Source organism: Pseudooctadecabacter sp., assembly GCF_965657175.1.
Taxonomy (GTDB): domain Bacteria; phylum Pseudomonadota; class Alphaproteobacteria; order Rhodobacterales; family Rhodobacteraceae; genus Octadecabacter.
In genome coordinates this window covers 56,420-114,090 of the sequence record NZ_CBFHNH010000010.1, presented here as the reverse complement: position 1 = coordinate 114,090, position 57,671 = coordinate 56,420, and the positions used below count along the sequence as shown (strand labels likewise).

Below are 57,671 nucleotides of genomic sequence, written 5' to 3'. Positions count from 1 at the left end.
GAATACACCGTGTCTGACGGCAACGGCGGCTTCGGCACAGCCACGCTGACCATCACGGTGCAGGGCATCAACGATGCACCTGAAGCTCAAAACAGCTCTTATATCGTCGCTCAGGATGAAGCGTTCGGTGATGAGGATGCCAATGCGATCACGGACGATACCGGCGACGGTGCGGACAGCGATCCTGAGGATGATCCTCTGACGGTTGTGGCTGTGGACGGTGATCCGGCCAATGTGGGCGGCACTGTTGCTGGCGACAATGGCGGGCTGTTCACGATCAACGCGGACGGTTCTGTCGACTTCAGCGCGAACGGCGAGTTTGACGATCTGGGCGAGGGCGAAACGGCCTCCACCACCGTCACCTACACCATCGCGGACCCCGCGGGTCTGGAGGACACAGCCACTGTGACCTTCACCGTCACCGGCACCAACGACGGTCCAATCGCCGAAGAAGACACCTTCGAGGCGGGCGAGGACGACGACCCATCGGTGGTCGGCAATGTTCTGGACAACGACACAGACCCTGACGGCGATCCGCTGACGGTGGCTGAGGTAAACGGCGACCCTGCGGGCGTCGGGACACCTGTCGCGGGCGACAACGGCGGCCTGATCACGATCAACCCCGACGGCTCCGTCACCTTCGATCCGAACGGCGACTTCGAAGAACTGGGGACAGGCGAAACGGCGACCACCACGGTCACCTACACCGTCACCGACCCATCGGGCGTAGAAGCCACGGAAACTGTCACCATCACTGTGACTGGTGTGAATGATGGGCCAGACGCCACAGACAACGCCTACACGGTCTCCTTGACCGAAGACGCAGGCGATGTGGACGGCAATGTCATCACCGATGACACAGGCGACAGCGTGGACAGCGATCCTGAGGATGATCCTCTGGAAGTTGTGGCTGTGGACGGCGATCCGGCCAATGTTGGCACACCTGTTGCGGGTGACAACGGTGGTCTGTTCACGATCAACCCCGATGGCACAGTCGACTTTGACGCCAATGGCGACTTCGACGATCTGGGTCTGGGTGAGACGGACACGACATCTGTCACCTACACCATCACCGATCCTGATGGTGGTGAGGACACAGCGACTGTCACCTTCACTGTCACCGGCATCAACGATGGCACCGTTCAGGGCACCGAAGGCAACGACATCATCAACCCCGACATCCCTTATGTGGATGGGGACGGTGATATCGTGGACGCTGGCGACGGCATCCTGCCGGGCGACGAAGGCACGGACAACGACCTGATCCTGGGCTTTGGCGGTGAAGATACCATCCAAGCAGGCGAGGGCGACGACGTGGTCTTCGGCGGTGCAGATGATGACAGCATCGCAGGCAACGCCGGCGACGACAGCCTGTCTGGCGACGAGGGCAATGACATCATCCGCGGTGGCACCGGTGACGACACCATCGACGGTGGCGACGGCATGGACATGCTGTTCGGCGGCGCGAACGATGACGTCCTTGATGGCGGCATCGGCGACGACAAGATCGAAGGCGGCTCTGGCGATGACACTCTCATCGGTGGGGAAGGCAACGACGATCTGTGGGGCGCATCCGGTGATGACAGCGTTGACGGCGGCGCGGGCGATGACACCATCGCCACAGCCGAAGGCAACGATGTGGTCGAAGGCGGCGAAGGTGATGACATCATCGACACCGGAAACGACGAGAACCCGCTGGGCCCTGACTTCGGTCAGAACCTGCCGGACGTCGGCTACCCCGGTGTCTATCCTGCGGACCTTGATCCGAACGACGACCTCGATACGGTCTTCGGTGGGGCTGGGAACGACAGCATCTCCACGGGTGACGACAACGACACCATCTTCGGTGGTTCCGGCAACGATACGATCGATGCAGGCATCGACGACGATACCGTCGAAGGCGGCACCGGCGATGACATCATCATCGGGTCCGAAGGCAACGACGAAATCGCGGGTGAAGACGGCAACGACATCATCTATGGTGGTCTGGTTCCCGGCACCATCGGTGGCTTCGGCAACCTGCCCGACGATCTGGACGGTGACGGCGACAGCAATGACCCAGGTGAAGACCTGGTCACCGACAACAACAACGACACGTTGTTTGGCGGCGCTGGCAACGACACCATCTTCGGCGAAGACGACGATGACACCCTGTTCGGTGGCACCGGCGACGATGTGCTGGACGGCGGCGTCGATGACGACACGCTCTACGGTGACGAAGGTGCCGATACGCTGACCGGTGGTCAGGGTGCAGACAGCCAGTTCGGTGGTCTGGGCAACGATGTCTTCATCGTCGACACACCCGGAGAAGGCGCAGGCGACGTGATCGTCGGCGGCGAAGACCCCGATCTGGATGGCGATGGCCAGTCTGACGACACGGACATCCTCGACCTGACCGGGTCCAACGTCGACTTCATCACCTATGTGGATGATGACCCAGAAGCCGGTACAGTGACGTTCCTTGACGGATCGACCCTGACCTTCTCGGAAATCGAGAACGTGATCCCCTGCTTTACGCCGGGCACCACGATCGCGACCCCGAAAGGTGAGCGTCTTGTCGAAGACCTGCGCGAAGGCGACCGGATCATCACCCGCGACAACGGCATCCAAGAGATCCGTTGGACCGGCCGCAAGGAGATGTCCGGCAAGTCACTGGTGGCGAACCCGCACCTCAAGCCGATCCTGATCAAGGCAGGCGCCTTGGGCAACGGTCTGCCTGAGCGGGACATGCTGGTGTCGCCAAACCACCGGTGTCTGGTGGCCTCGGAGAAAACGCAGCTCTACTTCGAAGAGCGCGAAGTCCTCGCGGCAGCCAAGCATCTGGTCGGTGCGGAAGGCATCCATGAAGTAGACGTGATGGGCACTGCCTACATCCACTTCATGTTCGACCGCCACGAAGTGGTTCTGTCGAACGGCGCTTGGACCGAAAGCTTCCAGCCGGGCGATTACAGCTTGAAGGGCATTGGCAACAGCCAGCGCAACGAAATCTTCGAACTGTTCCCCGAACTGGCCACGAAAACAGGTCTGGGCAACTATCAGTCCGCGCGTCGCGCCCTGAAAAAGCACGAAGCACGCCTGTTGGTGAAGTAAACGTATATGCAGCTGTTCCCGTACTTTGGTGGGGGGACGAGGGAACGGGGGGCATGTGGCCCCCCGTTTCCGTTTGGGAAACAATCTTGGCGTCCAATTGTGATTGGTTTCGGCCCTCGGCGGGAATTGGGCAATTTTAATCAAAAACATCGAAGGTGGTCGTCTTGGCCGAACTTTCCCCGTAAATCGAACGCCAGAATGCTTACATACGACTTGAACGGGACACTGCTGTCCCTGCTGCCCGAGGTTTCAGATGCCAACGTCATTCGAAGTTCTTTTTCTTGGTAATTTGCCGGACATCGACACCGGTGAAGGCAATCAGTTTGTCAGCCAAACGGCCGTGGACAGCTGGCTGGGTACATATGGCAGCGCGGCGGATCCATTGGCCTCGACCGATAACGTCAAAAACTGGGAGGCCGACAGTTTTTCCGGCGGACTTCAGCCCGCGTCCTACGATATCGACAACAACGCGTCGAACGACACATTCACCGTCGATGGCGTGACCCAAACCCATGACGCCACGATGATCTTCAACGCGACGATCACCTATTTCGATGGCACGACTGCAAATATCACCGCAGTGGTCAGTCAGGCCACGAATGGTGACGTCTATCTGATGCCCGAATTCAGCGCCAACGCAGATCAGGCGGCGATTGAAGCCGCACCGATCCAGTCGATCCAGCTGATTTCCCCGATCTATGCCAATGGCAATCCGGGGCAGGGCTATAACCTTGTGGCGGACAGGCAGGCGGCAGATTTGGTGCCGTGTTTCACCCTTGGCACCATGATTGCCACAGACCGCGGTGAAATTCCGGTCGAGGCGCTGAAGATCGGGGACCGTGTCATGACCCGCGACAACGGATTACAAGACATCCGTTGGATCGGGCGGCGCGATGTGTCCAAAGAGGAGGTCATCGCCACGCCTGAGTGGGCCCCCATCCGCGTGGCCGCCGGTGCCTTGTCCGGTGCTGTGCCCGAAACCGATCTGTTGCTGTCCCCCAACCACCGTGTGTTGATCACCGGCGAACGGGCTGCACTGTTTTTCGGTGAAAATGAAGTTCTGGTGGCGGCCAAACATCTGGTTTCAATGGACGGTGTGTCCGCGGACGCTGCAGGCGATGTGGTCTATTTCCACATTCTGTTCGACCGTCACGAAGTGATCCTGTCCAACGGCGCTTGGACGGAAAGTTTTCAGCCCGCCGATTACACCCTGCGCAGCATCGGTGACGAACAACGTGAAGAGGTGTACGGCCTGTTCCCGGAACTCAAGAACGTCGAAAGCGCTGCCGGTTGGTCCGCAGCGCGCAAGGTTCTGAAACGTCACGAAGCGCGGCTTCTTACGGCCTAGACCGGTTCCGATAGCGATCCCAATCTTCGGGCGTGTCCAGATCAAGGCGCGCCCGTTGTTCATTTAGCGGGACAAGTTTGGTGTCGTCCGGCCAGTTTTCGCAAATGCGAAAAGCACCACGATCGCCCTCTAATGTCTTGAAATCAGGGAATGTCTTGCGGGCAAAATAGATCGGATGGCCGGGTTTTCCATCCTGCGTGGCCGCGCGCACGATTGCAACATCATCCGTCGCGGCTGCCTTGACGGCGGCGATATCTGCGGCGGTGATATCGGGCATATCGGCGGGCAGGATGACCACACCGGCCGCATCAACGGGCACCGCCGCGATCCCGGCGCGGATGCTGTCAGACATCTGTCCCGCAACGACGACAATGGTCGCGCGGGCGGGCACAACAGAGGCGCGCGGATGATCGACCGAGGGCAGGGTGACGATCACCGGACCACTGTCCAGCGCCCGCTCCACCTGTCGTCCGAGGAGGGGGAGGCCGTCGATATCCTCCAGTAATTTGTCGCGCGCGCCCATGCGCGACGACTTCCCAGCCGCCAGAAGCAAGGTTGGGATCATGGTGCCAAACGTCTGAAACAAGGTCTAAAATTCAGGAATTTTAGAGCCTCCGGCGGGAGTTTTTGGGGCCAGATGAAGATCATGCGCGCAACCGGCTGCCGTCAGGATCAAACAAAGGTGTGGTGATCAACGTGGCGGGGCGGCGGTCGCCCAGCAGTTCAACCTCAACCCGCAGACCTTCGGCCACCTGTGCCTTGGGGATCAGCCCGAAGGCGATGGATTTGCCCAGATGGTGCGAATAGCCGCCGGAGGTGCAGAACCCAATGACCTCATCATCCAGAAAGATCGGCTCATAAGCGGTGACATCGGTGTCGGTCGCGTCCACCACAAACGTCACAAGCGCGCGGTCGGGATTGTCTGCCACCGCCGCCTCTTTGCCGATAAAGTCTTTGTCCCACTGGATAAACCGGTCCATCCCGGTTTCTTTGGCGGTGTAATCGGGGCTGAATTCACGCATCCAACTGCCAAAATGCCGGTCCAGCCTGAGCGACATGATCGCGCGCATCCCAAACAGGCTGAGGCCCATGGGCTGACCGGCTGTCCACAGTGTTGTCCACAGGGCCCGTTGGTCCATGGGGTCGCAATAAATCTCATACCCCAGATCACCGGTGTAGCTGACGCGCTGCACGGTGCAGGCCGTCTGGCCGATGGTCATGGGGCGTGTGTCGAGGAACCGCATGGCGGTATCGTCGCGGGTACAAGCCGCCAGAAGGTCGGTTGCACGTGGTCCGGCGATTGAAAACCCGTTGAGTTTATCGCTGATATTTTCGATACTTACGCCGTCTTCTTGATGTTGCAGGAACCACCGCATGTGTTGGGCCTGTGCGCCGTAGCTGGCCGTCAGGTGAAAGCTGTTTTCTCCGGTGCAGGACACGGTGAAATCGCCCAGCAGCTTGCCTTTGGGCGACAACATAGGCGTCAGGGAAATGCGACCCTCTTTGGGGATACGACCGGCCATGATGCGGTCCAGCCAAGCCCGTGCATGGCGCCCTGTGATGCGGTATTTGCCGAAGTTATGCACCTCGGTGATCCCGACGTTCGAGCGTACCCCCTTCACCTCACGCGCGATGGCGTCAAAAGCGTCCGAGCGGCGGAAGGACGGGGTTTCAAACGTGGGTTCATCGCCTTGGGCAAAGTAGTTGGGCACCTCAAGCCCGTATTGATGGCCCCAGACGGCGCCATGGCTTGTGAAAATGTCGTACATCGGCGTGGTGCGGTGGGGTCGTGCGGCGGGCAATTCTTCGTTGGGATAGGCCACGGAGAACCGTTTTTGATAGTTTTCGATGACCTTGGGGCGGGTGTAGCCCGGCGTGATCCAACCGCCAAAGCGCGCCACGTCCATCGCCGTCACATCGCGTTCGCATTCGCCGTGGATCATCCATTGGGCCAGCATCAGACCGACACCGCCCCCTTGGCTGAACCCCGCCATGACCCCGCAGGCGGACCAATAGCCGCGCATGCCGGGCACAGGGCCCACCAGCGGATTGCCATCGGGGGCAAAGGTGAACGGCCCGTGGACGACAGTTTTGACACCAGCCCGGGCAAGCGCGGGGAAGCGGTTGTAGGCGAATTCGATACTGTCCTCGATCTTGTCCAGATCATCGGGCAGAAGTTCTGCACCGAAGGACCACGGTGTGCCGTCCACGGCCCACGGGCGACAGGGCTGTTCGTAGAACCCGATGCACAACCCGCGCCCTTCTTGGCGCAGATAGCTTTCGCCGGCAGGGTCCATGACGTGGGGGTGTTCGCTGTCGCGCGCAACGATTTCGGGCACATCATCGGTGACGATGTATTGGTGTTCCATTGGGTGAAGCGGCGCATAGATGCCCGCCATGGCCGCCACTTCGCGCGCCCAAAGCCCGCCTGCGTTGACCACATGTTCGGTGTGGATCGTGCCCTTATCCGTGACCACATCCCATGTGCCATCCGCCCTTTGGGTGGTTGCCGTGACCATGGTGTGGGTTTCGATGGTGGCACCGCCCATACGCGCGGCCTTGGCATAGGCATGTGTGGTGCCGGACGGGTCCAGATGCCCATCAAGTGGATCGTAAAGCGCGCCCAGAATACCATCCGTGTTGGTGATCGGCGCGATTTTACGGATTTCTTCGGGGCCGATGATCTCAGTCTCAAGCCCCATGTAGCGGTGCTTTGCCCGTTCGGCGACCAGCATATCGAACCGGTCCGCATTGTCCGCCAGTGTCACGCCACCCACGTGGTGCAGACCACAAGACAGGCCGGTGATCTCTTCCAATTCACGGTAGAGCTTGATGGTGTAGCCTTGCAGGGCGGCCATGTTGGTGTCACCGTTTAAGGTGTGAAACCCTCCGGCAGCATGCCATGTGGAACCAGATGTCAGCTCCGCACGTTCCAATAGTACAACATCTGACCAACCGAGTTTCGTCAAATGATACAGAACCGACGCGCCGACCACGCCTCCGCCGATAATGACTGCCTGCGCTGTGGTTTTCATGTGCTGTGGTCCCCTGATGTTGTGCGTCAAACCTATGCGGCTTCGCCTGTAGGGATCGATCAAAAACGACATCGCGTGTCGAATGCGCCACGCGGGTCCCTATGATCAGGGATATTTTTTCAAAATTCGGGGCTTGGCCCAAAATGGCCTGGCGTTTGATCGACGATGTATCGCGCGAACTGTGGGCGCGGGTGGTGATCTTGGGCGCCTTGGCCGTGGTGGCCTTGGGCCTTGCGATATTGGTTGGTCCGCTTTTGCCCGAAAAGATTTCCGGTTACGTGAGCGGGCAGGCCGCCGACCGGCTGTTGTCAATCATCGCCAACGCGATGTTGGCAGTGACGACCTTTTCGTTGACCGTCATGGTGACCGTCTATCGCAATTCATCGACGCAATTCACGCCACGCCTGCACCGTCTGATCATGCAGGACCCCACGACCCAGAACACGCTGGCCAGTTTCATCGGAGCCTATGTTTTCGCGTTGATTGCCATCATCTTGCGGGAATTGGGCGTTTTTTCCGATGATCGCGCCTTGGTCTTGTTTGCCATGACGGTGCTGGTCCTGGCCTATGTGGTGTTTTCCCTAATCCGCTGGGTGCTTCATCTACAGACCTTCGGCAGCTTGATGAACGCCACCCGCGAGATTGAGGATATCACCGGCCGCCAGTTCCGGGAGAGGCTCGACAATCCGTGTCTGGGCGCCAACCCGTGGGCGGAGGGCGTGACAGTCCCCGATGGGGCCACTGCTGTCCGGTCTGAGGAAACAGGATATATCCAGCGGATTTATCAAGAATCCCTGCAAGACAAGGCCGCCGAATACGGTCGTCATGTCTATCTTAGGGTGTCACCTGGATCCTTTGTCATGAAGGGCGATGTGCTGGCGCAGGTTTGCACCTCCGACACGGTTGAACTGGACGAGGACGCACGTGATTTTGCCGACGTGCTGCGCGCCCACTTTGGTGTGGGCGACGTGCGGACCTATGAACAGGACCCTCGCTTTGGCCTTGTGGTGTTGGGAGAGATCGCGTCCAAGGCACTGTCCCCGGGGATCAATGATCCGGGCACGGCGATTGATGTGATCACTCGCACGTCCCGCATTCTGACGCTCTACCGCGATGAGACCGCGAACGACACCGAGGTGGCCCATGACCGGCTTTGGATCAAACCGATCTGTCCCCATGATATCATCGAAGATGCCTTTAGCGCCTTGGCCCGCGACGGTGCGGGGCTGGTCGAAGTCCAGCAACGGTTGCAGTCCAGTCTCGCGCGCCTGATCGAACAAGACGATCCCGAAATGCGCAAGGCGGCGGTGGCGGCGGCAGGTTTATTCTATCGCCGCGCGGTGCAGACCTTTGATTTTGCGCCGGATGCAGACCGGCTTAAGGCGTCCACCGCGCAGGCCGTACTGGACCATATCGCGGCGGAGTGATCCCTATCCCAAAGACGACACGATAACGTCGGGAATGGAACAGGGGCGTTGATGGTGCGGGGGCAGGCTCAGGGAAATTCCGGAGGATTTCCCATGCGCACACATGCCCAAGCAGTCGTCATCGGCGGAGGCGTCATCGGCTGTTCCATCCTCTATCATCTGGCGAAACTGGGCTGGACCGATGTAGTCCTGCTGGAACGTGATGAATTGACGTCGGGATCCACGTGGCATGCTGCCGCCAACATCCACGGGCTGCATGACAGCACGAATATCTCACGAATTCAGCACTATACGATGAATTTGTACAATGAGCTTGAGGAAGAGACTGGCCAGTCTTGCGGGGTGTTTCAGCCCGGCAGCCTGTATCTGGCCCAAACCGAAGACCGCGAACACCAGCTGCGCCTGCAGGCCGCGAAGGCCAAATTCTACGGGATGAATTTCCATGAGGTCAGCGTGGCCGAGGCAGAAAAGTTGCATCCGCTGGTCAATTACGACGGCATCCGCTGCATCATGTTTGAACCCGACGGCGGCAATGTGGACCCCTCCGGTGTGACCAACGCCTATGCCATCGGTGCGCGCCAGCGCGGGGCCGAGATCATCCGCTTTTGCCCCGTGACCGCCACCGCGCAGCAGCCAGACGGATCGTGGATCGTTGAAACACCCAAGGGGAATATCCGGACGGAATGGGTGATCAATGCTGCCGGTCTGTGGGGGCGTGAGGTCGCGAAACTGGCGGGCATCACCCTGCCGCTTTTGCCCACCGAACACCAGTATTTCGTCACCGAGACGATTGCAGACATCGCGGCCATGGATCGCCGGTTGCCGTCTGTCGCCGACCGTGACGGGGAATATTATCTGCGCCAAGAAGGGCAGGGCCTGCTGGTCGGCGCCTATGAAAAGGACGTGCGGTTCTGGGCCGAAAACGGGACGCCCCAAGGCTTTGGGCATGAGTTGTTTGCCGATGATCTGGAACGCATCGAAGACAACATGATGCGCGCCATCGACCGCGTGCCTGCGGTGGGTGAGGCGGGCATCAAACGCGTCATCAATGGCCCGATGATCTGGTCGCCGGATTCCAACGTCCTCTTTGGTCCGCACCCTGATGTGCGGAATTACTTTTGCTGCAACGGGATCATTCCGGGGTTCAGCCAGTCGGGCGGCATGGGCCTGATGGCGGCCGAATGGATCACGAAAGGCGAATCCACCTACGATATGTTCGCATGGGATGTCGCGCGTTTTGGCTCCTGGGCCGATGCGCAATTCACCAAGGCCCGCGTGGGGGACCAGTATGCGCACCGTTTCAAAATCCACTTCCCCGGAGAAGAACGTGAGGCCGGGCGCCCCGTTCGGGTGCGCCCCGTCTATGACATGCAGCGCGATATGGGCGCGGTTTTCGGGCTGAACTACGGCTGGGAACATGCCGCCTACTTTGATGCCGATGTGCCCGACAGTGCGGGGTTTACCCGACAGACATGGTTTGACAGCGTCGGACGTGAGGCGAAGATGTTACGCCAATCCGTTGGGATCATTGATATTTCCAACTTCGCCAAATACGTCTGCAAGGGAACGGGGGCGGAAAGCTGGCTTAACGCGGTTTTCGCAAACCGGATGCCGCAGGCGGTCGGCCGATCCTGTTTGACGCCACTGATTGGGATCAATGGCGGCATAGCTGGGGATTTCACCGTCACCCGCATGGCCGAAGACGAATTCTGGATCATCGGGTCCGGCATGGCGGAACGATATCACCAACGGTTCTGGGCCATGGTCCCATTGCCCGAGGGTACCAGTTTCGAAAGCCGCACGGACAGGTGGTGCGGGTTTAACATCGCGGGACCTTTGGCCCGTAAAGCCCTGCAAACGCTGACGAATACCTCTCTTGAGACAGCGGATTTTCCCTTCATGCGCTCCAAATGGTTGGAGGTTGCAGGCGTCACCTGCCTTGCCCTGCGGGTGTCCTTTACAGGCGATTTGGGGTGGGAAATTCACTGCAAGGAAGAAGACCAACAGGTTGTTTACAAAGCTCTTTTAGAGGCTGCGGCTTCACTAGGTGGTGGCCCCGTGGGCAGCCGTGCGCTGATGTCTTTGCGGATCGAAAAGGGCTACGGGTCTTGGGGCCGCGAATACAGCCCCGAATATTGGCCGCAAGAGGTGGGGCTAGATCGTCTCATCAAGCACGACAAAGATTTTCTGCATAAAGACAGCTACTTGGCGGTCAAAGATAATCCATCACGTGAAGTTTTGTCGCTGATCCATATCACTGGCGTCTCCAACGCTGACGCCACCGGGGGTGAGCCGATCTTTCTGCCCGATGGCACACCGGTTGGGCGCGTCACCTCAGGCACCTATGGGTATTCTGCCGGAATGAGCCTTGCGCTTGGATACCTCAAAGACACCCCCGCAGGCACGGAGGTCGACGTGATGATCCTTGGCAAGCCCCATCGTGGGGTGGTGCTGGCTGAGCCGCCCTTTGATCCCAAGGGGGAGCGGCTCAGGGCATAATCACGGAATGATGCGCGTGTATTTGGTGCCTTCGATCGTGGCACCTGCACGGAAACCGGCCTGCGCGAAGACCACGGCAATCACCGGCGACAAGGACGTCGTCGTTTCCGCCCGCAGGGTTTCGCCCGTGTCGTTGAGCGCATATTCGATATCCGCACCGGCGGCCCAGCCATTGGCGCGGCGGAAGTCCATCAACGCGTCTTGGGTCATGAAAAACAGCACTGTCGAATATTGCTGTGCGCCGATCTGCAGGCCCGCGCTGCCGGCGGTGGACGAATAATAATCAACGGTCGTCTGCCCAACCTTGAGCGCACCGCGCCCGAAGGATGCGCCCAGGCCAAGGCCCGCTTCGGTCACAACGGGCATGACCAACATGCCGCTGGCCTTGTTCGCCAGATCCCGCGTTCCGGGATAGTTGTTGTACATAAACGACAAGGTGCTGTCGACGCGGGCGTCGATTTGGGCGGCGCCGTTGCCGCCGATGCCGTTGCCGCATGCGGATAGGGTGGTGGTTGCCAGCGCAGAAAGCGCAAAGCTGCGTCTTGAAAGAAGGGTCATAACTGCCTCGTGCCTATAAGATCGGGGTTTGTCCCCGTTATGGCCAAGACTATAGGCGGGTTTTTGCGACCTGTCAGCACGAAGTTGCGTCTGGGCGGGTTTCGGCCCGTGTTACGTGGCTGCGGCCTTCTTTTTCGCCTCTTTCACCTTGGCTGCCAAATCCCGCGCGATGCCAAAGGCACCTTGGATTTTGGCACGATCATTGGGCCAATCGCGCTTGATGACGATCTTGTTGTCTTTCACTTTGGCCAGACCGCGCTGGTCTTCGATGAATTCCACCAGCCCTTGGGGGGAGATGAATTTGTCGTTGTGGAACCGGATCACGGCGCCCTTTGGCCCGCCATCCAGCTGGCTGATGCCAGCGCGTTTGCACATGGCTTTGATGCGCACGACCAGCATCAGGGTGTTGACCTCTTTGGGCAGCGTGCCGAACCGGTCGATCAATTCAGCGGCGAACCCTTCGAGTTCGACTTTCGTCGTAAGGTCACTGAGACGACGGTAGAGGCCAAGGCGCACGTCCAGATCAGGCACATAGTCCTCGGGGATCAGCACAGGCACGCCAAGGTTGATTTGCGGCGCCCATTGGCCATCTTCGACCAAGGTCACCTCACCGGATTTGATCTTGGCGATTTGTTCTTCGAGCATGGATTGATACAGCTCATAGCCCACTTCGCGCATCTGACCGGATTGTTCTTCACCCAACAGATTGCCCGCCCCACGAATATCAAGGTCTTGGGACGCCAGCGTGAAACCCGCACCCAGCGTGTCAATGCTGCCCAACACCTTAAGGCGTTTTTCAGCCTGTGGCGTCAGTTTCTGGCGGGGTTTGTACGTCAGATAAGCATAGGCGCGGGTTTTGGAGCGGCCCACGCGGCCGCGGATTTGGTACAGCTGTGCGAGGCCAAACATATCCGCACGGTGCACGATCATCGTGTTCGCCGTGGGGATATCAAGGCCGCTTTCAACGATGGTTGTGGCCAGCAGCACATCATATTTGCCGTCGTAAAAGGCGTTCATGCGGTCGTCGAGTTCGCCTGCCGCCATCTGGCCGTTGGCGGTGATGTAGCTGACTTCGGGCACTTCGGATTTCAGGAACTCCTCAATCTCCGGCAAGTCGGAGATGCGCGGGACCACGAAGAACGACTGACCGCCACGGTAGTGTTCGCGTAACAAGGCCTCTCGCAGGGTGACGGTGTCGAATTCGCTGACATAGGTGCGGATCGCAAGGCGGTCGACGGGCGGCGTGCCGATGATGGACAGTTCGCGGACGCCCGACAGGGACAGCTGCAGGGTGCGCGGGATCGGCGTGGCCGTCAGCGTCAGAACATGAATGTCCGTGCGCATCTGTTTGAGGCGTTCTTTGTGCTGCACGCCGAAGTGCTGTTCTTCGTCGATGACAATAAAGCCGAGGTTTTTAAACCGGATGGATTTGGCCAGCAGCGCGTGGGTGCCGATGACGATATCGACAGTGCCCTTGGCGATGCCTTCGCGGGTCTCTGCCGCGTCTTTCGTGCCAACAAAGCGCGATAAGGGTCTGACATTGATGGGAAAACCACGGAACCGTTCGGCGAAGTTTTTGTAATGTTGGCGTGCGAGCAAGGTCGTAGGCGCGATGATCGCGACCTGCACGCCGGACATGGCGGCCACAAAAGCGGCGCGGATCGCAACCTCGGTCTTGCCAAAGCCCACGTCGCCACAGACCAGCCGGTCCATGGGCTGGCCTGAACCGAGGTCGTCAAGTACATCGGCAATCGCTGCCAGCTGGTCATCGGTTTCGGCATAAGGGAAACGGGCGAGAAATTGATCCCACATGCCATCCGGCGGGGTCAGGGCCGGGGCCGTGCGCAGGGCGCGTTCGGCGGCCACGCGGATCAGGCGCTCCGCCATCTCGCGGATCCGTTCCTTGAGCTTGGCCTTCTTGGCCTGCCACGCGCCACCGCCAAGTTTGTCGAGCAGTCCGACCTCATGGCCAAAGCGCGACAGCAGTTCGATGTTTTCAACTGGCAGATAAAGCTTTGATTGTTCTGCATATTCCAGCAGAAGACATTCATGGGCAGCACCCGCTGCGGTCACGACCTCCAACCCCAAATAGCGGCCCACGCCGTGGTCCACATGGACCACCAAATCGCCCGGTGTCAGGGATTGGGTTTCCGTCAGGAAGTTTTCGGCCCGTCGTTTGCGTTTGGTTTGCCGGATCAGACGGTCGCCCAGCACGTCTTGTTCAGAGATGACGACAAGGTCTTTGGCCTCAAACCCGTGTTCGAGCGCCAGAACCGCCAAATGCAGGCCGGTTTTGCCGACGCGGGAAAAGTCGGTGACGGGGATAGCCTCCCCCACGCCCTCGTCTTCGATCAGGCCCATCAGACGTTCGCGTGCCCCTTCGGAATAGGACGCGATGACAACGGGCTTGTCTTGTAGCTTTGCTTTAACGTGGTCGGCCAAAGCCCTGAAAAGGCTGATGGATTCTTGTTGGCGTTCGGGCGCGAAATCCCGCCCGATCCGCCCGCCTGCATCAATCACACCGGGACCGGTGGCCTGAGGGAGCGCGTTGAATTGCAACGTGCGGAAGGCGGCCGTCGCGGCCTCCCACGCTGCATTGTCAAGGTACAGCCCCTCAGGCGGGGCGGGTTTATAGACGCTGTCCATGCGGCCCTTGGCCAACATCGCTTCCCGCCGTGCATCGTATTGATCGGCGATGGACACCCAGCGCGCCTCCCTTTGGGCGGCGTTTTGATCATCCAGCGTGATGGTGGCACCGGGCAAGTAATCGAACAACGTTTCTAGATGGTCGTGAAAGAACCCCATCCAATGTTCGACGCCTGCGTGTTTTTTGCCTGCGGACACGGCCTCATACTGCGGATCATCGGTGCCGGCGGCGCCGAATTCCAGACGGTAGGTCTGGCGGAACCGGGTGATCGCGGCTTCATCCAAGATCACCTCGGACACGGGCGCCAGTTCGATCAGGTCAAGCTTTTCGGTGGTCCGCTGCGTGGCCGGATCAAAGCGGCGCGCGCCGTCCAGATCATCACCAAACAGATCAAGGCGCACGGGGCCGGATTGACCGGGCGGATAAATGTCGATGATGCCACCGCGCACGGCGTAATCACCCGGTTCGGTCACAGTGGGGGCTTGCGTGAACCCCATGCGAACCAAAAAGGCGCGCAGGGCTTTTTCGTCGATACGCCCGCCCACGCGGGCAGAAAACGCAGCCTCGCGCAGGGTATCGCGGGCAGGGACCTTTTGGGTGGCGGCGTTGACGGTCGTCAGCAGAACAAAACGGTCGGGCATCCCGTGGGCCAGCCCCGCCAGCACGGCCATGCGCGCAGCAGAGATATCGGCGTTGGGCGACACGCGGTCATAGGGCAGACAATCCCAGCCCGGAAACACCACCACGGGCATATCAGGGGCAAAGAAGGCAAGGGCCGCGCGCGTGGCCTCAAGTCGTTTGTCGTCGCGGCAGACATGCACAACGGGGCCTTTGTCAGCCTCGGCCAGAATAAGCCGCGCATCAAAGCCCTCAGGCGCGCCGGAGACGGTGATGTGTTTCGTGTTGACCATGGCACCGGACCTACCCCGAAGGGGGCCGGTGTCAATGGCCGTGCGTCACAGCCAGATGCCCACGGCGAGGTTTTTGTACATTCCGAACATCGCCGTGATGAAGATCGAGAACATGCCCACGAACTGCGTGGCTACACGGTGACGGCTGAGACGTTTTTGCAGGTCTTCGCCTTGGGGGTTATCGCGGGCGATGATTTGGGCTGTGTTCAGGCTCAGCGCGCCAACGAGCGTCATGGGGAAGGCCAGCAAAAACACCGCTTGGGCGAATTCGACGTCATAGACAAAGGCCAAAATCGCCAGCGATGTCAGCATGAAACAGACAACCCCCGACAGCACCAGACCAGTGACTTCTGCGATATACAAAAGGCGGTTCACATTGATGCGGACCATATCATGCAGGTCTGCCTCAGCCGCACCACCGTGCTTTTTGGCGCGTTGGATCATGTCGTAGGGCACGCCCAGCACCCAGTGGCTGACCGATGACCACATCACGGCCAGCGCGATCCAGAACCACAGGTTCGAAAAGCTCCGCATGTCGATGACTTCGAAAAGGGTGTTGGTCCAGTTCACGGGGGTGGCAGCCTGTGGATGTTTGGGATGTTGCGCTTTTTGGGCAACCTAACGGCGCGGGGCGGCAATGCCCAGCCTTGTGATGCGCGGCAATTCGTGCGACCCAAAATGTGTGACTTGAAAGGCCCGATTGATGACATTGCCCCCGTTCCCCTCGACCCGATTGCGCCGCTTGCGCCGCACACCAGCATTGCGCGCCATGGTGCGTGAAAGCGCGCTGAGCCCTGCGGATTTCATCTGGCCGATTTTTGTGATGGAGGGCACGGACACCGAAGAACCCGTGGCCTCAATGCCCGGAGTGGTGCGGCGCACGGTGGACCGCGTGGGTGCCGCTGCGCGTGAGGCGTGGGATCTGGGTATCCCAGCGATCTGCATTTTCCCCTACACAGGGATGGAAGCACGGACCGAGGATTGCGCGCTGGCATGGTCGCGAGACAACATCGCCAACCGCGCTATCCGAGAGATCAAGGATGCCTGTCCCGAGATTGCCGTGATGACGGATATCGCGCTCGATCCCTACAACATCAACGGACACGATGGGTTCGTCGAGGACGGTGAGATCGTGAACGACCGCACGGTCGAAGCGCTGGTCAAAATGGCGCTGGTTCAGGCGGAGTGCGGGGCGGATATTCTGGGCCCGTCCGATATGATGGACGGACGCATTGCCGCAATGCGTGGCGCGTTGGAGGCCGCAGGCCACAGCCACGTCACCATCCTGAGCTACACCGCAAAATACGCCAGCGCCTTTTATGGCCCGTTCCGCGATGCGGTGGGGGCGTCCTCTGCGCTGACGGGGGACAAGAACACCTACCAGATGGACCCCGCCAATTCGGATGAGGCCATGCGGCTGGTCCAGCGCGACCTGTCCGAGGGGGCAGATATGGTCATGGTCAAACCGGGGATGCCGTATCTGGACATTGTGGGCCGCGTGAAACGTGACTTCGGCGTGCCGACCTTTGCCTATCAGGTGTCCGGTGAATACGCGATGATGCAGGCAGCAGCCCAGAACGGCTGGCTTGATGGGGATAAGGTGATGCTGGAATCGCTGATGTGTTTCAAACGGGCAGGGTGTGACGGGGTGCTGACCTATTTTGCCCCCGCTGCGGCACGGCTGTTGAACGGGTGACTTGACGTCTCGAACTTTAGTCGGTGTCTCGGCGGATTTTGCTGGTGATCCAGAAGGCCAGAACGGCGCAGATGAATGTGCCAACGGCCAGCGGCAGTGGCGTGCCGTCAAACTGCAACCCGATGGGTGCTGCGATGATCACAGCACCGACCGTGGCGATGGCGGTCACCAAAGACGCAGCCATGCCTGCGATGTGGCCCATCGGTTCCAGCGCCAGCGCGTTGAGGTTGCCCAACGTCAGCCCCGCCTGAAAGAACACTGATGTGGTCCAGAAGGCATAAAACAGCAGTTCAAACCGGACAGGCAGGTTCAGCGCCACAACCCCAATCATCGCCAGCGACAAAGCCGATTGCACCAGAAACATCGCCTTGATGATCGGACGCATCCCCAGCCGCTGCACGATCCGCGCATTGATCAGCGACGCGGAGGCCGCCAACACAGCGATACCGCCGAACCAAAAGTGAAAGCTGTGGCCTTGGCCGTAGGTCACATCAAACACCTGCTGGGTGGAGCTCAGCACCGAAAACAACATCCCCATGGACAGGGTCTGTGCAAGGGTCGCAAGGCGCACGGTGGGATGTGTGACGACCTCCCGTGCGGCGGACCAAAGCGGGGCGAATTGCAAGGACCGGCGGCGGTCGGCGGGTAGGGTTTCGGGCTGGCGCAACATCAACCACGTGGAGGTCACGGCCGCAAAAAGCGCAAAGGCCACAAAGACCCCGCGCCAGCCCGACACCGCGATGATCAACGCGCCCAAAGATGGCGCAAGCGCTGGCACCAGTGAAAAGATCAACATTACAAAGGACATGATACGCGCCATGTCACGGCCTGCATAAAGGTCACGCACCATCGCGACCGAGGCCACGCGCGGGGCGGCGGCGGCCAACCCCATCAGCACGCGTGCGATCAACATCGTCTCAAGCGTCTGGGCGAAATAGGCAAAAAGCGTCGCCGCAATATAAAGCCACGCGCCTGTAACGATCACGGCCTTGCGGCCAAACCTGTCCGCCAAAGGGCCGGTGAAAAACGTGCCCAACCCCATGCCCAAAACGAAACTGGTGATGACCAGTTGCGCGTTGTTCAAGGTATCGGGTGTCAGCTCGGCCCCGATCTCGGGCAGGGCGGGCAACATGGCGTCGATGGAGAACGCAATCGTCGCCATCAGCATGGCGATAAGTGCTACAAATTCCGTCTGGCTCAGACGTTTGGGGGCTGGGGTCACTCGGCCGCCTCGATCTGGTCCATGATCTCACCGATGACTTTGACCCACATCTCGGTGGGTTGCGCGCCGGGCACGGCGTGCTGGTTGGCGACCACGAAGGTTGGCACGGACTGAATACCCATTTCGCGGCTGTGGGCGTCGCGTTTTTGAATGTCCGCCACATCCGCGTCCGATGCCAGAAGTTTACCAATCACGGCGGCGTCCATGTCGCAGCCGTCGGCGATGTCCAGCAGGACCTCATGATCACCAATATCGCGGGCGTCGCGGAAATAAGCCTCAAACAGACGTTGCACCACAAACGACTGGCGCTGTTCGATGCCTGCCCAGTGGATCAGACGGTGCGCGTCCATGGTGTTGGGCGTGCGCTGCATGCCTTCAAAGTCGATCTTTAGGCCGACCTTCTCGGCCATCTCAACCACGGGGGCATAGGCGCGCACTGCGCCCTCTTTGCCGCCGAACTTGGCCTCAAGATACTCCCGCCGGCCCATACCGCCTCCAGGCATGTCGGGGTTTAACTGGAACGGATGCCATTCGATTTCAAAGGGATGATCGCCGATCTGTTCCAACGCGCGATCAAGGTTGGTTTTGCCGATATAGCACCACGGGCAAATCGGGTCGGACAGGATATCAAGTTTGACCATGGCGGGCGTTCCAATCTTGGCGGAGCTGGCGGCGCAGCAGTTTGTTGTTGGCCCCGCGGGGGAGGGCATCGACGCGAATAAACAGGCGCGGACATTTGTAGCGGGCCAGATAATGGGCCGCATGGGCGGCCAGTTCGTCTTCGTCTATCACATTGTCCGCGACGTAAAAGGCCGCGATCACCGAGGCGTCTGATTTCACGCGAAGTTCAACAGCGGCGGCTTCAAGGATGCTGTTATGTTGCGCGAGGGCGGTTTCAACCTCAATCGGGGAGACGCGGTAACCTCCTGCGTTCATCATATCGTCCGTGCGGCCCTCATAAATGATGTGCCCATTGGGGGAGAGGCTGGCCCGGTCGCCGGTACGGAAATACGCCCCCGCAAGGCGCGCGGCGGTCTCAGCGCGGGCATTGAGGTAGCCCAGCATCAGGCCCGGATCATCGCGGTGGATTGCGATTTCACCGCTTTGGGCCGGCGATCCGTCCTCCAAGAGGACGACCCGCCGACCGGGTTGGGGTGGCCCCAAGGTTCCCGCGTCAGCGGGGGTCGTGTGTCTGGCGGAGATGAAGGTCGAACATTCAGACATCCCGTAGGCTTCAAATATCGGCGTGCCCGTCGCGTCTTCCCAGCCAGCGCGGACCGTATCGGGCAGTTTTTCACCAGCCGACAGCCCATGACGCAGTTTTGGCAAGGCTGGCATGGGCGCGCGCAGAAGTTGGCGGTAAACGCCGGGCGCTGCTGCAAAAATCGTCGCGTCATGGCGTTTGGCAAGCAGGGGCAGCATGGCAGGGGCCGTATCTGGTGCCGGGATCAGTGCAGTGGCGCCCATGGTCCAAGGGTCCATCAGGCCGGTGCCCAGCGTGTAGGTCCAGTTGAACGCGCCTGCGTGCAGCATCCGGTCGAGGGCTGTCAAACCATACCAACCGTCCATCATCATCTGGCGCGCCCAGATGGCGCGGTGGGCGTGGACCACACCGCGCGGCTGACCGGACGTGCCGGAGGTGAAGATGATGTACCCCGCGCGGTCAGGATCACCCATGACAAAATCGGCTGGCGGTAGCTCGTGGAAGGCCTGCAACGCCTTGGTCGTCAGGACCGGTGCCGGATGATCGGGGCGGGACGTTGTGTCATCTGCGATGATGGCTTTGGGGTCCAGCCCCGTGGCCAGCGCCGTGACTTCAGCGGCGGTCAGTTGGGGGGACGTGGGCACGGGGATCAGATCGACGGCAAGGCAGGCCAAAAAGGTGATGGGAAAATCCGGCGTGTTTCCCAGACGCATCAAGACGCGGTCGCCTGCGGTCAGGCCCAATCGCAACAATCCCGTGGCGGTGCCGCGCACCGCAGCCTCCAGCCGCGCGTAAGACCAACGTTCCGCGCGCGCGGGCCCCAGCACGGCCAGAGCAATTTTATCGGGCGCGTCTAAAGCACGCGCCAGCACATGGGCGGCCATATTGAAAGGGCAGGGCGGGGGCGCATAGGTCATGGTGATCGCTACCGCAGCGCGCGGCAGAGTTGCAAGCGGCCCGTGCGCTGCCCTATAGGTGGGGCATGACCAGTACAGATCCCAGACAGCTTATCTCAATCGCGCGTGAAAATGGTGAGGATGCCCAGGCCCAGCCTTTGGATTTGGGTGTGCGGGTGCGCGAATTGCGTAAAGCCCAGGGCTGGACGCTGGAACAGGCGGCCACACAGGCCGGGTTGGCGCGATCCACACTGTCCAAAATCGAAAACGGGCAAATGTCGCCCACCTATGATGCGTTGAAGAAGCTGGCGGTGGGGCTGCAAATCTCAGTCCCGCAGTTGTTTACGCCGCCTCAGCGGGAACAGGTGAACGGGCGGATGGCCATCACGCGCTCAGGCGAGGGAACGGGCCATGCGACGACCACCTATGAACATGAACTGCTTGCCGAAAGTCTGACCAAAAAGCAGATGTTGCCCTACCGCGCGCAGGTGCGCGCGCGCAGTGCCGATGAATTTGACGGCTGGGTCCGGCACGACGGCGAAGAATTCCTGTATGTGCTGACCGGCGTGATCCGTCTTTACACCGAATTTTATGAACCCATTGAGATGAAACGCGGGGACAGCGCCTATTATGATGCCTCCATGGGGCACAACGTGATTTCGGTGTCAGCCGAGGATGCGACGATCCTGTGGGTGACATCGCTTGCGTAGCGATCAGGCGGCCGCTTGGCTGGCAATTACCGGTGCGCGGTACATCAACCAATCATCCAAAGTAGTGCGCGCTTCGCGTGCTGTCAGATCATGGGCGTCGGCCAGATACCGTTCCATCTTGTCACGATCGCCGCGAAACCGTTTGAGCGCGGCCAGATCAAGGTGCGGGAAATCAGCGGCCAATTTTTCCAAAAGGTGGGGCCAGTGGGTCAGTGCAGTGGTCCAAGACATCGGTATCCTCCCATGGTTGACTGCCTGCCAAACGCGCGACAGATAAATTGGTTCCCCTGCGGAAGGGACATTCAGTCAATCATGGGAATATTGAGGTTTGGTTAATGGCTCTCAGACCGAAAGAGCCATGCCAGCAAGGGCAATGAGAGGACGAGGCCCACCAGTTGCGCCATGATGAAACCTGCAATATGGGCCGGATCAATGCCCGCAAATGTGTCTGAGAACCCTCGGGCGATGGTCACCGCCGGATTGGCAAAGCTGGTGGAGGATGTGAACCAATAGGCCCCTGTAATGTAGAGGGCGACCAATGTGGGCACCGCATCGGGACGGCTGCGCAGCCCACCGAAAATGACAAACAGCAGCCCAAAGGTGGCAAACACCTCTGACACCCATTGGTTCAGCCCTGTGCGCGCCGTGGTGGAGGCCTGAATGATATCCAGATCAAACATCACGTGACCCAGCCACACACCGGCAATGCCGCCGATGATTTGCACAGGGATATAGGCCGCTGTCAGAGACCACGGGTGTTCCCCCTTCAGCGCAAAGGCCAAAGTCACCACCGGGTTGAAATGCGCCCCGGACAGCGGCCCCAGAACAGTGATAATGAAATAAAGAGTGCAGCCCGTGGCGATCGCATTGGCCAGCAGCGCCAACGCAGTGTCGTCCGTCAGGGTCTGCGCCATGATGCCAGACCCCACAACGCCGATCAGCAACAGGGCGGTGCCAAGGGCTTCGGCGGCTAGTCTTTGTGCGGTCATTGGGATCCGGCTTGGCTTAGGGCTGATTTCAGATCCGTAGGCGACAGGGTTTCAATGGGCAAGGCCAGAAGCGCATCCGCCTTTTCGCGCAGACGGGAGTAGGCAGTGGAGAACGCCGTGTCCCAATCGGGCTCAGCCGCGGCAGCGGGATCAGGGATGCCCCAATGGGCCTGAACAGGCGCGTGGCCGTTGGTCGTGGGCCAATAGGGGCAGGTTTCGGCGGCCGCGCTGTCGCAGACAGTGATGACCACGTCCATTTTGGGCGCATCGGGCTGGGCATAGACATCCCAACTTTGGGAGCTGAGGCCCTCGGTTTCATAGCCCTTTTCTGCCAGCAAGGTCAGGGACTGCGGATGGACCTTGCCCGACGGGGTGGAGCCAGCGGACCACGCCGACACCCGGCCCCCGCTGTCACGGTTGAAAATGGATTCCAGAAGGATTGAGCGGGCCGAGTTGCCGGTGCATAGGACAAGTATATTCATGAGGACCGCGTAGGGCAGGTTTGTAACAGGGATGTGACGCGCTTCGGCGCGTCAGAACTTATCTTCCAAATGATCAGGTGGTGTTCCGCCACCGGTGCGGCGCCAGAGTTTGTGCTGCTGGCTGTCCAAGGCAGAGCGCAGAAAAATCAGCTTTCGCAAATTCCACAGACCCAGCACCGCGACGATGATGACGAAATAGCCGATAAGGCCAAGTGAGGTGAAAAATTCGATCATGGGACCTCCCGAACGATGGGGCACCCCCGTAGGAATGCCCCGTTGCTTTACCCTTCTTCGTACCACCACACGTCCGGCTGCCAACCTGGCCAGTCGCCAAAGATCGGCATGGTGTCGGGGAATTTCAGATCCGCGTCGTGGGCGATGCGGCTGATGTTCCACTGATAGATCGGGATGACATAGCGACCAGCTGTCAGCAGACGGTCCATGGCGCGGGTGGCGGCCAGAAAATCGTCCTGACTGTCCGAGGTCAGCAAGCGGTTGATCATGGCGTCAATCGCTTCGGACTGAACCCCCATCAGGTTCCGGCCCCCTGTGGTGTTCGCAGCCTCGGCCCCCCAATAAAGGTATTGCTCGTTACCCGGGCTTAGGGACAGACCACGACGGTAGTATGTCATGTCGAAATCATAGGCATCGGTGCGTTCTTTGTACTGCGCGCCATCCACCAAGGTCACCGTGGGGGTGATGCCTAACCGGCTGAGGCTTTCGGTATAGATGTCGATGATCGCCGTGTTTTCGGTCGAGGCGTTTTCGAGCAGGATTTCAAAGGTAAAAGGCGTGCCGTCCTCGCCAGTCATCACGCCGTCTTGGATGGTGTAGCCCGCCTGTTCCATCAGGTCCAACGCGGTGCCGATATTGGCGCGGTTGCGTTCAGACCCGTCAGAGACGGGCAGGGCGTAGCCGCTGATTGCATCCTCGGGGATGCTGCCTGCGAAGGGTTCAAGGAATTCAAGAACGCGGCCCGTGGCCGGACCCTCCTGCATCGCCAAGGGCGAGTTGGAGAAATAGGACGTGATGCGCGGCTGTGCGCCCCCCGTGATCGTGTCGTTGATGAATTCAAAGTTGAACGCATGCATCATCGCATCGCGCACACGGATGTCGGCAAACTGATCCGACCGTGTGTTCATCACGAAACCGGTCATACCGGACGGGCGTGAATGGGGCAGGACGGATTTTACGTATTCGCCGGTTTGCAGCAGTTCGAAATTGTACTGGCTCTCCCACCGGTTCACGTTGAATTCGCGGTTTGAGTTTACTTCGCCCACTTTGAACGCCTCAAACGCGGCCACTTCGTCCCCGAAAAATTCGATCCGCAGGGTGTCGAGATTATAAAGACCGTTCACAAAGGGCACGACATCTTCGCCCCAGTAGTCTTCGTTACGGCTGAATTCGATGAACCGGTTGGGTTCGAAATCCGTGATTACGTAGGGCGACGATACGACGGGGACGTTGTCGATGCCGGATTCTGCGAAATCCAGCCCCTCCCACTGGGCCTTTTGCAGGATCGGACGCAGGCCCGCCAGCAACGCCAATTCGCGGTCTTCGACGTTGAAGGTGAAGCGCACGGACCGGTCGCCCGTCTGTTCAATCGAGTCGACCTTGGAATAAAAGCCCGCATAACGGGGATGGCCGATGGTGCCCAAGGTCTCATAGGACCAGATGACGTCTTCGACGGTCACGGGGCTGCCGTCAGAGAATCGGGCCTCAGGGCGCAGGGTGAATTCCACCCAAGAGCGGTCCTCGGCGGTCTCAATCGATTCGGCCAGAAGCCCATAAAGCGTGAAAGGTTCGTCCAAAGACCGCGCCATCAGGCTTTCGCCCATCAAAAACCGCAGCTGCCAATAGGACGTGCCTTTGGTGATGAACGGGTTGAGGCTGTCGTAGCTGCCAACGGTCGATGTGACCATCGCGCCGCCCGTGGGCGCGTCCGGGTTGGCGTAGGGCAGGTGCGCAAAATCTGGGGGCAGGGCAGGGTCTCCATACATAGCTATGCCATGCATAGGCTCTGCTGTGGCAATGGCGGCCAGCGCGGATGTGGTGGCCGCAAGGGCCAGGGCGCGCAAGGATCGACCCGTTTGGGTCAGGAATGGACGTGTCATGTGGTGCGGTTCCCCCGATGAATTATGGCTTCTTTTGGGAGTAGCCTAGATGGGGAAACAAACCATTTCAAACTTTTAGCTTGGATGCGGGCAAGCATTTGCTTATAAGAAGGGCACTGCTCGATAGGTTTCTTGCCTGTATGAAACCTGCCTCAATGACTTAACCCTGGCTTCGGCCAGGGTTTTTTTCTGCCTAAGTTTTATTGGGTAAAATGGGGAAAGAGAGCAGGCAATCTGCGGCCCGCAATTAACCTTCGTTAACCCTAAGAGAATCGGTTTGCGGACGGGCGCGGACGGGCCGCCCAAATGGCACCGAAAGTCGCGGCGTTCAGGCCGACGCGCGCAGGGCAGACGGCAGCTCTGGGTCAATATCCCAGAAATCCACATCGGGACGTGTAAGGCTGCGCGACATCTGCCCCAGCTTGCGCAGACGCGTCCCAAAAATCTCACGCATCTCGTCACGGGTGAGGATGTCGCCGGTTTCAAGATGCAGGGACGGATCCGCCCCGCGTGGCTTTTGGGCCTTGGCTGCGGGCGGGGCGGCGGCGGCCACTTCGAACACCAAAGCAGGATCAAACCAATCGGTCGGGCTGTCGTCATAAACATGGTTCAGCACGGCCACATCGTGGTTTGGGTGCTCGCGTGTGGCGTGAGTCGCCAGAACCGCGGTCTCTGACCGGGTCTGCAGAGAAATGCCCGTGACCTCACCCGCGATGGGCAGGCCGGTTGCAGCGTCAAAGGCAAACCCCTCGCCGGTTACGACGCTGCCGTGAAAGACTCACGCACCAGCCCGGTCCTCAAACGATCCGTATAAAAATCGTGTGGGGCTGGCGTTGGTCAAAAAGGGGCCGTCAAAGGGCATGGGGCAGGGCCTGAGTGCTGCGGATCAGTCTAAAATAGCCGCCGATTGGGAACAGATTGGGGCACAAAGACGATAAATGGAGGGCGGAGGGATCAAGGTCGCGATGACGTGACCGCGCAGCACCATTGCCGCCAGCGCTTTCACCGCTATGCTGCAGTGCAACATGAAGGAGTATCGACCATGACCACATCCGGGATCACATCAGGCGCGCTTGCTGGAAAAACTGCCGTTATCACGGGGTCCAATTCGGGCATCGGGCTGGGCGTGGCCCGTGAGATGGCGAAGGCCGGGGCCAATGTCATCCTGAACTCCTTCACGGACCGCGACGAAGATCACGCACTGGCCGCCCAGATCGCGGAAAATTTCTCGGTTGAGGCGAAATATGTCGCCGCCGACATGTCCAAGGCCGAAGACTGCCGCCGTTTGGTGGTGGCTGCAGGCGGATGTGACATCCTGATCAACAATGCCGGTATCCAGCACGTGGCCCCGATTGAGGATTTCCCCACAGACAAGTGGGACGCGATCATTGCGATCAACCTCAGTTCCGCCTTCCACACCTCGGCTGCAGCCGTCACAGGCATGCGGGAACGCGGCTGGGGCCGGATCATCAACATCGCCTCGGCCCACGGCCTGACGGCCTCCCCCTATAAATCCGCCTATGTCGCGGCAAAACACGGCATCGTGGGCCTGTCAAAGACTGTGGCACTTGAGACGGCAGAGGACCCCATCACCTGCAACGCCATCTGCCCCGGCTACGTGCTGACCCCGCTGGTGGAAAAGCAAATCCCCGACACAATGAAAGAATACGGAATGGACCGCGAAACCGTCGTGCGCGATGTGCTGTTGAAACGTCAGCCCAGCAAGGAATTCGCCACTGTGGAACAACTGGGCGGCACAGCGGTCTTTCTGGCCTCCGATGCGGCGGCCCAGATCACGGGGACGACCATTTCCGTCGATGGCGGTTGGACCGCATTGTGAGGTCCTTGGTAGGGGGCAAAATCTCAACGAGATTTTGTGGGCAAATCCTCGTTGAGGATTTGGGCGCATGGTGAAACGGATCAATCTGGCCCTGCAGGGGGGCGGTGCCCATGGGGCGTTCACATGGGGCGTGCTGGACCGGCTGCTTGATGACGAGCGGATTGAGATTGCGGCCATGTCCGGCACCTCAGCGGGGGCGATGAACGGCGCGGCCCTCAAGGCGGGATGGGCCAAAGACGGGCGTTCGGGGGCCAAGGCCAATTTGGATTGGTTTTGGGGGCAAATCGGGGCTGTGACGGATGATGCGCTGATCGCGTGGATGGATGCTGTGGCCCCCGCCGCACCGCTGCTGGCGCAAGCCATGGCCTATTCGCCTGCTTATGCGGCCTTTGATATGGCAACGCGGATGATGTCGCCTTACACGACCGGAAAATTCTATTCGAACCCGCTTAAGCCCATCGTGGAGCAGTTCCACTACAACGATGTCTGTTCTGATGATGGGCCTGCGTTGTTCGTCGGCGCCACCAATGTGCGCAGCGGCAAAATCAAGATTTTCACCGGTGACGATATCACCAGTTCTGCCCTGATGGCCTCCGCCTGTTTGCCCACGTTGTTTCAGGCGGTTGAGATCGACGGGGAGACATATTGGGACGGCGGCTATACCGGCAACCCCGCGCTTTTTCCGCTGTTCGAAGGCGACGTTCCCAATGATATTGTCGTCGTCAACATCAACCCGCTGCACCGCGACGACATCCCGACGGACCCGCAAGCCATCGCCAACCGCATCAACGAGATCAGCTTTAACACATCGCTGTTGCGCGAATTGCGCGCGATCAATTTCGTCAAACGGCTGCTGCGGTCCGGCACGATCCCGCACGGGGCCATGCGCGATGTCTTGGTGCATATGATTGCCGATGATGACCTGATGAATGACCTTAGCGTGGCCACGAAATCCGTGCCCAATCCGGTCGTTCTGGCGCGGTTGAAATCGGCGGGGCAGGCTGCGGCCACCCGTTTTCTGGATGCGCATTTTGACGATCTGAACGAACGCGACACCGTGGATCTTGAGGCGATGTTCGCTTCTTAGATCCCTGATTTTCCAGATTTTATCTTATCAGCCAGCTCATCCAAAGCGGGCGGCATATCGGCGTCTTTTTCGCCCGGATAGACAAGCCCTGCGGAGATCACCAGCTTGGCTGCGTCTTCAACCGACATATCCAGTTCGATAATGTCGGCCGTGGGGAAGAACAGCAAAAAGCCCGATGTGGGGTTGGGTGTCGTGGGCACAAAGACGGAGGTCATTGGCCCGACGCCCACCTTGTCCAACAGCTCCCCCTTGGTGGAGGTCGACACAAACCCAATCGCCCAGATGCCCTTGCGGGGATATTCGATCAGGCAGGCCTTATCAAAGCTGGTCTCAGTCTGGGCAAAAACGGTTTCCGCGATCTGTTTGACGCCATTGTAGATGGACCGCACAATGGGCATCCGCGCCACAAGGCCTTCCCCCCAACGCAGGAAACTGCGCCCCAACAGGCCCTTGCCCATCCAGCCGACCAGCATCGTGAAGACGAGGAAAATGATCACCCCGATGCCCCGTACATTTACGGTGATCCAGTTTTCATCCGCAGGGCTGGAGTTGCCCATCACACGGTTAAGCAATTGTTCAGGCTGATAGGCGTCCGGCACAAACGGCCAGACGAAACTGTCGACCCAACCCACCACAGTCCAGATCAGCCACAACGTCAGACCGATAGGCGCGATGACCACCAGTCCCGCGATGAAATTGTTACGCAGACTGGCGATAAAGCCACGACGCGGTTGTGGATCGGGGGTGTTGGTCACTGAAATTACGGCCTGAAAAACATGCGATTGTCTGGTATGTAGGCGATGCTTGGGTGATCCACAATGTGCGGCGGGGCGTTTGGCCCCCTCAGCTGGCCAAACTGCCTGCTATTTGTGCAGCCAGACGGGCATTGTTGCGCACCAACGCGATATTGGCGGTCAGCGACGCGCCCTCGGTCAACTCAAATATCCGGCCCAGCAAAAACGGCGTCACGGCTTTGGCGGCGATGCCTTGGTCGTCTGCCTCTGCCAAAGCTTGCGCGATGATGGGGGCCAGCGTTTCAGCGGGGATTTGCGCCTCCGCCGGGATCGGGTTGGCAATCAACTGGCCACCGGGCAGGCCCATGGCCGCGCGCATCCGGTGGGCGCGGCCAATGCTGGCCGCATCATCCATCCGCAAGGGCGCCTGCAAGGCCGAGGTCGCGGACCAAAAGGCAGGCAGGCTGTCTTGCCCGTAGGCGATGACCGGCACGCCCAAGGTCTCAAGCACCTCATAGGTTTTTTCCAGATCGAGAATGGCCTTGGCGCCCGCGGCCACGACAGTCACGGGGGTTTGCGCCAGTTCATGCAGATCGGCTGAGATGTCGAACGTTGTCTCCGCGCCTTTGTGAACGCCGCCGATGCCGCCCGTGGCAAAGACCTCAATCCCCGCCAGATGGGCCGCGATCATGGTGGCGGCCACTGTGGTGGCACCGGTGCCGCCCATGGCGATGCAGGCGGCCATATCCGCACGGCTGAGCTTTGCGACATCCTGTGCCTGTCCAAGCTGGTCCAGTTGCGCATCGGTCAGACCGATGTGCAACGTGCCCGCCAGCACCGCGATGGTGGCCGGTGTGGCACCGCCGTCGCGAATGTCCGCTTCAACCAGACGGGCGGTTTCCACGTTCTGGGGGTAGGGCATGCCATGGGTGATGATGGTGGATTCCAGTGCCACGATGGCTTTGCTTGCGTCCTTGGCGGCCTGAACCTCGGGGCTGTACTGAATGGGGATCATGATGGGGTTCCTCCGGAAACATAGGTGGCGGCTGCGTTCAGCGCGCGTTCAAGGGCGGCTTGCGGGGCCATGCCCTGCACTTCGGATGCGATATGGGCAGCCATGAAGGTGTCACCCGCGCCTGTGACGCGGGTCACCAGCACCTCAGGCGGCTGGGCCAGACGCAGGGTGTCGCCTTGGGCCTCCGCTGCGGGGTTGCCGCCGTCTGTGACAAGGACGCGGTGCACGCCCCGCGCCACCAGCGCGCGCGCACCGTCCTCGGCGGCGGCAAATGTGGTCTGGCAGAGCAGCCCTGCCTCCTCAAGGTTCACATAAAGCGTGGCAGACGGGTGACCCACAAGCGCCAGCAACCTCTCCGCTTTCCCGGGGGAGGCCGGGGCCACGCGCAGATCAGACGCCGCAAAGAGAGCCGATTTTGAGATATCGCCCAAAAGGTCCCGTGTCAGGTTCCCGTCCAGCGCCACAAGGCCGGACCACGGGGCCGCATCGGTGCCAAGGGTGCCATCAGACAGGGGCCGCAGGATTTTCGTGCCCGCCTGTTCCAGCGAATGGGCATCAGCAATGGCCGCCGTCAGACCGTTGGCGCCCTCGATCGCCATATAGGCGTCGGTGGGCAGATCGTCAGACCGATACAGGTGATCGGTCAGAATGCCCATGCGGCTGACCTCACCCACCAGTTCATTCCCTTCCGCATCGCGTCCCACGGCAGACAAGACCGCAGGGGTCAGGCCGAAATTCACAAGGGTCATAGCAATGTTCAGGGCCACGCCCCCGGGCAGGCGGGTGATATGGCCAGGCACATCCGATCCCGCGCGCATGTGCAAGGTGGACCGTCCGATGATGTCCCACAGGACCGATCCGATACAAAGGATATCTGGCTGTTTCATGCCCCTCGAATGGCGGTTTTGCGGGGGGAGGTCAATGTGTCCCGATAGGTCAGGTTTCCCTGACCTTTGATGGTTCGGCCTTGAATAAAGCACCCATATGAACAGTGTTCATGATTGTGATCAGCGCAGACCTGACGCAGAGTTATGACGGAAGGGTAGGATATGAAACGGTTCTTTGACAAAACACTCGGGCGCTGGACGCGGCACTTTTTCTTCGTGCTCGTGCGCAGCTATTACGCGCTGTTCTATAATGTCAGCGTTTCCGGCAAACATCTGTTGCAGGCCCAGCCCGGCACGTTGATCCTCGCCACCCATGTCAGCCGCCACGACGGCCCCTTGATTGCCTCGATGCTCTATTCCACAGCACGGGTGCGCCCCACGGTGCATTGGAATGAATACCACAACAAAGCCCAGTGGTTGCCCATGTATGTGTCCGGCGCGATCCCCATGTCATCGCCACAATCATGGGACGCGGACCGCCGTCAGGCCCGCAAGGCAACCGTGCTGGACATCATCGGCAAGGTGCTGCGCAACGGCAATTCCGTCTTGCTGTTCCCCGCAGGCAAAATCCGCCGCCAGCCCGAAGAAATCATCGCCCCGCACCTGTCCGGCGTCCGCGATATTCTGGCCGATCATCCCGACACGCCGGTGATGATGCTGCACATCGACGGATTGGGCCAATTCCAACCCGTCCAATACGACAAATTCTGGAGCTTTCTTGGCCGCCAGAAAGGCCGCCGCCACGTGCAAATGACACTATCCCCAGTCACAGACCTTGATCCCGGCCAAGACCTTGCGACCTTCAACGCCGATCTGGAACGCCGCCTCAACGGCTAGACGCGTCCCCCGTCTTCATCTGGCCCAAAAAACTCCCCCCGGAGGGTCGGCCAGCCACAGATCCTCAGCGTTGTTATTCGGGAACCCCAAAGGTCAGTGCCGCCCAGAGGGTTTCCCATTCAATCTCAGCCTGCTGGGCCAATTGCTCTGACGGCTCACGCAGATAGACATGGTCCACCAGATAGCTGTGACCTGCTTTGACGGGCAATGTGGCAATGCCGTCATCATCGGTGCGGTACAACGTGATTTCAACCGTGCCATCGGGGGCTTTTTCAAACAGTTCCACCTGACCATCAGCTTTCAGGTCGTCCAGCACATAAAGCTGCACGCGCAGACCGTCCGACAGATCGTCAGTGTAGGGGTTATCAAGGGCCACAAATTCCACGGCCAACCCGCTGCGGAAATCGCGCCCGATGGATGACCCGACCCCAATGAGCGTCTTGGCGAATCTCCAATACCCTTCGCGGAACCCCTCGCGGGGCAACCCGCGGGCGTCATGGCGCGCTTCGATGTCCTGAAAATCCTTGTGATCCGCAAAGTTCAGAAACTTCTGCCACTCGGTATAGGGCAGAGTGGACATGCGCGACTGGTAGCTGACCACATGCAGACCTTCGCCAAAAGGGGCGGTATCCAAGGCCGGCGACGACCCGATCCGGTTTTCCACATCCGCCTGCCGTATTCCTGACGCCACGGTGAAGCGGTCAAACCGCAAGGGCAGATAAGCCAATGTCGATCCCTCAAACTCTTCCCCGTTGACAAGGATGCCCTGCAACTTAGTGTCCGGTTCGATCTGGTAGTCGATCGGTTCGATCCAAAATTCGTGGGATTGGGCGGGCAGGGCAAAAACGAAAGCAAAAAGGGCGGCAAGAATGCGCATTGTAAACTCCGGTTGGGTTGGGGCTAAGGTGACACTGGAATGGCTGGTGTCAATAGCCGCGTTGGTATGGATCGCACTGGCGTCATCGGCTGCCGCCCATGAAGTGCTGCCAACCATTGGCGATATGGAGTCCGTGGACGGCCGCCTTACGTTCAGCCTTGAAGGCAATTTCGAAAGCATCGTGGCGGGGATTGATCTTGACGGATTGGAAGATACCGAAAACGCCCCCGAAGCAGATGTCTACGACAGCCTGCGTGCCCAAGACCCCGAAGCGTTTGAAGCCGCCTTGCGGGGTTATTGGCCCACCATGGCCGATGACATCACCGTTCTGGTGAATGGTGAGCCGGCCACGCTGACCCTTGATGCGGTGTCGGTGCCTGCCGTCGGCAATGTTGAGGTCGTGCGCCAATCTACCGTGCAATTCTCCGCCCCCTTGGGCGATGACGCGGCGACCATGCAGATCGAATGGCCCGCTGAATACGGCGTTCTGGTGCTGCGTCAGATGGGCGTTGAGGGCGGCTGGGACGGCTATCTGTCCGGCGGCGGCCTCACCGAAGAGGTCCAGCTGGCCGGTGGCGATGAGTTGACCGGGTGGGGGGCGTTCTTCCGCTTTATTCCCGTGGGTGTCGAACACATCGTCCCCCTCGGGTTGGACCACATTCTGTTCGTTTTGGGGCTGTTTTTCTTGGCGGCCCGCATCCGTCCGCTGCTGTGGCAAGTGACCGCCTTTACCGCCGCGCACACTGTCACCTTGGCGCTGGCAACCCTGGGTATCGTCAACATCCCGGATGAATACATGTGGATCGTCGAAAGCATCATCGCGGCCTCGATCGTCTACATCGCGGTTGAGAACATCTTTACCGATGGTCTGAACCCGTGGCGGCCTGCGCTTATCTTTGTATTTGGCCTGCTTCACGGGCTCGGCTTCGCCTCGGTTCTGTCAGCATACGGGCTGCCCGACGGTGCTGTGATCCCGGCCCTTTTGGGCTTCAACATCGGGGTGGAACTGGGGCAGCTGTTTAGCATCTCGGTGGCCTTTATCGTCGTGGTCAGCGCCATTCGCCTCAGCGAGGACGGGAAGGTCAATCGCGTTGCGGCATGGATCTACATGGGCGTTGCCATCTTGATCGTGCCGTTGGCGATGATCCCGATTTCTGCCATGGGCCCCGACGCGGTTGAGGCGTATTTGCCGCTTTTGTTCATGGTCGCTTTTTTGTGCGGTCTGTCGTCGGCATCTTGTGCGGTGGAACGGTTTGACACCTACCGCCACATGGTCGCCATGCCAGCCAGCATCGGCATCGCCCTTGTGGGGGCCTATTGGGTCGTTGAACGCGTCTTCTTGTAGGCAGCGTTAACCTAATCACAACCACGGCCCCAACTAAACGGGGCCGGGGTAACCAATCATTAGGGACCCTTCGTGTAGGGCTGAGCCATGGAAATTCATGGTGTGGCCAATGACTGATCTGATGAAGATGATGACGACGTTTGTGGACGCGATTGCGCTCATCATGGCGTTGGTTCTGATGATCAGCCTGCTGCACAGGGGGGGCGGTCAGGCCTTGCGAAACAAGACGTTGATGGGGGCGATGTTCTCCTTCGCGCTGGTCATGTCCATGTCCGACCCGATTATTCTACCCAACAACGCGGGCATTTTTGACATGCGGTCCTTGTTGGTCGGAACAGCCGCGGCCTTGCTAGGACCCATTCCCGGGGCCATGACCCTGACCGTGGGCATCGTGTATCGCACCTATATCGGGGAACCCGGCGTCGTCCCTGCAATCGTGGGAATGTCCACGGTCTTTTCTATGGGATGTCTGTGGCGGATTTTCATCAAAGACCTGAACATCCGTAAGTGGGTCAAGTCGCTGATCTTGGGGGTGCTTTTGTCCAGTCAAGGCGTTGCGATCTTTGTCACGCCTCAGGCGATGTGGGCAGATCTGTTTGCCAATCTATTCCCATACATGGTTGCCTCCAGTGTGCTCGGAGCCCTGTTGATACATCACCTTTTGACGGGTGAGTTTTCGTTTATCTCTGAGGCCCAGGCCTCTATGGTCAACGCCAATACAGACCACCTTACCGGCCTTCTTAATCGGCGCGGGTTGGATCTGACCTATCCGGACCTGAATTCCTCCTTGCCGTCGAATGCTGGCCGCGCGTTGCTATATTTCGACGTCGATCGATTCAAACAAACCAATGACACATATGGGCATTCCGTAGGCGATGATGTGCTTCGCCATGTGGTTTCGCTCGTTTCGAACAAGCTGCGGATGGACGATGTTTTTGTCCGGCTCGGCGGTGATGAATTCGCGGTCATTTTGCCGAATATCGACGCAAAGGAGGCGGAAATGATTGCCGAACGGTGTCGCGCTGTCGTGTCGGACGCGGGGTTTGTTGTTGACTGCGAAGCGGTGCCGCTCTCCATTTCTGTGGGCGCGGTTTGGATGCGGTCTCCGGTTGAGATCGAAAAAATGTTGGAGGCTGCCGATCGCGCTTTGTATCAAGCCAAATCAAAGGGGCGCAATGCGGTGGTCTTTCTGGCCGGACTTCAGGTCTTGAAGGGGGCCAAGGATCAAGTCCGGTCCTTTCATGAACGGGTGGCCTGATCATTTGGTCGCCCTGATGACAGCCGCCCGCTGAGATCGCATTTCAGGGCTTGCGCCGCCCGCAGGCTCGACCTATACGCGCGACACGAAATCCCCAGACGGGGGCGGGTGCATTGGGGAGACATCCCAAGACATCCACCGGTTGGGCCAACGCCACCAGCAATGGGGTAGGGGCCTGATACCCCCGTCGAGGCTGAAACCGGAAAGGAAACGACCATGGCTCTTCCAGAGTTTACCATGCGCCAGCTGCTTGAGGCCGGCGTACACTTCGGACACCAGACACAGCGCTGGAACCCGAAAATGCAAGAATTCATCTACGGCGCCCGCAACGGCATCCACATCATGGACCTCACACAGACGGTTCCCATGCTGGACCAAGCCCTGCAAGTCGTACGCGACACCGTGTCCAAAGGCGGCCGCGTGCTGTTCGTCGGCACCAAGCGTCAGGCACAAGCGCCCATCAAAGACGCCGCTGAAAAATCCGCACAGTTCTACATGAACCACCGTTGGCTCGGCGGCACGCTGACCAACTGGCAGACCGTGTCCCAGTCCATCAACCGCCTCAAGGCGATTGACGAAGCAGCTGAGCGTGGCTTCGAAGGCCTGACCAAGAAAGAGCGTCTTGGCATGGAACGTGAGCAGGGCAAACTGCAGGCGTCTTTGGGCGGCATCCGCGAAATGGGCGGTGTTCCTGATCTGCTGTTCGTCATCGACGTGAACAAAGAAGATCTGGCCATCGCAGAAGCCAAAAAGCTGGGCATTCCAGTTGTGGCTGTTGTCGACACCAACTGCTCGCCCTCTGGCGTGGATTACATCATCCCCGGCAACGACGACGCGGCCCGCGCCATCGCGCTTTATACCGATCTGGCTGCACGTGCAGCCCTCGACGGTATGACCGCGCAGATGGGTGCCGCTGGCATCGACATCGGTGAGATGGAAGCCTCCGTCGAGGAAGAGCTTGCGGCCTCCACTGGCGTCGAAACCGGTGCCGTCTCTGATGAGACCGCCCACAACGATGCAGCGGCCAAAGACGGCGGCCAACTCGACCAGCTGGAATCCACACAAGAGACCGTAGACGCCGCCAAAGGCTGATCTGACGCTCTGTCACACCCTTGAACCCGGACGCGGTGATCCCGCTGCGTCCGGACAACCATTATTCTTAAGGAGACCAAAGATGGCGATTACAGCTGCATTGGTGAAAGAACTGCGCGACAGCACAGGCGCAGGCATGATGGACGCGAAAAAAGCGCTGACCGAAACTGATGGCGACATGGAAGCCGCCGTCGACTGGCTGCGCACCAAGGGCCTTGCAAAGGCCGCCAAGAAATCCGGCCGCACGGCTGCTGAAGGCCTCGTTGCGGTTGCTGTCAAAGACGGCAAGGGCATCGCGGTTGAAGTGAACTCTGAAACTGACTTCGTAGGCAAGAACGCCGACTTCCAGAAAATGGTTGCCGGCATTGCAGACGTAGCCCTGTCCGTGGATGACGTGGACGCGTTGAAAGCGGCCGACATGGGCGGCAAGACGGTTGAACAGACCGTGACCGACGCGGTTGCCGTGATCGGTGAAAACATGTCCGTGCGCCGCATGGCCGCCCTGACGGGTGAGACAGTTGTGACCTACGTGCACAACGCTGCAGCCCCCGGCATGGGTAAAATCGGCGTGTTGGTTGCCATGAAAGGTGGCGACGAAGCCTTGGGCAAGCAGGTCGCGATGCACATCGCCGCTGTGAACCCGGCGGCCTTGTCCGAAGCCGACATGGACGCATCCGTGGTCGAAAAGGAAAAGCAGGTTCAGATGGATATCGCACGCGAATCTGGCAAGCCTGAGGCTGTGATCGAGAAAATGATCGTCGGTCGCATGAAAAAGTTCGTGGCCGAATCCACGTTGCTGAACCAATCCTTCGTGGTGAACCCGGACGTAACCGTGGGGCAGGCTGCCTCTGATGCTGGCGCTGAAATCACGGGCTTTGCCCGTCTTGAAGTGGGCGAAGGCATCGAAGTCGAAAAAGAAGATTTCGCAGCTGAGGTCGCCAAGGCCGCACAGGGCGGATAAGACTTTAAGTCTTGCTTCTAAGATACTGAAAGGCCGCCATTTTTGGCGGCCTTTTTTCTTTTTAAGAAGTTGCGGCCCCACCTCGGGAGAAGGGGGGCCGCTTGGGTGCGCATCTCAGGGATAAGGCAAAACTACGCAACCAACACTTTCTTATGCCGACCTGCCTTTGGGCTTAGCCCAGACAGGCCGACGTCCGGTTTCCCGGTGCACCCCCGCTTGCCTTGTAATACCAAGGGTTCGAAGGCACTGTTCCCAGGCCTAAGGCCACCACTCACGGAACATAACGATCTTGGCATTTACCCTAGGTAACCCACAGTCAGGAATCCCGTACTTTGGCCGCCGATGGATGATTCATGAGCTAAGTGCACAACGTTTGTGCAATTTTTAGTTAAGCGGCCTCTGAATCAATCACGAACATTTGATTGTAGAAGGCTGCTTTCAACACGGCCTGCGCCGTTGTTTCGACATCCAGGGCCTCACGTGCCAGTCGCAGGTGCTTTTCGATGGTTGCCGGTGTCAGTTCCAGCAAAATAGCGATGTCCTGCGTGGTTTTGCCGTCTCCGACCCATTGAAGGACTTCGCGCTGACGCTTTGTTAACTGACGCTGGGAATACGGAAGTGTCGGTATTTTCAGGTGCATAACATTGTTCATGACGGTGATCACATGACCGTGTTCTGCCCAGATTTCTTCCACGTGATCCTGGGTCAAGCCAGGCTGTGCGGTCAGGGCGATGGCACCTTTGGTGCGCTCTGACACGCTCAGAAAACTCACCGTGTAGCCCGCATTCACATTCTGGCTGAGGTTGAACGACACCGCGCTCTTTTCCTCATCCAAAAGATTGCCGGGTTCGGCCATCCAGCGCCAGCTGCAAGGGCCGGTGTTGTTCAACGCCCAACGGATCATAGGCGCGCGGTAGACGTGACCATGGCTCAAAAAGCCTTCCATGTAGGCGTCACCATGGTTGGTCAACAGGACCCAATCCTGTGGATCACCCAAAGACCCGCCGCTGCGATATCGGGTGAAGCCATAGATCAGGCGATCAAACCCGAAAGACGCCATGGCGTCACAATGCAGGGACCACAGGTTTTCAACCGACGGCGCATTGGTGACAAGGTCCAGATGGGCGACAAGATCTTTCATAATGTATGCGTAGCATTGATCGGGTGCGCACGAAACATTTTTTACTGAATGGTTAAAGGGGATGAACAGGCCGAGGTAACATTCTGTTTTCCGGTGCTATTCCGAGCTGGCCGATATTTTACATAATACTGATTATAAGAATACCGCGTGGAAAATAGTCATGAACCACCTTCACGCCCCACCAATCAAATCACTTCATCCGTCCGATCATCGCTTTCCCCATACCGTTTGAGGATCGCTGGTTTCGTCCCCTCATACAGCCGGTCCACATTCTGAGAGATTTTCGCGTTCTCGCGTTCAAACAAACACGCGCCGGTCATGTCAGACGCGACGATGAATGGACCCATCTTGTTGCACTTCAACACCCACATGGCTTGCGCCAGCCCAAGCTCTTCGTGCCAATGGACCGCCTCGACCGCCTCGACGCCACGGCCCAACAACGCGCCAGTCCCGTAGCCCACGGTGGTCAAATAGATCGCACCGTTGGGTACGAAATAGTCCTTGTAGTCTTTCGACGTCATCCCGCCCTTCCCCACGATCAATTTCGCGCCGGTCTTGGCCATCCATTCAGGCAACCACTTGGCAAACCGGAACGAGGCCGTGGCGGTCACCGCGCCCATGTCAAAACTGCCGTCGGGGTTGATGCGCGCGGCGGGTGAGCAGTGAAAATTCGCAGCCGATTGACTGGGCAGCTCCAGCGGGATGTTGGCCTTATCCTCAAGCGCGCGCATGTAGACGCCTTCGCGCGCCGTGTACATTAGCCCGTCCAGGTAGACGATATCGCCCAGTCGAAGATCGGCGATGGCCTCGGGTGTGGGTGTGGTCGACAGGTGGATCTCTCGGATGCTCATTCTGCGGCCTCCTGCGGGACGGGCCAGTCCACGGTTTCACGACGTTGATAGGGTGTGAACCAGTCGGGATCGGTGCGATGTTCAACGCGGCCGTCGGCGTATATCCGGGCCACCGCACGGCGCGATGACAGGCAAAACGCATGGACAGACATGGGCATGCCGCCGGTGTGGCAATAGCCAACCTCGATGTTGCAATCGATCACCATGTTCTTGCCCACAAACCCCATGGCCCCCATGCCGATGGAATTGCCCAGCTCTTTGAATTCGTCTTCCAGCGTTGCGATGCGCGGGTCAGAATTCCGGCTGCCGACAACCCGCAAGGTCGAGGCCCGTTTGCCCAAGGTCATGCAAATGTCCTTGGATCCGCCCAGCCCGATCCCGATGATCGCAGGCTGGCACGCCAACCCCCGTTTGCCAAAGGCCATCAGGCTGTCGAGGTAGAACCGTTTGATCCCCTGAAGACCGTCTGACGGGAACAACATACGGTAATCGGACCCAAACAATCCGCCCTTGTGCACCGTGATCAAATCGATCCAACGGCCACCGGGTTCGAACCCGTATTCGATCTCCGGCGCGCCGATACCGACGTTGTTGTCATGATCCGTCCGCCAAAGGGGATGCACGCGATTGGGTCGCAGGGGAACCCCGTTGGTGGCATTGGCCGTGGCCCGTCGCAACGCCTCTTCTAGGGCGATCATACCGCCCTCAACCTGCGCCTCATTTCCCAGCTTCACAAACCACCGCGGCACGCCGGTGTCCCCGCACATCGCGCGGCGGTCCTCTTTGGCGGCCTCATAATTGTCGAGCATCGCTTTCAGAACAAAGGACGATAAATCGCCGTCTTCGGTCCGCGCGGCCTCTTGCAAACCGTCCAGATAGTCTTGCGGGATTTCAATGGCGGCCTTGTCCATCAGCGCCTCTGCCGTGGACTGGATCAGGGATATGGGGATCACGCGGTCCTCCTTTCATCTGGCCCAAAAAACTCCGGGGGGGCCGAAGGCCGGGGCAGAGCCCCCATGTCCCGACCTCCCGTCATTGCGCCGCCACCAGCGTTTCGGGCGCGTCGTCAGGCAGCAACGTTTCGCCAGGGCGCACCATGGTGAATTTGACCGGCTCGCGACTGACCTGCACCGCCTCCCCCAGCTTTTGGGCGACTGTGTATTCGCTGGTCTCCATGGCACCGGGATCGGGATAATCTTCGCGGAAATGCGCACCGCGTGAATTTTCACGGGCAAGGCCCGCCCGTGCGATCACGTCGGATATATCGCACAGTGATCGCAGGTTCAGCCAATCGTGCCATGTCAGATTGAAGGCCAGTTGGCTGCCATCCACCCCCACATCCATCAGCGCATCGCTGACCTGAGCGATCCCAGAAAGGCCCCGTTCCATACCCGCTTTGGTCCGCATCACGCCGACCTCATCCCACATCACGTTTTGCAACCTCTGGCGCAGCGGTTGCACCAGATCGGGGGTGCGCATCAGCGGATGGGTGGCGCGGTCCAGTTCGGCCACCAGCACATCTTCGTCCAGATCGCGCAGGGTCATCGCCGCTACGTCACGGCCCATTGTGTCCCCTGCGATGCCGCCGAAGACGGTGGAATTGGCCACACCATTGCCGCCCAAACGGTTCGAACCATGGGCGCCGCCTGCGTCTTCACCAGCGACATAAAGGCCCTCCATCGCGGTGCGCGTGTCCACATCCACCACAACGCCGCCCATGAAATAATGCGCCGTGGGAACGACCTCCACCTGTCCGGCGGCCAGATCAAACCCGCTGTCGGCACAGCGATTGACCATGCCTTTGAATTTCTGGCGCACCAGATCAGGCCCAAGGTGGGACATCGAGATAAAGACGCCCTCTTGCGCAGGGTCATTGGCCTTTCGCATTTCGGCATAGATACCACGGCTGACCACATCACGGGTCGCGCGTTCCCCCTTTGCGTCATAGTCAAACATGAACCGCTGGCCCGCGTGGTTGATCAGTTGCCCCCCTGCCCCGCGCAGCCCTTCTTCAAGAACGGTGCCCGTCATCCGCGTGTGATCCCCCGCCAGCAGGCCCGTGGGGTGAAACTGCACCATCTCCATATCGCGCAGCTTGAGGCCCGCGCGCAGCGCCATCGCAAGGCCATCCATCGTCTTGTCGCCCGACGGCGTGTGATACTTGTACATGGTCGGCCCGCCACCGGTGCCCATCATCACGCATTTGGCACGCACCAGACGGAACCGCCCCGTGCGCATGTCGATCATCAAAACTCCCGCCAGCGCGCTGCCGTCTTTGTCCGGGATCAGCCCGACGGCGCGGTGCTCCTGCAGCTTTTCCACACCCGAGGCGAGGACCTTTTCCATCAGTCGGTTGATGATCTCGATCCCTGTCAAATCGCCCTTGTGGACGGTTCGGTCGGCGGTTTGGCCTGCAAAGGCCTTTTGATGCAGGCTGCCGTCGGGGTTGCGGTCGAAAAAACAGCCGACCTCGTTTTCCAGCTCGCGGATGCGGACGACGGCTTGTTCGCACAGCCGCCACGCCATGTCCTGATCGGGCAGCCATTTGCCGCCCTCGATCGTATCCATGAAGTGGCGTTCAACCGTATCACCGCCCCCCAAGGCGACGTTGTAGCCGCCCTGAACCATGCGCGTACAGCCGCTTTTGCCGATCAGCCCCTTCACGGCGAGGGTGATGCGCGTCCCCTCAGGTGCGGTTTGCTGGGCATGAAGGGCCGCAAACAGCCCTGCCCCGCCCGTGCCGAGGATCAAGATATCCGTGTCATGGCGGTCAATGTCCTGAATGCGCATCACAAGGCCTTTAGCAAAAATAAAAGGGCCACACAGGCTGAGGCCGCAGTGGCTGCCGCCGCGAGCGTCTTTTGCGGGCCGGACCATGGCAGCCATTCCAAAGCCATCAGGCGCAGCCCGCCGAACATGTGCACTGCCAAGAGAAAGACGAGGATCGCTTCGGCCAATTTGACACCGCCAGCTTCGGTCAGCTGCAAAAATCCGTCCAGCCGCGCAGGGTCCGTCAGCGCCATGGCAAGGACCCAGAAATGCAGCGGCAAAAACAGCGCCAAGGCCAGTCCGGACAGGCGGTGTAGGATATAGGCCAGCCAAAGGGGATGCAGGCGCGCGGGCGTCATGGCGCACCAACCACGGCGAAGGTCACTGCCCAGACGGCCTGCGCGCCCAAGGCCAAAAGGCCAAGCCCGATGACCAGTGCCGCGCCGTTCAGCGCCGCCCCCCGCAGACCGCACCATTCCAACAAAATCGTGCGCAGGCCAATCGCCCCATGGATGGACACCGCGACCACGAAGGTGCCGTAAAACGCGAACCACAGAACCGACCCCTGCGTGCGGCCCAAAATCTCAGCCGCGGACAGACCGCCTTGGATGGCGTAGATCATCACCGCCAGATGCCCCAGAACCAGCGGCGCCATCAAAAGGGCCGTGATCCGCTGCAGCATATACAGACGTAAGGGCATCAGCGGCGCCCCCGTTTGAAGGCCGCTTTCACGGTTTCACGCTTTAGGCCTGCGATGGCCGTCATGGGGTTCAGACCGTTGGGGCACAATTCGGTACAGGACCCCATCGCATGACAGCTGTGACAGCCGCCCTCCCCCGACACGGCATCCAGAATGGCCTCTCGTCCGTCATCCTTGGCATCGTTCAGCAGCGTCCAGGCCCGCTGCAAGGCGGCGGGACCAAGGTAGGCGTCATTGGCCGATACCGTGTCACAGGCTGCATAACACACAGCACAGTTGATACATTCAATGCCCGCGTCGGCGGTCGCCCGGTCCGGCGTTGCGGGGTCCACGGGCGCGATGGGATCATCGCGGGTCAATGCGCCGTGGTGGACCCCTTCGGCCGCAACCCATTTATCAAAGAACGGGTCCATGTCCACGGCCAGGTCCTTGATCACGGGAAGATTGCGCAGGGGGCCGATGGTGACCGCGCCGTTCTGCACCACCTTTGAGATATGGGTGCGGCAGGTCCAGCGCGCCACGCCGTTGACCGTCATGGCACAAGATCCGCACATGCCCACACGGCAGGCGAACCGGTAACTTAGCGTGGGGTCCGCGTTCTGCTGCACCCAAGACACCACATCCAGAACCGTCTGATTGTCCTGGGCCGGAACGTCAAACTGCGTCTGCGCGGCAGGGTTGCCCTGCCGTTCGATGGTCACAGAAATGGTTTTACCGCTTGCAGATGTCACGTTGGCCAATGGTGTTACGTATTCCCGCAGACACGCTACCGGATGGGCAGGTTTTGTGAACCCAAAAACGCCCCCCTGCGCCGCAAAAACAAAAATGGCCGGGGCCCCCATCTGGGAACCCCGGCCAAATATCATGCAGGTGATCTGATCCTTACCGGATCAGTTCAGCTGCCCAAGCGCCGTCAACGATGACGGACTTGGAGAAGTTACCAGCCACGTCACCGTTTTCGTCGAAGTCTTGGTTGCCAGCGGCACCTTCGTAGTTGATGTCACCACCAGCGGCCAAGATCTCTTTCGCCTTCTCCCACTCACCCGGCAGGATCACCTCACCTGGTGCGGTTGCGATGGCACGCAGGCTTTCTGCGATGGCCGCGCGGTCGTCGGACCCTGCGGCTTCGATGGCCAGCGCCATCATGAAGGTCGCGTCATAGCCGTTGGCCACAAACGGGTCAGAGGCTGGCACGCCGGCCTCATCCGCGATTGCTTTCCATGCGGCAAAGGAAGGTGTGCTGTCATCGGACGCGGATGTCGTGAAGGTCGATGTCATCAGGTTCTCTGCGCCGATCTGTTCGATCAGCTCATCGGACAGCATGCCGTCGGCACCGATGAAGTTGGTGAAGGCACCGGTTTCCAGCGCGTTGCGCATCAGTGTGATGCCGCCAGACCCGTAGTAGGAGAACAGAGCGAGGTTTTCGGACGTCGCACCGATGGTGGCAACTTCCGAGCGGTAGGATGCTTTGTTCGGCTCGTGTGCCTCATTGGCAGTCACGGTGCCGCCGAGGTCGGTGTAGGCCTGTACGAAAACTTCCGCGATGGCGGCGTTGTAGTCGTCGTTGGCATAGGACACGGCGATGTTGTCAAAGCCGTTGGCCAGCGCCAGTTCAGCCAGTGCCACGCCCTGATAGGCATCAGATGCGGCTGCACGGAACACCAGATCAGTGCCGTCTTCCATGTTGGTGATGGCCGGGCTGGATGCGGACACGGACAGCGTCACAACGCCCGCTGGGATCGACACAGATTCAGCCTGCGCGATGGTCGCACCGGAACAGACCGGACCCACGATCGCGGAGACGGAGTTCACGTTGATCAGCTTGGTCACAGCGTCGACAGCAGCCGTTGGATCACATGCAGAGTCCGCGCGGATGATGTTGAGCGTTTCGCCGTCCGCGAACATACCGCCCTGTGCGTTGACGTTGGCAGCCGCCAGATCAACAGCCGCAGCGATAGGTGCGTTCAGGTCAGGAATGGGGCCGGTCATGGCCATTGGGTTGCCGATGTTCACGTCGGCCATGGCGGATGTCGCCATCAATGTGGCCGCAGTGGCCAGAAGGGTCTTTTTCATTTGGTTTCTCCCGTTGCACCCGCAGTCGTTTTTTCGGCCTTCGGTGATGCGGGTCTCACCTCAGGTAGTATCCCACCGGGATAGCGTTGCAGGATCACTTGCATCAGGATGCCGATCAGCATCATGCGCAGGAACCCTGCCCTCGTTGCCAAGATCGACGGATCAAGCGTGCTGAATACAGCGCCCACAAGGTCGATCATGCCTGCGATCAGTAGCTCTGACGCGGACCAGATTGTCCAGATCAGAAATGCGCCCAAAACAGCGCCACGGTTATTGCCCGACCCGCCTGCGATCAGCATGACCCAAACAAGGAAGGTCACTTTGGACGGGTCAAAGGTGTTCGTGGGTTCGATCAGACGCAGGTGCTGGGCAAAAAGCGCCCCGCCCAGCCCCATGATCGCGGCGCCAATCACAAAGGCCTCAATCCGGCGTTTGGTCACATCTTTACCGGCGGCGCGGCTGGCCGGTTCGTTTTCACGAATGGCGGTCATCATGCGGCCCCAAGGGGAGGTGCGCGCGCGTTCCAGCATTTTGTAAATGATGTAGACGATCAACAGGATCGTGCCTGCAAACAACGGCTGCCAGTACCAGTTGGGCAGGCTGTCAAAGAACGCCTCCCACTGTTCGGGGCTTGCGAACCACGACATGGGCCAGCTGGTGTAGAAGCGTTCTTCGCTGAAATGCTCCCACGAACGTGGGATTTTGTTGATGCCACGCGGACCGTTGGTGATGTCGGTTTCGTTCTTGAAGATCAGCTTGATGATCTCAGCGATGCCGATGGTGGCGATGGCCAGATAATCGGACCGCAACCGGATACAGACGAGGCCGATCAGCCCCGCAATCAGCGCGGCCATGGCCATGGCGACGGCCATCCCCACCGGCAGTGGCAAGCCGAACCCGCCCAAGTGAAACGTGCTCTCCGCCGTGGTCAGCAGCGCGTAGGTGTAGGCGCCCACGGCGACAAAGCCCACGATGCCTGCGTTAAACAGCCCCGCGAAGCCCCATTGCACGTTCAGGCCCAAGGCGAAGATGGCGTAGATGCCGCCCACGGTGAGCAAGGACAGAAGGTAAAGGAAATATCCCAGATAGGCTTCCATATCAGAACGACCTCCCTTTAAAGAGCCCTTGCGGACGCACGATCAACATCACGACCATGATCGCGAAGGCGACACCGGTCTTATAGCCCGGCGACAACAGCGGCGTGTCCCCGATCCATGGGTAGGCCGACAATTCCTCAGCCAGACCGATGACCAACCCGCCAAAGACCGCGCCATAAGGCTTGCCAATCCCGCCAAGGATGGCGGCGGCAAACATGGGCAGCAACATGCGGAAGCCCATGGTGGTTTCCAAGGTTTGCGTATCCATAACAAGGAAGACACCGGCGGCGGTCGCGCAAACGCCGCCCACGATCCATGTGGCGCGAATGACCATATCGACGTTGATGCCGGTCACATGGGCCAGATCGGGGCTGTCGGACACCGCGCGCATGGCCTTGCCGATCCGCGTGCGGTTCAAAAGGTAGCCCAAGGCCACGACCAGCAAAATGGTGCCTAAGAAAATCCAGATGTGTTTGTCGGGCATGATGATCATCGCGCCCCAATCGGCGGTGATTTCACGCAGCGTGGCATTGGGTTGCGAAATACCGCGCACGAAGGCGATCTGGTTCGGCCCCCAGATGACCTGCACAGCGGACCGGATGATCAACATCACACCAAAGGACGCAATCACGATCTTGATCGTGTCGGCCTTACGGAACGGTTTGTAAAACCACCGATCACAGAGCAAAAACAGACCAATCACAAAGATCGCGGCAAAGGGCAGCGCCACCAGCGGGTGGATCACAAGGCCCGCCGCCCCCACCAGCGTCATCAAGGTCCAAGCGATATAGGCGCCCGACATCATGATCTCACCATGGGCGAAGTTGGCGAACCGCAGGATGCCAAACGTTAGCGTGATGCCGATGGCCCCCAGCGCGTAGATACAGCCCAGCACAAGACCGGGGATCAGGTAGAAGTTTACGAATTCAAAACCGAATGCGTCCCACATATCAGTGCCCCCCGCCCAAGAACATGCGTGCAATTTCAGGATCGCCAGCAAGGCCAGCCCCCGTGCCCTCGTGGCGGTTGGCCCCATCGACCAGCACATAACCTCGGTCAGACACGCCCAGTGCCTGCTTGGCATTTTGTTCAACGATTAGAATGGGAACGCCGGTGTTTTTAATCTTCTGAATGGTGGCGAAAATCTCACCCCGATACTTGGGGCTAAGGCCCGCAGTGGGTTCATCCAGCAACAAAATCTTGGCATCCACCATCAGCGCCTTGGCCATGGCGACCATCTGACGTTGCCCGCCAGAGAGCGACCCCGCCGCTTGATTGCGTTTTTCAGACAGGTCAGGGAAGAGGTCATACATCTCGTCCAAACGCGCCTCGACGCCCGTGGGTCGTGTCCAAGCACCCATCTCAAGGTTTTCTTGCACGCTGAGGTTCACAAAAACATTGTTGGTCTGTGGCACATACGAAATACCGCGTTCGATGACCTTTTGCGCGGGTGTGTCGGTGATGTTTTCACCGTTAAGTTCAACCGACCCTTCGCGGATGTTCAAAAGCCCCAGCACCGATTTCATCGCCGTGGATTTGCCCGCCCCGTTGGGACCAATAATTGCGACGATTTCGTTAGGCATCACATCCAACGACAGATCGTGCAGGATTTCCGTCTGGCCATATCCGGCCTTGAGGTTATTCAAAGACAGGACCGGCGTCATACGACCTCCCCTCCGAAATAGGCGTCAATGACGCGGGTGTCGTTTCGGACCTCATCCATGGTGCCTTGCATCAAAACCTGACCCTCGGCCAGCACGACAACCTTGCCGCACAGCCGCGCGATCATGTCCATGTCGTGTTCGATGATGCAGAACGTGTAGCCTCGTTCTTCGTTTAATTGTTCAATCATTTCAGCGACTTTACGCATCAGGGTGGGGTTCACCCCTGCCCCTGGTTCATCGAGCAGAACGACCGATGCGTCGTTCATCATGGTGCGCCCGATCTCAAGCAGCTTTTTTTGACCGCCAGACAGGTTGCCTGCCAGTTCCTCACCCACATGGGTCAGACCCAGAAACTCCAACGTGTCACGGGCCAGTTCAATCACCTCGGCCTCGCGTTTTTTGACGCGGCCATTGGCAAACCAGCTGGACCAGATGCTTTCGCCGGTCTGATCGGGGGCGGCCACCATCAGGTTTTCAATGGACGTCATGCGCGCATATTCGTGGGACAGCTGGAACGTCCGCATCAGCCCTTTGTGATACAGCGTATCAGTGCGCTGACCGGTGATGTCCTCACCCAACAAAGTGATCTTGCCCGATGTGGGCGGCAGTTCCCCTGCGATCATGTTGAAAGTGGTGGTTTTGCCCGCACCATTCGGGCCAATCAGCCCGACGATCGCGCCGCGCTCAACCTCAAAATCCACGCCGCGGACGGCTTGAAGGCCACCGAAGCTTTTGGTCAACCCAGCGACGCTGAGAACCGTATCTTGTGCCATTGTGCCCCTCTCCCAAGGTCTGGCCCCGACCTGCGCGTTGATCGCGCCTGATTCAGGATGCGAATTGCTAGCAAGGCTGGCCAGCCGTTTCCATGGGGAATCGTCATATTGAGGGGCAAACCCCGCGTTAAAAGGCAAAACGGCGCCCCGATGGGTCGGGACGCCGTCGTTTGTTCTGTGATTTGGGATTACTTCAGGTCGAAGCGAGCCAGCTCCATCACCTTGACCCATGCAGATACGAAGTCATCGAGGAACTTCTGCTCCGCATCGGCGGAGGCGTAGACCTCAGCCAAGGACCGCAGGATGGAGTTTGACCCGAAGACCAGATCAACCTGTGTGCCGGTCCACTTCAGATCACCGGACTGACGGTCACGGCCTTCCATGATGCCACTGTCCGCGCCTTTGGGGGCCCAAACGGTGTTCATATCCAGCAGGTTCTTGAAGAACGACTGGTCCAGCGCGCCGGGTGTGTCGGTGAACACACCGTGCGTCGTGCCACCGGTGTTGGCCCCGATCACGCGCAGGCCACCGACCAGAACGGTCATCTCCGGTGCAGTGAGGGTCAACAGCTGCGCACGGTCCACCAGATGTTCGGCAGAAGACCGGATCGCACCGCTTTTGATGTAGTTGCGGAAACCGTCTGCCTTGGGTTCAAGCCAAGCGTAGCTTTCCACATCAGTCATCTCTTGCGTGGCATCTGTGCGGCCTGGGTTGAAGGGCACGGTGATGTCGTGACCTGCCGCTTTGGCCGCCATTTCAACGCCCACGCCACCGGCCAGAACAATCGTGTCGGCCAGCGACACGTCCTTGCCAAAGGCCGCGCGGACCTCTTCCAGCTTGGCCAGCGCCTTGTCCAGTTCTGCAGGATCGTTCACCGCCCAGTTTTTCGCAGGGTCCAGACGGACGCGCGCGCCATTGGCACCGCCCCGCTTATCGGACCCACGGAAGGACGCCGCAGAGGCCCAAGCGGTTTTCACCAGTTCAGCCGCTGTCAGACCACTGTCCGCAATCGCCGCTTTCAGCGCGTCCACATCGGCACCCGCGATCAGATCGTGGGTCACGGCGGGCACGGGGTCCTGCCAGCTTTCAGGCTGATCTGGGACGTATTTGCCCAAGCCCAGCTCATATGGACCCATGTCGCGGTGGGTCAGCTTGTACCACGCCTTAGCAAAGGCTTTGGCGAACTTGTCAGGATTGGCGTGGAAATCGCGGCTGATCTTTTCGTAGGCCGGGTCCATGCGCATCGCCATGTCGGCGGTGGTCATCATGATGAAGGTTTTGCCTTCGCCGTCCGCCGTGGGGGCCATGTCCTCTTCCTTAAGGTCCTTGGGCTGCCACTGGTGCGCACCGGCGGGGGATTTGGTCAGCTCCCACTCATACCCGAACAGCATGTCGAAATAGGACATGTCCCACTGGGTTGGTGTTGGTGTCCACGCGCCCTCAATGCCGGAGGTGATGGTGTCCACGCCGTGGCCCTTACCAAAGCCCTGCTTCCAGCCAAGGCCCTGTTCGGCGATATCCGCCCCCTCAGGCTCGGACCCGACGTAGGCCTCGGGATCGGCGGCACCATGCGCTTTACCGAAGGTGTGACCGCCCGCAACCAAAGCGACGGTTTCTTCGTCGTTCATGGCCATCTTGGCGAATGTCTCACGCACGTCATGGGCCGACAGCAGCGGGTCAGGATTGCCCATGGGGCCTTCGGGGTTCACGTAAATCAGGCCCATCTGAACAGCGGCCAGATTGCCAATCAATTCACGCGGGTCATCATAGCGCATGGCGTCATCGCCCAGCCATTCGGTTTCAGGACCCCAATAGACGTCTTCCTCAGGCTCCCACACATCGGCACGGCCGCCGGCGAAGCCGTGGGTTTCAAAGCCCATGGATTCGAGCGCCACGTTGCCTGCAAGGATCATCAGATCCGCCCAGCTCAGGTTCGCGCCGTATTTCTGTTTGATCGGCCACAGCAAGCGACGTGCTTTGTCCAAGTTGCCGTTGTCCGGCCAAGAGTTCAGCGGTGCAAACCGCTGCTGGCCTGACCCCGCACCGCCACGGCCATCGCCCACACGGTAGGTCCCGGCAGAGTGCCACGCCATACGGATCATCAAGCCGCCGTAGTGACCATAATCTGCGGGCCACCATTCCTGACTGTCGGTCATGAACGCGGTCAGGTCTGCGATCACTGCATCCAGATCAAGCTGCTTGAACGCCTCGGCGTAATCGAAATCGCCGCCCATCGGGTCGCCGCCCGGATGGTTCTGGTGCAGCGGCTTGAGGTTGAGCGCATTGGGCCACCAATGCTGGTTGGCCGTGGTGCCCGTCGCCTGACGCGGCCCGTGGATCACGGGGCATTTGGCCTGGGAATCGTTCATGTCTTTTTCGACGGTGCCGTCCATTATGGTGGTCCTCCAGATGTTGAATTTGGCATCGGTCTAACAAGGCTTCGTCATTAGTTGAACTTGTATTTTCTGATTGCTTCGATAAGACAAAGTTATGAATAACCTGACCCTTAAACAGATGCGCTATTTCGAAGCCGTGGCCGAACACCGGCACTTCGGACATGCCGCCGATGCGGTCGGAATTTCCCAACCGGCCTTGTCCATGCAGATCAAGGATTTGGAAGCGACCTTGGGTGCGCAATTATTTGAACGGGCCTCTCGTCAGGTGCGTCTGACCCGTCTGGCGGAGGATTTGGCACCCCGCGTGCGGGCCATCCTGCGGTCCGTCGATGAGGTCGCGGATTTGGCGCGGTCGTCCCAAGAGGCCATGTCGGGGCGTGTGCGCATTGGCGTGATTCCCACGATTGCACCTTATCTGCTGCCGTCATTTATCGGCCATCTGACCCGTGATCATCCCACGTTGGACATCCACATCCGCGAAACCCTCACCCCGAAGTTGATCACGGAACTGGGCGAAGGCCGTATTGATGCGGCCATCGTGGCCCTGCCCGTGTCAGAGCCGTCGTTCGAAGAGGTCGCGATTTTCGACGAAGATTTCGTGCTGGTCCGCGCGGACGTGGATGCCGACCGCCCCGTGCCCGCCGCAGGGGATTTGGCCAAGATGCAGTTGTTGTTGCTGGAAGAAGGCCATTGTTTTCGCGACCAAGCGCTTGCGTTTTGCTCTATGCGGTCGGCCTTGCCGCGTGAGGGGTTGGACGGGTCGTCGCTTTCCACGCTGGTGCAACTGGTTGGGGCTGGCATCGGTGTGACGCTGATCCCGCAAATGGCCGTTGCGGTGGAAACGCGGTCGGCCAATGTGTCCGTGGCGCGGTTTGACGCGCCCTGCCCCAAACGCACCATCGGGATGATCTGGCGCAAGACGTCGCCCTTGGCGGATCAGTTCCGCGTCATTGCAGACTGTGTGAAAAAAGCCGCTAGCAGATTGCCCTAAAGCCTGTCGCGCAATCCGTACCAAATCATCGCCAGTGCAAGCAGCGGCGACCGCAGCGCCGCACCACCCGGAAAGCGCGGGCTGGGCAAGGTCGCGAAGAGATCAAACCGTTCCGCCTGCCCCTGCACGGCCTCCGCCGCCAATTTGCCGCCCAAGGTCGCCAGAGCGACCCCGTGGCCCGAATAGCCAGAGATTGACAGCACGCGGTCCGACACCCGTGCGAAATGCGGCAAGCGGTTCATGGTGATGCCCAATGTGCCGCCCCAAGCATAATCTATCGGCACGTCTTTAAGCTGCGGAAAAATCTGGCCCATGGGTTTGCGCACGGTCGCCGCAATGTCGCGCGGGAAGCGGTAGCCGTAGCTTTCACCGCCACCAAACAGCAGGCGGTTGTCATCGGACAGACGGAAATAATTGATGACGAACTTGCTGTCGGCCACGGCATGATTGTCACGGATAACAGATTTTGGGTCGTCCAAGGGGGCGGTTGCTGCGATGAAATTGTTGATCGGCATGACCCGCGCCGCCACGTCGGTGTTCAGCGCGCCCAGATAGCCATTGCACCCGAGGATGACGTATTTTGCCCTGATATCAGCGTCTTGCGTGACGACCTTCGCGTCAGACGTCACCTCTGTGACCTTTGAGTGTTCAAAGATCCGCACGCCCTCATCCCGTGCCGCGCGCGCCAGCCCAAGGGCAAAGCGCAGCGGGTGGATATGCCCACCACCCATATCGAGCGTGCCACCGTGATAGGCAAGTGAGCCGACGAGTTCGCGCATCTCCTCCCGTCCTACGGGGCGGATCAGGTCATAGCCGTAATCCCGTTGCAGTTTTTCGGCATAGGCGTGGGAATGGGGAACAAATTTGCGTTTGTGATCAGCCTCAATAATCCCGTCGGACCAGCCGCAGTCTATTGCGTACTTTGCTTTAAGGTTGCGCAGCAAGTTCACGGATTCAATAGATAAATCCCACAGGGCGCGGGCTTGATCACGGCCCGCGATCTCTTCCAGATCATCTTGTCCGATCCGCTGGCCGGTGCCCACCTGCCCGCCATTGCGCCCCGACGCGCCAAAGCCCACGCGCTGCGCGTCCAGCAGGACCACGTCATAGCCCTCCCGCGTCAGATGCAATGCGGCTGACAGGCCCGAATAACCGCCCCCGACCACACAGACATCGCAGCGGACAGCACCCTTGGCGGCTGGAAACGGGTCAAGCGGTGTGGCCGTGGCCGCATAATAGGACGCAGGGTATTCCCCCGCACGGTCATTGGCGGTCAACAGGTCCATCAGGCAGCCTGATACAGCCCTTCGGCGCGGATCAGGTCATAAGTTTCGTCCAATGATTGCACCGCACGCTCAATCAGCGTGTCGATTTCCCCCTCAGAGATCACCAGCGGCGGGGCGATGATCATCCGGTCGCCAACATGACGCATCACAAGCCCGTTGGCAAAACAGCGCGTGCGGCAATGCAGGCCCACGGTGCCTGCGTCGGCGGCAAATTTGGCGCGGCTGGCTTTCTGGGGCGTCAAGGCGATGGACCCCATCATGCCCACGATCTTGGCCTCCCCCACAAGAGGATGATCAGTCATTTGTGCCCATTTATCAGCAAGATAGGGGGCGATCTTGTCGTGGACATTGTCGACGATCCGCTCCTCTTGCAGGATGCGCAGGTTTTCGAGCGCCACGGCACAGGCAACGGGGTGGCCAGAATAGGTGTAGCCGTGATTGAAATCACCTGCGTTGTTCACCACCTGCGCCACCTCATCACAGACCAGCGACCCGCCGATGGGCGCGTAGCCCGACGACAGACCCTTGGCGATGGTCATGATGTGGGGCCGGATGCCCATATACTCGGACCCGAACCAATGGCCGGTTCGGCCAAAGCCACAAATCACCTCATCCGCGATCAGCAGGATGCCGTATTCGTCGCAGATGCGCTGAATTTCCGGCCAATAGGTGCTGGGCGGCACGATCACACCGCCTGCACCCTGCACCGGCTCCCCTATGAACGCGGCCACGCGGTCGGGGCCGTGGGCAAGGATCGCCTCCTCCAACTGGCGCGCACGGGCGATGCCGAAGTCATCTGGCGACATGTCGCCGCCTTCGGACCACCAATCGGGCTGGTCGATGTGATGGATGCCAGGGATCACCGGCACGCCTTGGTTTTGCATGCCCGACATGCCGCCCAATGACCCACCGCCCAAGGTGGACCCGTGATAGGCATTGGAGCGGCTGATGATGATGTTGCGGTCCGGCTGGCCCTTTTGCGCCCAGTAATGGCGGACAAGGCGGATGTTGGTGTCGTTCGCCTCAGACCCGGACCCCGCGTAGAACACATGGTTGAGGTCCCGTGGGGCCAGTTCGGCAAGCTTAGCCGACAGGGCAATCGCAGGCACATGGGTCGTCTGAAAGAACGTGTTGTAATAGGGCAGTTCCATCATCTGACGCTGCGCCGCATCGGCCAGTTCACGGCGACCATAGCCGATGTTCACGCACCACAGCCCCGACATGGCATCGAGGATTTGATGCCCTTCACTGTCGGTCAGCATCACCCCATCGGCCGATGTAATCACCCGCGCGCCCTTTTCAGCCAGTTCCGCCCCGGCGGTAAACGGATGCATGTGATGGGCCGCATCCAGCCGCTGCAAATCAGCCGTGGGCATGTGGTTGGAAATAACGTTCATCGCGGATGTCCTTGAAAGAGGCCGGGCAAAGCCTGCACGGTTTTTCAGCAGCTTATTTGGACCCACAGCAGTGTCAAACAAAACAACACGTCGCAGATCACACAGCGTGCGCGCCATATTGCAAAACCCGATTGCGCCTTTCATAGTCACTTTGCAAGCAGCCAAAGTGCTGCATTCTTTTGACAGGGAAACCACTCATGACCACCAAATATCTGATGTCCGGCATCGCCGCCGCTGCTTTGACAGCTGGCATGGCTGCCGCCGAAGAAGTCCGCGTTTACAACTGGTCCGATTATATCGACGAAGACCTGCTGACACAGTTCGAAGACGAAACCGGCATTGATCTGATCTACGACGTGTTCGACAGCAATGAGGTGCTGGAAACGAAACTGCTGTCTGGCGGGTCCGGCTATGACGTCGTCGTGCCCTCGGCCACTTTCCTGCAGCGCCAGATCACCGCCGGTGCCTTCCAGCCGCTGGATTTGGCGCAACTGCCCAACCACGCAAACCTGTGGGACACCATTCAGGAACGTACGGATCAGTATGATCCGAACGGCGAATATTCGGTGAACTACATGTGGGGCACCACAGGCATCGGGTACAACATCGACAAGGTCGCTGAGATTTTGGGCGAAGACGCCCCCGTCGACAGCTGGGATCTGGTCTTTGATCCCGCCAACATGGAAAAGTTGGCCGAATGCGGCGTGCACTTCCTTGATGCCCCGACCGAGATGATCCCCGCCGCGCTGAACTATATCGGCGAAGACCCCGACAGCCACGAGCCCGAGGTCATCGCCAAAGCCGAAGACGTCTTTGCCGGCGTGCGCCCCTACATCCAGAAATTCGGCAGCTCCGAATACATCACAGCGCTGGCCAACGGCGACATTTGCGTGGCCGTGGGCTGGTCTGGCGACGTGTTCCTTGCACAGTTCCGCGCAGCCGAGGCCGAGAACGGCAATGAGATCGACTATGCGATCCCAGTGGAAGGCGCGCAGATGTGGTTTGACCAGATGGCGATCCCCGTGGATGCGCCCAACCCCGAAGGCGCGCATACGTTCATCAACTTCATCCTTGATGCACAAAACGCAGCCGCTGCCACCAACTACGTCTGGTACGCCAGCGGGAACGAGGCCGCACAGGAATTCATCGATCCCGAAATCCTTGAATACCCTGCGGTCTACCCAGATGAGGCCACGCTTGAGAACCTCTACATCACACGGCCCTATCCGGCGCGCGTTCAGCGCGACGTGACCCGTCTGTGGACACGCATCAAGTCCGGCCAATAAGCCATTGATCCCCCGCGCTTTTATCGGCGCGGGGTTTTCCTTTTGAAAGAGATATGATGGCGCAGCCCAGACCTGATGCGGTGTTTGCCCCGTGGGATGATCCGGCCGAAGTGCCGTTGATCCAGTTCAAGAATGTCACCAAACGGTTTGGTGATTTCACCGCGATCGATGACCTGACCTTGGACATCTATGCCAAGGAATTCTTTGCCCTTTTGGGGCCGTCGGGCTGTGGCAAAACCACGTTGATGCGGATGCTCGCGGGGTTTGAAAAACCCACCGAAGGGTCGATCATTCTGGACGGTGTGGATATCGGGCCGGTGCCGCCCAATGAGCGGCCCGTGAACATGATGTTCCAGTCCTATGCGCTGTTCCCCCACCTGACCGTCTGGGAAAACATCGCCTTTGGCCTCAAACGATCCGACATGCCCAAAGACCAGATCGGCGACCGGGTCGAACGGATGCTGAAACTGACCCAGCTAGGCAAATTCGCCAAGCGCAAACCACATCAGATATCGGGCGGCCAAAGGCAACGTGTGGCCTTGGCGCGCAGTTTAGCAAAAGCGCCCAAGCTGTTGTTATTGGACGAACCTTTGGGTGCCTTGGACAAAAAGCTGCGTCACGAGACGCAGTTTGAACTGATGGATATTCAAGAAAGCACCGGCACGACCTTTGTCATTGTAACCCATGACCAGGAAGAGGCCATGACCGTGGCCTCCCGCGTGGCGGTGATGGTCGATGGCAACCTTGCACAAGTGGCCACGCCGGACCAGATTTATGAAGCCCCGACAAGCGCTTACGTGGCGGACTTTATCGGGGATGTGAACCTGATCGAAGGCACGGTTGAGGTCCAGCCAAAGGGCGCGGACCCTACGTCTGTGGCGATCAAATGGTCCCCCACGGAAGACCCGATCAAAGCCACCGCCGACACACCACCACCTGCCGCCAGCACCGTGCAATTTGCGATCCGGCCCGAAAAGGTCGCGATTTCTGCCGAAAAACCTGAGGCCGCCAATGTGATGGAGGGCAAAATCCTCGACATTGCGTACCTCGGCAACATCTCCACCTATCATGTTGAGGTCGCCCCCGGATTGATCGTCAAAGCGCAGGCCACGAACACGCGGCGCATCTCTCGCCGGAACCTCACGTGGGAGGATCACGTCTACCTCAGCTGGACGGACACCGCAGGCGTGGTGCTTTCACAATGAGCCGTAAGGTCCTGATCCTGCTGCCATATATCTGGCTTCTGGTGTTCTTTCTGGTGCCTTTCGGGATCGTTCTGAAAATCTCTCTCAGTGATATCGCACTGGCGATCCCGCCCTATACGCCGACCCTGAAAGACGGGTTCTGGACGATGGTCGCGGGTCTTGATCTGGAAAACTATGCCTTTATCGGCGCGGGTGCGGTTTTTGCCGGCTTCGCGGGCATCGTTCTTTGCGCGGTCATGTTCCGCATCGTTTACCCGCGCGTGCGCCGTGCACTGGTGCCGGACACGCCGAATGGGTTCTTTGACACAGCCGCTGCCGCACTGACGGCGCTGGCGGTGGCCCTGGTCAATGTGGCGCTGGTGGTGGCGGTTCTGGCGTTGCTGTTCCCTGCCCTTCAGTCCTTTGTCGACGTGCCGGATTTCCTGTATTTCGCGGCCTATCTGTCGTCGCTGAAAATCGCGCTGATCTCGACCTTTTTGACGTTGCTGATCGGCTATCCCATCGCCTACGCCATGGCGCGGGCACCGTCCCACTGGCGGCCCACATTGCTGATGCTGGTGATCCTGCCGTTCTGGACGTCCTTTCTGATCCGCGTCTACGCATGGATCGGCATCCTGAGCACTGAAGGCTACCTCAACCAACTTCTGCTGTCGCTTGGCGTCATAGCGGAGCCTTTGACGATCCTGAACACCAACATCGCCGTCTACATCGGCATCGTCTACACCTACCTGCCGTTCATGGTGCTGCCGATTTATGCGGCACTGGAAAAGATGGACGACAGTCTGGTGGAGGCGGCCGAGGATCTGGGCTGCACCGCCCTGTCTGCCTTCTGGCTGGTCACAGCCCCCCTGTCCAAACCCGGCATCATCGCGGGGTGCTTTCTGGTCTTCATCCCCACCTTGGGCGAATTCGTGATCCCGTCGCTTTTGGGCGGATCGGACACGCTGATGATCGGCAAAGTCCTGTGGGAAGAATTCTTTAACAACCGCGACTGGCCCGTGGCCTCCGCTGTGGCGGTGATCCTGCTGTTGATCCTGATCATCCCCATCGTGCTGTTTCAACGCAATCAGGAGGCGGACCAATGAGGCGGTTTTCATGGTTCAACGCGACGTCCCTGACCTTCGGCTTTGCGTTTCTCTACCTGCCGATGCTGATCCTGATCATCTACAGCTTTAACGAAAGCCGTCTGGTGACAGTCTGGGCGGGGTTTTCGACGAAATGGTATGGGGAGCTGTGGCAGAACGATGCGTTTCTGGATGCGGCCTGGGTCACGATCAAGGT

At 59.5% G+C, this 57,671-nt stretch carries 51 protein-coding genes (2 of these 51 running past the window's edge); 18 read left to right on the top strand and 33 right to left on the bottom strand.

Features of this window, described 5'->3' with window-relative positions:
- Both ACTG36_RS10480 and ACTG36_RS10475 read left to right on the top strand, forming a co-directional pair.
- On the top strand, positions 1–3,090 hold the 3' portion of the coding sequence (locus ACTG36_RS10480) for an Ig-like domain-containing protein (RefSeq protein ID WP_439142239.1). Its footprint begins 843 nt before the window's first position; only the last 3,090 of its 3,933 coding nucleotides appear in the window; its start codon lies beyond the left edge, outside the window; it ends in the stop codon at positions 3,088–3,090.
- Positions 3,091–3,343: 253 nt separating this feature from the next.
- On the top strand, positions 3,344–4,438 hold the full coding sequence (locus ACTG36_RS10475) for a Hint domain-containing protein (protein ID WP_439142237.1): 1,095 nt from the start codon (positions 3,344–3,346) through the stop codon (positions 4,436–4,438).
- Here ACTG36_RS10475 and ACTG36_RS10470 read toward each other — a convergent pair.
- Together ACTG36_RS10470 and ACTG36_RS10465 are read right to left on the bottom strand one after the other, a co-directional pair.
- Positions 4,428–5,003 carry a nucleotidyltransferase family protein gene (locus ACTG36_RS10470; RefSeq protein ID WP_375280906.1) on the bottom strand — a complete coding sequence of 192 codons (576 nt, stop codon included), beginning with the start codon at positions 5,001–5,003 and terminating at the stop codon, positions 4,428–4,430. The two genes, ACTG36_RS10475 and ACTG36_RS10470, sit on opposite strands and share 11 nt — an antisense overlap.
- A gap of 79 nt (positions 5,004–5,082) precedes the next feature.
- Entirely contained in the window at positions 5,083–7,473 is a 2,391-nt protein-coding gene (locus ACTG36_RS10465; RefSeq protein ID WP_375280907.1) for a GcvT family protein, read from the bottom strand.
- Positions 7,474–7,616: 143 nt separating this feature from the next.
- Here ACTG36_RS10465 and ACTG36_RS10460 point away from each other — a divergent pair, with 143 nt between their 5' ends.
- A complete protein-coding gene (locus ACTG36_RS10460; RefSeq protein WP_375280908.1) occupies positions 7,617–8,900 on the top strand; it encodes a DUF2254 domain-containing protein in 1,284 nt (427 codons plus the stop codon).
- 93 nt (positions 8,901–8,993) lie between these two features.
- On the top strand, positions 8,994–11,399 hold the full coding sequence (locus ACTG36_RS10455) for a GcvT family protein (RefSeq protein ID WP_375280909.1): 2,406 nt from the start codon (positions 8,994–8,996) through the stop codon (positions 11,397–11,399).
- On the opposite strand, the gene ACTG36_RS10450 is transcribed toward ACTG36_RS10455, so the two are convergent.
- The 3 genes from ACTG36_RS10450 to ACTG36_RS10440 form a co-directional block, all read right to left on the bottom strand.
- On the bottom strand, positions 11,400–11,957 hold the full coding sequence (locus tag ACTG36_RS10450) for a YSC84-related protein (RefSeq protein WP_375280910.1): 558 nt from the start codon (positions 11,955–11,957) through the stop codon (positions 11,400–11,402).
- Between the two features lie 111 nt (positions 11,958–12,068).
- On the bottom strand, positions 12,069–15,515 hold the full coding sequence (gene mfd, locus ACTG36_RS10445; RefSeq protein WP_439142233.1) for a transcription-repair coupling factor: 3,447 nt from the start codon (positions 15,513–15,515) through the stop codon (positions 12,069–12,071).
- Positions 15,516–15,560: 45 nt separating this feature from the next.
- Positions 15,561–16,085, bottom strand: a complete 525-nt coding sequence (locus tag ACTG36_RS10440) for a component of SufBCD complex (protein WP_375280912.1) — start codon at positions 16,083–16,085, stop codon at positions 15,561–15,563.
- Between the two features lie 133 nt (positions 16,086–16,218).
- On the opposite strand from ACTG36_RS10440, the gene hemB reads away from it, so the two are divergent.
- Positions 16,219–17,211, top strand: coding sequence for a porphobilinogen synthase (gene hemB, locus ACTG36_RS10435; RefSeq protein WP_375280913.1), 993 nt, complete (start codon positions 16,219–16,221; stop codon positions 17,209–17,211).
- Between the two features lie 16 nt (positions 17,212–17,227).
- Here hemB and ACTG36_RS10430 read toward each other — a convergent pair whose 3' ends face one another.
- The 3 genes from ACTG36_RS10430 to ACTG36_RS10420 are packed head-to-tail and all read right to left on the bottom strand — an operon-like array spanning position 17,228 to position 20,554.
- Complete coding sequence (locus tag ACTG36_RS10430; protein WP_375280960.1) at positions 17,228–18,379, bottom strand: multidrug effflux MFS transporter; 1,152 nt, start codon at positions 18,377–18,379, stop codon at positions 17,228–17,230.
- 50 nt (positions 18,380–18,429) lie between these two features.
- Positions 18,430–19,074 carry a DsbA family oxidoreductase gene (locus ACTG36_RS10425; protein WP_375280914.1) on the bottom strand — a complete coding sequence of 215 codons (645 nt, stop codon included), beginning with the start codon at positions 19,072–19,074 and terminating at the stop codon, positions 18,430–18,432.
- Entirely contained in the window at positions 19,061–20,554 is a 1,494-nt protein-coding gene (locus ACTG36_RS10420; RefSeq protein WP_439142230.1) for a class I adenylate-forming enzyme family protein, read from the bottom strand. The genes ACTG36_RS10425 and ACTG36_RS10420 overlap by 14 nt, the downstream gene beginning before the upstream one ends.
- 65 nt (positions 20,555–20,619) lie before the next feature.
- On the opposite strand from ACTG36_RS10420, the gene ACTG36_RS10415 reads away from it, so the two are divergent.
- Complete coding sequence (locus ACTG36_RS10415; protein ID WP_375280916.1) at positions 20,620–21,243, top strand: helix-turn-helix domain-containing protein; 624 nt, start codon at positions 20,620–20,622, stop codon at positions 21,241–21,243.
- Between the two features lie 3 nt (positions 21,244–21,246).
- Here the strand turns inward: ACTG36_RS10415 and ACTG36_RS10410 are convergent, their stop codons facing one another.
- The 6 genes from ACTG36_RS10410 to ACTG36_RS10385 form a co-directional block, all read right to left on the bottom strand.
- Positions 21,247–21,474 carry a hypothetical protein gene (locus ACTG36_RS10410; RefSeq protein WP_375280918.1) on the bottom strand — a complete coding sequence of 76 codons (228 nt, stop codon included), beginning with the start codon at positions 21,472–21,474 and terminating at the stop codon, positions 21,247–21,249.
- 101 nt (positions 21,475–21,575) lie between these two features.
- A complete protein-coding gene (locus tag ACTG36_RS10405) occupies positions 21,576–22,232 on the bottom strand; it encodes an aquaporin (RefSeq protein ID WP_375280919.1) in 657 nt (218 codons plus the stop codon).
- The gene (locus ACTG36_RS10400) at positions 22,229–22,714 is read right to left on the bottom strand and encodes an arsenate reductase ArsC (protein ID WP_375280920.1); all 486 of its coding nucleotides are present in this window, start codon (positions 22,712–22,714) and stop codon (positions 22,229–22,231) included. Before ACTG36_RS10400 ends, ACTG36_RS10405 begins: the two co-directional genes overlap by 4 nt.
- Before the next feature lie 51 nt (positions 22,715–22,765).
- A complete protein-coding gene (locus ACTG36_RS10395; protein ID WP_375280922.1) occupies positions 22,766–22,948 on the bottom strand; it encodes a hypothetical protein in 183 nt (60 codons plus the stop codon).
- Between the two features lie 47 nt (positions 22,949–22,995).
- Positions 22,996–24,828: an extracellular solute-binding protein gene (locus ACTG36_RS10390; RefSeq protein WP_439142226.1), complete on the bottom strand. Its 1,833-nt coding sequence runs from the start codon at positions 24,826–24,828 to the stop codon at positions 22,996–22,998.
- 328 nt (positions 24,829–25,156) lie between these two features.
- Positions 25,157–25,444, bottom strand: a complete 288-nt coding sequence (locus ACTG36_RS10385) for a hypothetical protein (protein WP_439142224.1) — start codon at positions 25,442–25,444, stop codon at positions 25,157–25,159.
- Positions 25,445–25,870: 426 nt separating this feature from the next.
- Between ACTG36_RS10385 and ACTG36_RS10380 the strand changes: the two genes are divergently transcribed.
- Together ACTG36_RS10380 and ACTG36_RS10375 are read left to right on the top strand one after the other, a co-directional pair.
- Positions 25,871–26,668: a 3-hydroxybutyrate dehydrogenase gene (locus tag ACTG36_RS10380; protein WP_375280925.1), complete on the top strand. Its 798-nt coding sequence runs from the start codon at positions 25,871–25,873 to the stop codon at positions 26,666–26,668.
- A 67-nt stretch (positions 26,669–26,735) separates the two neighbouring features.
- On the top strand, positions 26,736–27,755 hold the full coding sequence (locus ACTG36_RS10375) for a patatin-like phospholipase family protein (protein ID WP_375280926.1): 1,020 nt from the start codon (positions 26,736–26,738) through the stop codon (positions 27,753–27,755).
- Here ACTG36_RS10375 and ACTG36_RS10370 read toward each other — a convergent pair.
- The 3 genes from ACTG36_RS10370 to ACTG36_RS10360 all read right to left on the bottom strand — a co-directional run bounded on the left by ACTG36_RS10370 (position 27,752) and on the right by ACTG36_RS10360 (position 30,391).
- On the bottom strand, positions 27,752–28,516 hold the full coding sequence (locus ACTG36_RS10370; RefSeq protein ID WP_375280961.1) for a DUF502 domain-containing protein: 765 nt from the start codon (positions 28,514–28,516) through the stop codon (positions 27,752–27,754). The genes ACTG36_RS10375 and ACTG36_RS10370 overlap by 4 nt on opposite strands.
- Positions 28,517–28,598: 82 nt before the next feature.
- On the bottom strand, positions 28,599–29,504 hold the full coding sequence (locus tag ACTG36_RS10365) for a pseudouridine-5'-phosphate glycosidase (protein WP_439142221.1): 906 nt from the start codon (positions 29,502–29,504) through the stop codon (positions 28,599–28,601).
- Entirely contained in the window at positions 29,501–30,391 is an 891-nt protein-coding gene (locus ACTG36_RS10360) for a PfkB family carbohydrate kinase (protein WP_375280928.1), read from the bottom strand. The genes ACTG36_RS10365 and ACTG36_RS10360 overlap by 4 nt, the downstream gene beginning before the upstream one ends.
- Before the next feature lie 162 nt (positions 30,392–30,553).
- Here ACTG36_RS10360 and ACTG36_RS10355 point away from each other — a divergent pair, with 162 nt between their 5' ends.
- The gene (locus ACTG36_RS10355) at positions 30,554–31,228 is read left to right on the top strand and encodes a lysophospholipid acyltransferase family protein (protein ID WP_375280929.1); all 675 of its coding nucleotides are present in this window, start codon (positions 30,554–30,556) and stop codon (positions 31,226–31,228) included.
- Between the two features lie 73 nt (positions 31,229–31,301).
- Here the strand turns inward: ACTG36_RS10355 and ACTG36_RS10350 are convergent, their stop codons facing one another.
- Positions 31,302–32,105 carry a DUF4198 domain-containing protein gene (locus ACTG36_RS10350; protein ID WP_375280930.1) on the bottom strand — a complete coding sequence of 268 codons (804 nt, stop codon included), beginning with the start codon at positions 32,103–32,105 and terminating at the stop codon, positions 31,302–31,304.
- On the opposite strand from ACTG36_RS10350, the gene ACTG36_RS10345 reads away from it, so the two are divergent.
- The 4 genes from ACTG36_RS10345 (at position 32,098) to tsf (ending at position 36,761) form a co-directional block, all read left to right on the top strand.
- Positions 32,098–33,450, top strand: coding sequence for a HupE/UreJ family protein (locus ACTG36_RS10345; RefSeq protein ID WP_375280931.1), 1,353 nt, complete (start codon positions 32,098–32,100; stop codon positions 33,448–33,450). The two genes, ACTG36_RS10350 and ACTG36_RS10345, sit on opposite strands and share 8 nt — an antisense overlap.
- Before the next feature lie 109 nt (positions 33,451–33,559).
- The gene (locus tag ACTG36_RS10340) at positions 33,560–34,708 is read left to right on the top strand and encodes a diguanylate cyclase (protein ID WP_375280932.1); all 1,149 of its coding nucleotides are present in this window, start codon (positions 33,560–33,562) and stop codon (positions 34,706–34,708) included.
- Positions 34,709–34,924: 216 nt separating this feature from the next.
- Entirely contained in the window at positions 34,925–35,800 is an 876-nt protein-coding gene (gene rpsB, locus ACTG36_RS10335) for a 30S ribosomal protein S2 (protein ID WP_375280933.1), read from the top strand.
- Positions 35,801–35,882: 82 nt separating this feature from the next.
- Positions 35,883–36,761 carry a translation elongation factor Ts gene (gene tsf / locus ACTG36_RS10330; protein WP_375280934.1) on the top strand — a complete coding sequence of 293 codons (879 nt, stop codon included), beginning with the start codon at positions 35,883–35,885 and terminating at the stop codon, positions 36,759–36,761.
- Between the two features lie 388 nt (positions 36,762–37,149).
- On the opposite strand, the gene ACTG36_RS10325 is transcribed toward tsf, so the two are convergent.
- The 13 genes from ACTG36_RS10325 to katG all read right to left on the bottom strand — a co-directional run bounded on the left by ACTG36_RS10325 (position 37,150) and on the right by katG (position 50,222).
- Positions 37,150–37,902, bottom strand: a complete 753-nt coding sequence (locus ACTG36_RS10325; protein ID WP_375280935.1) for an autoinducer binding domain-containing protein — start codon at positions 37,900–37,902, stop codon at positions 37,150–37,152.
- A 185-nt stretch (positions 37,903–38,087) separates the two neighbouring features.
- The gene (locus ACTG36_RS10320) at positions 38,088–38,753 is read right to left on the bottom strand and encodes a fumarate hydratase C-terminal domain-containing protein (RefSeq protein ID WP_375280936.1); all 666 of its coding nucleotides are present in this window, start codon (positions 38,751–38,753) and stop codon (positions 38,088–38,090) included.
- On the bottom strand, positions 38,750–39,706 hold the full coding sequence (locus ACTG36_RS10315; protein ID WP_375280937.1) for a fumarate hydratase: 957 nt from the start codon (positions 39,704–39,706) through the stop codon (positions 38,750–38,752). The genes ACTG36_RS10320 and ACTG36_RS10315 overlap by 4 nt, the downstream gene beginning before the upstream one ends.
- A 79-nt stretch (positions 39,707–39,785) precedes the next feature.
- Positions 39,786–41,543: an L-aspartate oxidase gene (locus ACTG36_RS10310; protein ID WP_375280938.1), complete on the bottom strand. Its 1,758-nt coding sequence runs from the start codon at positions 41,541–41,543 to the stop codon at positions 39,786–39,788.
- A complete protein-coding gene (gene sdhC, locus ACTG36_RS10305) occupies positions 41,543–41,881 on the bottom strand; it encodes a succinate dehydrogenase, cytochrome b556 subunit (RefSeq protein WP_375280939.1) in 339 nt (112 codons plus the stop codon). The genes ACTG36_RS10310 and sdhC overlap by 1 nt, the downstream gene beginning before the upstream one ends.
- Positions 41,878–42,222: a succinate dehydrogenase gene (locus ACTG36_RS10300; protein ID WP_375280940.1), complete on the bottom strand. Its 345-nt coding sequence runs from the start codon at positions 42,220–42,222 to the stop codon at positions 41,878–41,880. The genes sdhC and ACTG36_RS10300 overlap by 4 nt, the downstream gene beginning before the upstream one ends.
- A complete protein-coding gene (locus ACTG36_RS10295; protein ID WP_375280941.1) occupies positions 42,222–42,953 on the bottom strand; it encodes a succinate dehydrogenase/fumarate reductase iron-sulfur subunit in 732 nt (243 codons plus the stop codon). Before ACTG36_RS10295 ends, ACTG36_RS10300 begins: the two co-directional genes overlap by 1 nt.
- A 151-nt stretch (positions 42,954–43,104) precedes the next feature.
- A complete protein-coding gene (locus ACTG36_RS10290) occupies positions 43,105–44,295 on the bottom strand; it encodes an ABC transporter substrate-binding protein (protein WP_375280942.1) in 1,191 nt (396 codons plus the stop codon).
- Positions 44,292–45,392 carry a branched-chain amino acid ABC transporter permease gene (locus ACTG36_RS10285; protein ID WP_375280943.1) on the bottom strand — a complete coding sequence of 367 codons (1,101 nt, stop codon included), beginning with the start codon at positions 45,390–45,392 and terminating at the stop codon, positions 44,292–44,294. The genes ACTG36_RS10290 and ACTG36_RS10285 overlap by 4 nt, the downstream gene beginning before the upstream one ends.
- A gap of 1 nt (position 45,393) precedes the next feature.
- Positions 45,394–46,341 (bottom strand): branched-chain amino acid ABC transporter permease, encoded by a 948-nt coding sequence (locus ACTG36_RS10280; protein WP_439142214.1) that lies wholly within the window; start codon positions 46,339–46,341, stop codon positions 45,394–45,396.
- Between the two features lies 1 nt (position 46,342).
- Entirely contained in the window at positions 46,343–47,056 is a 714-nt protein-coding gene (locus ACTG36_RS10275; protein WP_439142212.1) for an ABC transporter ATP-binding protein, read from the bottom strand.
- Positions 47,053–47,829, bottom strand: a complete 777-nt coding sequence (locus ACTG36_RS10270) for an ABC transporter ATP-binding protein (protein ID WP_375280946.1) — start codon at positions 47,827–47,829, stop codon at positions 47,053–47,055. The genes ACTG36_RS10275 and ACTG36_RS10270 overlap by 4 nt, the downstream gene beginning before the upstream one ends.
- A 188-nt stretch (positions 47,830–48,017) precedes the next feature.
- Complete coding sequence (gene katG, locus ACTG36_RS10265; protein ID WP_439142210.1) at positions 48,018–50,222, bottom strand: catalase/peroxidase HPI; 2,205 nt, start codon at positions 50,220–50,222, stop codon at positions 48,018–48,020.
- A 97-nt stretch (positions 50,223–50,319) separates the two neighbouring features.
- Here katG and ACTG36_RS10260 point away from each other — a divergent pair, with 97 nt between their 5' ends.
- Positions 50,320–51,216: a hydrogen peroxide-inducible genes activator gene (locus tag ACTG36_RS10260; RefSeq protein ID WP_375280948.1), complete on the top strand. Its 897-nt coding sequence runs from the start codon at positions 50,320–50,322 to the stop codon at positions 51,214–51,216.
- Here the strand turns inward: ACTG36_RS10260 and ACTG36_RS10255 are convergent.
- Both ACTG36_RS10255 and ACTG36_RS10250 read right to left on the bottom strand, forming a co-directional pair.
- Complete coding sequence (locus ACTG36_RS10255) at positions 51,213–52,502, bottom strand: NAD(P)/FAD-dependent oxidoreductase (RefSeq protein ID WP_439142208.1); 1,290 nt, start codon at positions 52,500–52,502, stop codon at positions 51,213–51,215. The two genes, ACTG36_RS10260 and ACTG36_RS10255, sit on opposite strands and share 4 nt — an antisense overlap.
- Positions 52,502–53,899, bottom strand: coding sequence for an aspartate aminotransferase family protein (locus ACTG36_RS10250; RefSeq protein WP_375280950.1), 1,398 nt, complete (start codon positions 53,897–53,899; stop codon positions 52,502–52,504). The genes ACTG36_RS10255 and ACTG36_RS10250 overlap by 1 nt, the downstream gene beginning before the upstream one ends.
- Before the next feature lie 197 nt (positions 53,900–54,096).
- On the opposite strand from ACTG36_RS10250, the gene ACTG36_RS10245 reads away from it, so the two are divergent.
- The 4 genes in view from ACTG36_RS10245 to ACTG36_RS10230 are tightly spaced (at most 53 nt apart) and all read left to right on the top strand, a layout consistent with a single transcriptional unit that may run on beyond the window.
- Complete coding sequence (locus ACTG36_RS10245; protein ID WP_375280951.1) at positions 54,097–55,185, top strand: polyamine ABC transporter substrate-binding protein; 1,089 nt, start codon at positions 54,097–54,099, stop codon at positions 55,183–55,185.
- A 53-nt stretch (positions 55,186–55,238) separates the two neighbouring features.
- The gene (locus tag ACTG36_RS10240) at positions 55,239–56,390 is read left to right on the top strand and encodes an ABC transporter ATP-binding protein (RefSeq protein ID WP_375280952.1); all 1,152 of its coding nucleotides are present in this window, start codon (positions 55,239–55,241) and stop codon (positions 56,388–56,390) included.
- The gene (locus ACTG36_RS10235; protein WP_375280953.1) at positions 56,387–57,475 is read left to right on the top strand and encodes an ABC transporter permease subunit; all 1,089 of its coding nucleotides are present in this window, start codon (positions 56,387–56,389) and stop codon (positions 57,473–57,475) included. The genes ACTG36_RS10240 and ACTG36_RS10235 overlap by 4 nt, the downstream gene beginning before the upstream one ends.
- On the top strand, positions 57,472–57,671 hold the start of the coding sequence (locus tag ACTG36_RS10230) for an ABC transporter permease (protein WP_296419160.1). The gene runs 613 nt beyond the window's last position; only the first 200 of its 813 coding nucleotides appear in the window; it begins with the start codon at positions 57,472–57,474; its stop codon lies beyond the right edge, outside the window. Before ACTG36_RS10235 ends, ACTG36_RS10230 begins: the two co-directional genes overlap by 4 nt.

Excerpts from the sequence above, each read along its gene's own strand:
- ACTG36_RS10380 (WP_375280925.1), top strand. The coding sequence starts at position 25,871 with ATGACCACATCCGGGATCACATCAGGCGCGCTTGCTGGAAAAACTGCC.
- ACTG36_RS10320 (WP_375280936.1), bottom strand. The coding sequence starts at position 38,753 with ATGAGCATCCGAGAGATCCACCTGTCGACCACACCCACACCCGAGGCC.
- ACTG36_RS10420 (WP_439142230.1), bottom strand. The coding sequence starts at position 20,554 with ATGACCTATGCGCCCCCGCCCTGCCCTTTCAATATGGCCGCCCATGTG.
- ACTG36_RS10460 (WP_375280908.1), top strand. The coding sequence starts at position 7,617 with ATGGCCTGGCGTTTGATCGACGATGTATCGCGCGAACTGTGGGCGCGG.
- rpsB (WP_375280933.1), top strand. The coding sequence starts at position 34,925 with ATGGCTCTTCCAGAGTTTACCATGCGCCAGCTGCTTGAGGCCGGCGTA.
- ACTG36_RS10240 (WP_375280952.1), top strand. The coding sequence starts at position 55,239 with ATGATGGCGCAGCCCAGACCTGATGCGGTGTTTGCCCCGTGGGATGAT.
- sdhC (WP_375280939.1), bottom strand. The coding sequence starts at position 41,881 with ATGACGCCCGCGCGCCTGCATCCCCTTTGGCTGGCCTATATCCTACAC.
- ACTG36_RS10275 (WP_439142212.1), bottom strand. The coding sequence starts at position 47,056 with ATGACGCCGGTCCTGTCTTTGAATAACCTCAAGGCCGGATATGGCCAG.
- ACTG36_RS10350 (WP_375280930.1), bottom strand. The coding sequence starts at position 32,105 with ATGCGCATTCTTGCCGCCCTTTTTGCTTTCGTTTTTGCCCTGCCCGCC.
- ACTG36_RS10355 (WP_375280929.1), top strand. The coding sequence starts at position 30,554 with ATGAAACGGTTCTTTGACAAAACACTCGGGCGCTGGACGCGGCACTTT.
- ACTG36_RS10310 (WP_375280938.1), bottom strand. The coding sequence starts at position 41,543 with ATGCGCATTCAGGACATTGACCGCCATGACACGGATATCTTGATCCTC.
- ACTG36_RS10365 (WP_439142221.1), bottom strand. The coding sequence starts at position 29,504 with ATGATCCCCATTCAGTACAGCCCCGAGGTTCAGGCCGCCAAGGACGCA.
- ACTG36_RS10325 (WP_375280935.1), bottom strand. The coding sequence starts at position 37,902 with ATGAAAGATCTTGTCGCCCATCTGGACCTTGTCACCAATGCGCCGTCG.
- ACTG36_RS10395 (WP_375280922.1), bottom strand. The coding sequence starts at position 22,948 with ATGATCGAATTTTTCACCTCACTTGGCCTTATCGGCTATTTCGTCATC.
- ACTG36_RS10285 (WP_375280943.1), bottom strand. The coding sequence starts at position 45,392 with ATGGAAGCCTATCTGGGATATTTCCTTTACCTTCTGTCCTTGCTCACC.
- hemB (WP_375280913.1), top strand. The coding sequence starts at position 16,219 with ATGACATTGCCCCCGTTCCCCTCGACCCGATTGCGCCGCTTGCGCCGC.
- mfd (WP_439142233.1), bottom strand. The coding sequence starts at position 15,515 with ATGGTCAACACGAAACACATCACCGTCTCCGGCGCGCCTGAGGGCTTT.
- ACTG36_RS10260 (WP_375280948.1), top strand. The coding sequence starts at position 50,320 with ATGAATAACCTGACCCTTAAACAGATGCGCTATTTCGAAGCCGTGGCC.
- ACTG36_RS10405 (WP_375280919.1), bottom strand. The coding sequence starts at position 22,232 with ATGACCGCACAAAGACTAGCCGCCGAAGCCCTTGGCACCGCCCTGTTG.
- ACTG36_RS10290 (WP_375280942.1), bottom strand. The coding sequence starts at position 44,295 with ATGAAAAAGACCCTTCTGGCCACTGCGGCCACATTGATGGCGACATCC.
- ACTG36_RS10255 (WP_439142208.1), bottom strand. The coding sequence starts at position 52,502 with ATGGACCTGTTGACCGCCAATGACCGTGCGGGGGAATACCCTGCGTCC.
- ACTG36_RS10400 (WP_375280920.1), bottom strand. The coding sequence starts at position 22,714 with ATGAATATACTTGTCCTATGCACCGGCAACTCGGCCCGCTCAATCCTT.
- ACTG36_RS10455 (WP_375280909.1), top strand. The coding sequence starts at position 8,994 with ATGCGCACACATGCCCAAGCAGTCGTCATCGGCGGAGGCGTCATCGGC.
- ACTG36_RS10390 (WP_439142226.1), bottom strand. The coding sequence starts at position 24,828 with ATGACACGTCCATTCCTGACCCAAACGGGTCGATCCTTGCGCGCCCTG.
- ACTG36_RS10340 (WP_375280932.1), top strand. The coding sequence starts at position 33,560 with ATGACTGATCTGATGAAGATGATGACGACGTTTGTGGACGCGATTGCG.
- ACTG36_RS10250 (WP_375280950.1), bottom strand. The coding sequence starts at position 53,899 with ATGAACGTTATTTCCAACCACATGCCCACGGCTGATTTGCAGCGGCTG.
- ACTG36_RS10475 (WP_439142237.1), top strand. The coding sequence starts at position 3,344 with ATGCCAACGTCATTCGAAGTTCTTTTTCTTGGTAATTTGCCGGACATC.
- ACTG36_RS10465 (WP_375280907.1), bottom strand. The coding sequence starts at position 7,473 with ATGAAAACCACAGCGCAGGCAGTCATTATCGGCGGAGGCGTGGTCGGC.
- ACTG36_RS10345 (WP_375280931.1), top strand. The coding sequence starts at position 32,098 with ATGCGCATTGTAAACTCCGGTTGGGTTGGGGCTAAGGTGACACTGGAA.
- ACTG36_RS10425 (WP_375280914.1), bottom strand. The coding sequence starts at position 19,074 with ATGGTCAAACTTGATATCCTGTCCGACCCGATTTGCCCGTGGTGCTAT.
- ACTG36_RS10235 (WP_375280953.1), top strand. The coding sequence starts at position 56,387 with ATGAGCCGTAAGGTCCTGATCCTGCTGCCATATATCTGGCTTCTGGTG.
- ACTG36_RS10245 (WP_375280951.1), top strand. The coding sequence starts at position 54,097 with ATGACCACCAAATATCTGATGTCCGGCATCGCCGCCGCTGCTTTGACA.
- ACTG36_RS10360 (WP_375280928.1), bottom strand. The coding sequence starts at position 30,391 with ATGAAACAGCCAGATATCCTTTGTATCGGATCGGTCCTGTGGGACATC.
- ACTG36_RS10375 (WP_375280926.1), top strand. The coding sequence starts at position 26,736 with ATGGTGAAACGGATCAATCTGGCCCTGCAGGGGGGCGGTGCCCATGGG.
- ACTG36_RS10450 (WP_375280910.1), bottom strand. The coding sequence starts at position 11,957 with ATGACCCTTCTTTCAAGACGCAGCTTTGCGCTTTCTGCGCTGGCAACC.
- ACTG36_RS10430 (WP_375280960.1), bottom strand. The coding sequence starts at position 18,379 with ATGCTGATGGCGACGATTGCGTTCTCCATCGACGCCATGTTGCCCGCC.
- ACTG36_RS10470 (WP_375280906.1), bottom strand. The coding sequence starts at position 5,003 with ATGATCCCAACCTTGCTTCTGGCGGCTGGGAAGTCGTCGCGCATGGGC.
- ACTG36_RS10280 (WP_439142214.1), bottom strand. The coding sequence starts at position 46,341 with ATGTGGGACGCATTCGGTTTTGAATTCGTAAACTTCTACCTGATCCCC.
- ACTG36_RS10270 (WP_375280946.1), bottom strand. The coding sequence starts at position 47,829 with ATGGCACAAGATACGGTTCTCAGCGTCGCTGGGTTGACCAAAAGCTTC.
- ACTG36_RS10300 (WP_375280940.1), bottom strand. The coding sequence starts at position 42,222 with ATGCCCTTACGTCTGTATATGCTGCAGCGGATCACGGCCCTTTTGATG.
- katG (WP_439142210.1), bottom strand. The coding sequence starts at position 50,222 with ATGGACGGCACCGTCGAAAAAGACATGAACGATTCCCAGGCCAAATGC.
- ACTG36_RS10415 (WP_375280916.1), top strand. The coding sequence starts at position 20,620 with ATGACCAGTACAGATCCCAGACAGCTTATCTCAATCGCGCGTGAAAAT.
- ACTG36_RS10410 (WP_375280918.1), bottom strand. The coding sequence starts at position 21,474 with ATGTCTTGGACCACTGCACTGACCCACTGGCCCCACCTTTTGGAAAAA.
- tsf (WP_375280934.1), top strand. The coding sequence starts at position 35,883 with ATGGCGATTACAGCTGCATTGGTGAAAGAACTGCGCGACAGCACAGGC.